The sequence below is a fragment of the Streptomyces sp. NPDC060205 genome, assembly GCF_042728395.1.
GTDB lineage: Bacteria > Actinomycetota > Actinomycetes > Streptomycetales > Streptomycetaceae > Streptomyces.
This window is the reverse complement of record NZ_JBHWZP010000043.1, coordinates 1-43849: the sequence shown is the minus strand read 5'-3', so window position 1 is coordinate 43849 and position 43849 is coordinate 1. Positions and strand designations below refer to the sequence as shown.

Below are 43849 nucleotides of genomic sequence, written 5' to 3'. Positions count from 1 at the left end.
CGTCGCGGCAGCTCACCGCGGTGCCCCGGATTCCACGGCGGCGCGATGGACGGCTCGTCGCTGGGCGGCCGTGGTGGCTCCCCAGATGCCCGCGTCCTCACCGTGGGAGATGGCCCAGGAGCGACAGGCGAGGAGGACGGGGCAGCGGCGGCACACCGCCAGAGCCGCTTGTGCGTCCGCGCCGGGAGCGAGCGTGTCGGCGAGCGGGAAGAAGATCTCGGGATCCTGACCGACGCATGCGGCTCGGCGATGCCAATCGCTCGTGGCCGCGCGTGAGTGGTCGATGGCCATCGCCTACCCCTGCCGATCCGTTCGGGCGCATCCGCCCAGCACCGAATAGCGGCGCCTCAAGCGCGCCGCGTACCCGGCAGAGGTTCCTCGCAGCGTAAGCGCCCAGATCGGACTTGTCATCCTCTTGGCTCACAATCCGGGCGTCACCGTAGGGCGAGCCGTGCACGACGGGCTGCGATGTGAGGGACGCCGGCGTGGGGGCACGCGTCAGGTATGGGACTCATCAGCGCGTTCAGCGACACTCCCCCGTCCGGGGCCCTGCGGGGCCGGCGTTACGGTGCCACGACGGCGGCGGTGGCGGCCACCGCCGCGGCGGGTGCCGTGGCCGTCGACACGGACAACGCCTGGTACCGCGCGCTGCGCAAGCCGGACTGGCAGCCGCCGTCCTGGGCGTTCGGTACGGTCTGGACCCCGCTGTACGCGACCATCGCCTACGCGGCCGGACACACACTCGGCAAGATCGAGGATCCCCGCCGACGCACAGGCTTCGTGAGCAGCCTGGCGGTCAACCTCTCCCTCAACGCGGCCTGGACCTGGTTGTTCTTCACCCGCCGCGACCCGGTGGCCGCACTGGTCGGCACCGTACTGCTCGATCTGAGCAACGCCGACCTGCTGCGCCGCACGGCACGCGTCGACCCGGTCGCCGCGCGGACACTCGTCCCGTACGCCGCCTGGTGCTGCTTCGCGACCGCCCTGAACGCGTCGATCGTCAGGCGCAACCCCCGCCGCCGCCTCTGACCGCGCCGACCGCCACCACGGGCGCCGAGCGCCGGGCACCGGCAGGGCGTTATGCGGTCGTAGCGCGAAACCCACAGCACCTTCACACGCGGCCTGCGCTGAAGCCCGCGACATCGGAGACCCGTTGCGGTGTCGTCCGATGGAGGGGTTTGTGTGGTGATCGCCGTAGCTGTTCTGTTGCTGCCGGGCCTGGCCGTGCTGCTGTACGCGATGGACCGCCTGGAGGACGGCATGCGGCACTGGGCGTCCACGGGACGTCATGCCCGCGCCAAACACCTGCGCCTGGTCCACAGCGACAGCACCCGGCCCGGCTCCCGCGAGGACGCCCGACGGCAGGGCTCGGGCCGCGAGGCCGCATGACGCCCTGCCGCGCGGACCACCGGACACCTGTCTGCGACTCGGGACAAGCCCTTCGCGCGACCGGCGTCACCGATCTCGGGCACTGCGAACACTTCTGAAGGCAAAGCGGCCCTAATCCTCCAACAGGTGTAAGTCGGCCGCATTTTCGTTCAACTGTGCATATGCGGCCCCTGCTCGCGCCCCCGCTCCTACCGTGGCTGGCGCAACGGGGCGGGAACAGCCCGGCCCGGCCCGCGAACGGAGACAGGCGATGGCCGATGTGGACGTATCGCTCAAGGAACTGATGACCGGTGTGGAGGGAGCGTTGGGAGCCGCCGTCGTCGACTACACCAGTGGCCTGGCCCTCGGTGTGCTCGGCGGCGGCAAGGACCTGGACCTGGAGGTGGCCGCCGCAGGCAACACCGATGTCGTGCGCGCGCAGATGCGGACCCTGGAGCATCTCGGCCTGGCCAGCCAGATCGAGGACATCCTGATCACTCTGGACCGGCATTACCACGTCATCCGGCTGGTGAACGGCCGAAGCGGCAACGGCCTGTTCCTGTACCTCGTACTGGACAAGGCCAGGTCGAATCTGGCGATGGCGCGTCACCAGCTCAAACGAGTGGAGGAAAGCCTCTCCGTCTGACCCTCTTTTCGCATGCCCACGATGTGAAGAGTTCTGCAACTCTCGACATCCATACATGTCCATTCCGCAGGTTCCGGCGGGACGAGGTGCGACAGACTGTTCTCACAGATGGGAGCACCGAGTCCCGTTCGGCCCCATCGCCCACGCGTAGGGAGCAAACGGCTGTGCAAGTGCCCCTCTACCAGGCCAAAGCCGAGTTCTTCCGCATGCTGGGTCATCCCGTACGCATCAGGGTTCTCGAACTGCTGCAGCACGGCCCGGTCGCGGTGCGGGACCTGCTCACCGACATCGAGATCGAACCGTCGAGCCTGTCCCAGCAACTGGGGGTACTGCGCCGGGCGGGCATCATCGTCTCCACCCGTCAGGGCTCCACGGTCATCTACGCCCTCGCCGGAGGCGACATCGCCGACCTGCTGAAGGCCGCACGCCGCATCCTCACCGAACTCCTCGCCGGGCAGTACGCGATCCTGACCGAGGTGGACGAAACCGAACCCTCCTCCAGCCCGTTGCCGGCCGGCAGAAAAACCTGACGTCCGCTCTCGCGTGTCTGCCGACGGGGTCGGCGAGATGGCGAGGACGAGGCCGGACCGCAGCGGCGAACAGCGCGGCCTCGATTGTCAGTGGCACCCGACACAATGCGATCAAGCACCACGCACCCGTCGGCGCCCGCTCAAGAGAAGGCCATCATGCGCGAACTCCTCCAGTTCAACCGCCTGTACGCAGACGAACAACTGCGTTCGCCCCGTGGGCGGTTCGTCCTGCGGTACGACCCGGCGGGCTTCGCCGTGATCACCGACACCGAGCGGGACGAGGTCATATGGCGGGCGGGGGCCGCCGGACGGCTGTTGCTCGGTGACCGGGGTGAGGTCCAGGTCGAGGCCGGGGACGGTCACGAGACGGTCTGGCGCTCGGGATTCGCGGCCCCCGGCGCGCACTACCTGATCCTCACCGACGCGGGCGACCTGGAACTGCTCAACGGCGAGCATGCGCGCCTGGCCAACTCGCGCACCGGTCCGGTCGAGCCGGTGGCGCTGCGGGACACCGCCCCCGCGGCCGACATCACCGCCGGCAGCTACCTGCTCAGCGAAGGCAAGAAGCGCCGGACCGTCGTACGAGAACAGGACGGACAGCTCCGGATCGGCGAGCACTGGCCGAACGGCAGCGGCGGAAGTTACGCGCTGGGCGGGCCGCTGGTCGACTGGCTGGAGCAGGAGGGCACCGTGCTCGGCTGGCGCCTGCTGCCGGTCAACGGCACCAAGGTGAAGGCCCGGACGCTGTGCCTGACCGATGCCGCGGGCACCGTCCTGTGGCACGAGGGCACCCCGAACCCGGCCACGCCGGTGTCCGCGGGCGCCCCCTACGCCCACGGCGGAGCGGAGCTCGGCGTCGGCGGTCGCCTGCGCCGCCAGTCGCTGACCTCCCCTTCCGGCTCGCACACCCTGACCCACCAGGGGAGCGGCGATCTGGTGCTGTGCTGCAACGCCGAGCACCGGGCCGTGTGGTCGGCCGGCACGCACTGGGCCGACGGCGGATGGGCCGAGCTGACGGCCGACGGCGACCTGGTGGTGCACAACCCGCACGGCGCGCCCGTCTGGCGTTCCGGCACGGCCGGTTCGGGAGCCCGGCGGCTCGCCGTCCGCGACGACGGCCGGGTGGAACTGCTCGACGCCGAGGGCCGCGCGGTGTGGTCGGTGGACGCACACTCCTCCTGCGACGCCCCGGCCGTGGACGCACCGCGCGGCGCGGTGCTGCGCCGGGGACAGACGCTCCGCCGGCACTCCCTCACCTCCGCCGACGGCAGCACCGTGCTCGGCCACCACGACGACCAGCGTCTGGTGCTGTTCGCAGCGGACGGCACCTGGCTCTGGTACGCACACCTGGGGGACGTCCGGCGGCCGGGACTGCTCCTGGACGAGGACGGCATGCTGCGGATCCTCGACGACGGCACCGAGCGGCCCCCGCTGGCCGGGCCGGCCGACGAACTGCGCGTCGAGAGCGGGGAAGTCCTGCTGTGCCGCGCGGACGGCACGGTCGTGTGGCGCAACGGCGAAGAGGCGATGGAAACGGACGGTGCCGCACCGGAGCCGGCCGAGGACTTCGAGGCGTGGCTGGAGGAACTGAACGGTCTGGAGTACTTCTGTGTCGCCGTCGTGCACGACACGACACCCGACGAGGCCCTGCTGCGCCTGGGCGCCGACCCCGACCAGATCCGAACGGGCACCTGGGCGGACCTGCTGACGCAGAGCGACATCGAGGACGCCGGCATGGACGACGTGTGCCTGGCCGCGTTCGCCCTCGGCCCGCACACACTGCTCGTCGAGAACAACGGCCACCCGGGGACGGAGAATGCGGCGCTCTCCCCTGGCACCTTCGCCGTGGCCTGTTCCCGCAGCATCAACGCGGACACCAGCTTCATGGTGTACCGCGACGGTGAGGTGGTGGCCGACCACTCGGAAGAGGGAGCCGAGGAGCCGACCACCCCGGAGGTCCGGGCGGCGATGGCGGCGATGGACGCCGACAACCCTCAGGGGGCGGCGTTCGACGCCCCCCTCGAACTCCTCTGCCGCACCGCCGGAATCCGGCCCACGGCGGCAGACGTGACCGGCAGCGGAAGGTGGGTGATACTGCCGGCCCTCGGGTGAACCGGCGGACAGTTCGCTTTGCGCGCGACTCCGGCCCCCTGCACCTGTTCAGGCCGCTCAAGACGGTTGGTCAGAGGTCTTCCACGTCTACCAGCCCGTCCTGGATGGCGCGGGCGACCAGGCTCGCCTTGGTCCGGGCGGGTCGGCCGACGTTCGCGTACTTGATGCGCACCCGGTCGAGATAGGAGTTGACCGTGCGTACGGAGATCCCGAGACGCTGCGCGACCAGTTCCTTCGACTCCGACTGGAACCACTCGATGAGTACGTTCTCCTCGCGCACCGAGAGCTGGGGGCGGTCGGCGCGGGTGTTCGTCCCCAGGGCGCCGGCCAGCGCGGGCGGCATGTAGGGCCGCTCGTCCGCTGCCGCCAGTGTCGCCTCGACCAGGTGGTCCCGGCCCTCACTCTTGGTCAGATAGGTCGCGGCTCCCAGGTCGAGGCAGTTGAGCGCGGTCTTCTCGTCGTCCCGCATCGAATAGACGATCACCTGCCGCCCGGCGTCGACGAGTCTTCGAAGACTGCCGAACGCGGGCCCGCCCTCGGCCAGTTGCAGGTCCAGGACGACGACGTCGGCCGTGCTGCCCGGCTCGGTCCAGGCTTCGCGTACGGAGTCGCCGGACGCGACCACGGTGATGGGTCTGTGCGATGCGGCGTACCACGCCTCCACGCCCGAGAGGATGGCGGGATGGTCGTCGACGACGACCACGCTGACCGGTGCGTTGTCACTCATGTGAGGTCAACTCCAAAGAGCGCCGGTCTTCTCCAGCCCGCCTCCACCCACACACTTCCGCCGCGCATTGTTCGCTCCACGTCCACCAGCGGGTTCGTGGTGTCACCGGGTGCCTCGGCGGCCTCCTCCGTGGCCCCGCCGCCGGCGCAGTCCTCGCTGACCACGCTGACGCGCACCGCTCGGGGTGTCCACACGACGGTCACCCGCGCGGTCGAGCGGGTACGGCCCAGGGTCACCGCCACCGGGTCGACCAGCTCCCTGCGCACCTCCACGGGCACCTCCCCCGGCTTGCCTCGTACGGACAGGCTCACCGTCACCCCCTGATGCTCGACCACCTCCACGCACGCCCGCAACTCGTTCAGCAGCGGGTCCACGACCGCGTCGCTCTCCGCGAACAGGCGGCGCATACGGGCGGCCTCCACGCCGCACCGCAGCCTGACCTCCTCGTCGTGCGGGCTCAGCACACCATGGCCGAGGCCCACGAGCAGCGGCACGGTCGTGGCCGTCAGCGCACGGTAGCGCTCCTTGTGATCACGCTGCATGTCCTCGTGGATACGTTCCCGGGTACGCATTTCCTCCTCCTGCGCGGCCGCGGTCCCCGCGGCCGGCGCCGTCCCGTGGAGCAGGTACGACATCAGTACGCCGACGGAGAGCTGGAAGCCGCAGCTGCCGATCGTGGAGATGCCCAGCGTGGCCCACTGGGCGACGCTCGGCGCCCCGAACAGGAACACAGCGGTCGCGTTGAGCCCGACATGCGCCCCGAGGAACGCCGCGAACAGCCTGACCCGCAGGTCGGCCAGCAGGAACAGCGCATGCCAGCCGACCAGTCCGAACGCCCAGTCCGGCGCGCCCGTCGACAGCTCCGCGGGGAGCGTGAACGCGCATACCGCCGAGACGGCCAGCACCGAAGCCAGGCTCGCCCACCGCACTGCCGGCGGGATCTGCCGGCCACGCAGCAGATAGGCGCCCCCGATCACGGCGACGGCGGCAAGACAGACGAAGCCGGCCGTCTGCGCCCACGGGAGGTGGTACACGTCCTGGTGGACCACGAGCCGGCGCAGCGAGATGGTGAACTGCCACACAAGGCTGATCAGCAGCACGGCCAGTTGGGTCCCGTGAAGGAGCCGCCCGCGGATGAAGCGGACGTCGGCCGTGTGCTGCACCTGCGCGCGGGGCGGGCGCGGTACGCCGGTCGCGGGTGTGCCGTTCATCGCCTGTGGCGCCCCGGTCGGGCCGTGCCAGCGCCATTGCACGCGGGTACCCATGTCCGGACGGGAGGTGACCGTGGCGGAGCCTCCGACCGCGTGCATCCTGGCGATGATGGAGCCGGAGATCCCCCGGCGCCGCGCGGGGACGGACCGCGGGTCGAAGCCCCGTCCCGTGTCGGACAGTTCGACGACGGCGCCGTCCCCTTCCGTCCATGCCCTGAGTTCCGCCTCCCGCACCCCGGCATGGCGTGCCACGTTGGTGACGGCCTCCCGGACCCCGTTGAATATCGCGAGCCCGGGGCCGGAGGGAATCGCGAGCGGGCCTTCGATGCGCGTCTTGAGCCGTACCCTGGCCTGCCCCTCGCCCTCCGGTACGCAGCTCAGAAGAGCCGCAAGATCGACGCTCCCGGTCTCGAACCCGGGCACGGCGGACATGGCTTCAAGGTCCTGTCTGGCGCGCGGAGGGAGCCACGACCAGTCCCGGCCGTCGCCCTGGGAGACCATCAGCAGCGTCGCGCTCGCCGTGTCGTGCAGGGTCGCCAGGTACTCGCGCTCGCTCGCCCTGCGGGCGGCGGCGACCTCCATCTCCCGGCGCGCCGCGGCCCTGATGGCGGCCGACCGGTCGGCCGCCCGGGCCAGCGCCCGAACGATGAGGTAGGCAGCCCTCGACAGGCACACCTGGATGAGCATGCGCACCAGGGGCACCACGTCGAGGCTGCCGCCGGGCGTCGAGAGGACGTCGCCCAGCACGCAGACGACACCGCCCAACGCGGCGAGGGCGGCCCCGGCCAGCGGGCGCGTCGCCCATTCGTACTGGAAGGCGACGACGCTGATGCCGACCATCGCCTCGACCATCACGTTGGCGGCCTCGCCGCCGATCACCGGCTGGGACAAGCCCGTCAACACCACGACGGCCGCGTCCAGCGTCCACAGCAGGGCGAGGGGGAACAACTGCGGGCGGCGCAGCGCGTAGAGGCGTACACCGCAGGCGAGGAAGGCGGGCACCAGCAGGGACACCGCCAGGGGGATGTCCGCCGTGTCCGCCGAGACGACGCCCAGCGCGCCGCACAGACAGACCACGATGGACCGGAGCCACACCCCGAACCGCTCAAGGGCCAGGATCACCAGGCGCTCACCGGACCTGGGGCGGTCCATCGGCTCAGCGACTCCCTCCCCGTTCCCCCCATATCCCCCATGCCACATGAACGACAAGGGTAGTTGACCCGCGATCAAGGCAGAACGCAGTTCGGCGTTCGTGTGGGGCGAACGACCGGCACACCCGGCGGCCGGGCCGGGCTAGTGTCTCCGTCGTACGGGGCCGACACCGGACGGGGCGCGCGACGGCTGCGCCCGCAACAGCTTCGGGTTGCTCGGCCCCGCAGAACTCGTTCGATGCGGCTCCCCTGCAGTGACGGTCAGGATCAGACGGTGAGGCTCGATGGCGAACCCGAGGAGAAGGCACCACCCGTGCATGACTACGACGACCCCGCCTGGGGGCCGCTTCCCGTTCGTCCGGCCGCTCTGCGCTGGCTGCTCCTTCTTCCGCTGACCCTGGTGTTCCTGCCGCTGTGGTGGGTGCTCTGGGTCTGCCTCGCCGTCTGCTTGTACTTCGTGGCGCCGGTGGCCGAGCTCATCGTCTACATGGTGCCGCGTGCCGAGAACGGTGCGACGCGGATGCTGGACGCCACGATCGGCCGGATGCCGTTCCTTCCGCTCTGGTGCGTGACCCCGGTGGCGCTCGTGCGGGAGGGCGACTCGGCGTACTACCGGGCCCGTGTGGACCGGCGCATCGAGAAGCAGACCCGGCGGGTGGAAACCTCCCGGCACCGTCGCGAGTACCACCGCGACCTGGAACTCGGAGCACACCACTTCCGGGGCGCGGGCGCACGTTACGTCCTGGGCGTCGCCTCGGAGCAGGGCTGGAACCTTCATCCGGTGCTGCGCTCGCACCCCCGGCGCCTGCTCCGGCTGCGCCACAACGGCCGGCCCCGCCCACCACATGCCAGATCCTGAGCCGACCCGCCCCGGCGTGCTCACCCGCTTTCAAGGAGACGACACTGAGAAGGAGCGCCCTGCGGTGGCCGACAGTGATCCTCGCGTTGGTGCTCGGCCTGCCCTCGTTGGCCGGCTGCGCCATCGACAAGGGCACGTCACTCGCCGCGGATTTCGAGGAGAACTGGGCCGGTACGCCGGACGTGGCGTCCATCCACACCACCAAGAACAACACCCTGCCCTTCCAGGGAACGTCCACCGGCACGCTGACCCTCAAGGACGGCACTTCGGCCGACCGCGTGACCGCGCTGGTGGGCGAGATGAGGAAGTACGTCGCCCGTCACGGCAAGACCCGCGGCCGGATCGAGGCGGACGGCATCACCTTCACGGTCGTCGCGGACGAGAGGCGCACCGGCGAGGTCCTGGCGCTGTGGCGGTCGCTGACGGCCGACGACCGGGTCAGGAACGCCGACATCAAGGACGAGCCCTGGAAGAAGGCAACGGACCGCTGGCGGATCGAGGTCACCGCGGTCGACGCCACCGGCGCGTTGGCCGTGTTCAAGGACATGTACGCCGAGGGTGACCGGCACCGGCCGCTCTCCGGTGTGATGGTCCTGAGGGTCGAAGGAGGGCTCTTCGTGGAGAGCGACTTCAACGAGCGGTTCCCCGCCGAGGCGATCGCCGCGTACGAGGCGGTGCTCGCCAGGTACCCGGTCGTCGGCGCGACGCTGCGACGCGATGCCGTGTCCGGCTCGGCGGTCAGCATCGTCGTGGCGAAGGGCGCGGATCCGGACGACGCCCGCGAACTCGCCAGGAGCGCGGCGCCGAACCTCGGTACCGCCGTCGAGGTCACCGGCGCCGGCGCCGACTGACCTTTCGGTCACACTCCGCCCACACAGTCCGACCGAGACGAACCCACCCTCCCGTGGATGTCCGCCCCTCGGCCTGGCTCAAGCCGCCCGCACACAGGGCTGATTGTGCCGATTGCCCGGTACAGAAGATTTGTCTCATCAACATCAACCACCGAACACGGGGATGAAATGCAGCACACAGCGCGTACCAAGAGGATGGCGACCGCGACGGCACTCGGCGCACTGACGGTGCTCCTCGCCACCGGATGCTCCTTCAGTGCCGGCGACGCGGAGAAGAAGAGTGAGGCGACGGCCGGCGAAAGCGCCACCGCTGCCGAGGAAAAGCCGACCGCCGAGGAACAGCCGACGACGGAGGAACAGCCGACCGCCGAGGAGCAGCCGACGGCGGAGGAGCAGCCGGTCGGTGACGATCCGTCGAAGCCCGCGAACACGGGCGTCAGCGAGGACGGGGCCGTCCACAAGGCCCGCGTCGCGCAGACCATTTCCGACAAGCTCGCCGCGGACACCGGCAAGCGTCCCGACAGGGTCACCTGCCCCCAGCACCTCCCGGCCCGGGTCGGTGCCACGATCACCTGCGAACTCACGGCAGGCGGCAGCACCTACGACGTCGTCGTCACCGCCACGTCGGTCAACGGCAACCAGGTCCACTACACCTACAAGGTCGACGGCACCGCCAAGTGAAGGGCGGCGCTTCAGCACGTGGGTGGTCGTCCGCGCAGTCACCCGAGGTCGTTCCAGAACGCGCAGTGGTGGCGGGAGGATGCCGAGCGGGTGGGGACGATGTGGTCCGGCGCCAGGGACAGCACCGTCTGCCGGTGCCAGGGCGGCGTTGACGGGCTGTTGGGGTCGCCGGTACGGGCGAAGCGGGTCCAGTAGGAGATCATGGTGTCGGCCAACCGGTGCTGTGCCGCGGTCATGTCGCGGGGCCGGCCGCCCAGGTCGAACAGGTAGGGCAGTTCACTCGCGTGCGGTGCGCCGAGCGGGAACGGCGGCGTACCCGAGGTGAGGGGCGGGGCGTGCTCGTCGGCGAACTCATAACGCCAGACGGGCACGCGCTCGGCCAGCAGGCGCTGGGTACGCAGGGTCGGGCAGGCGAAGTTCGCGTCGCCGATGACAGCCCCGAACACCGGTCCCCCGTCGGTGCGGTGCACCGGGTACTCACGGACGATCGCCCTCGGCTGTCCCGAGGAGGGGAAGAAGGTGGCCGCGACACCGGGCCAGGTGTCGGGGGTGACGGGGTGGCCGGCCTGTACGATCCCGGCGGCCCAGCCGTTGCCCTCGTCGTGGTTGTTTCCGATGAGTACGGGGACGGTATGGAAGCGGCCAGCGGCGATGGCCGTCGCGGGATCGCCGGGCAGCAACGGGGTGCTGTGAGCGGGCTGTTGATCCGCGTCCTGGGCCGAGAGCAGACGCGAGACGTCCACGCGCCGCAGGCAGGCCATGAGGTGGCGCGCGGATCCGCAGTGGACCTTTGCCGCGAGGTCCGCGCCCGTTGCGCGCGCCTCGCTCAGAGGGACGGAGGACGGGGCGAACGGCCGGTCGGGGCGGCCGGTGCAGGGGCCGCTCCCGATGATCGCCCGGTCGAAGAGCCCTGCGGCCGCGGGTGAGACGAGCTGGGCGCAGACGCTGTAGCCACCCGCCGACTCGCCGGCCAGCGTCACGTTGTGGGCGTCGCCGTCGAAGGCGCCGATCTCGGTGCGGATCCAGCGCAGCGCGGCCTGCTGGTCGGCCAGTCCGAAGGTGCCGGAGCCGGGCAGTCCGCTGTGCGCGAGGAAACCGAGTGCTCCGAGGCGGTAGTTGACGGTGACGATCACGGCGTCGCCCCGGGTGGCCATGCGGTGGGCGTCGTAGGAGCTGCCCGCTCCGGTGGTGAAGCCGCCGCCGTGCAGCCACACGATCACCGGACGGGGGCGGGCGGGTCCCGCGCCGTCGGGCGTGGTGACGTTCAGGTGGAGACAGTCCTCGTCGGTGCTTCCGCCGGGCACCTCGCCGGCCGGCTGTGGGCAGGGGCTCGCGGGCCGGGTGGCGTCCCGTGTCCCGGACCAGGGGGCCGGAGGGTGCGGTGGCGCCCAGCGCAGGCCGCCGACCGGGGGTGCGGCGTACGGAATGCCCTCGAAGGTGCGGTAGCCGTCATGGGCGGCGCCCCTGACCAGGCCGTCGTGGGTGCGTACCGTCGTGGCAGTGCCGGTGGCGGAAGCGATGGCGGTGCCGGTGGCGGGCCGGGCGGGCTCCGTCGGCGGTGGTGCGGTCCAGCCCGTGGCGAGTGCGGCCATGAGGGCGCAGCCCAGGGTGGTCAGGACTCGGTGCATGGTGATCGCCTCCCCGTTCGGTCAGCTGCCGCCCATACCGCCCTGCGCGGCGATCATGGTCGTCGGCAGAGCGCGTACCGCTTTCTCCAGGCCTGGCGCGACGGCGGCGAGACTTGCCGTGCAGGCGTCGATACGGGCCCGGAAGGTCTTCTGGTCCTGTCGTGGGACGACCGAGCGGATGCCGCCGGCCGTGGCCAGCGCCAGCAGCGCGGCGTCGGCGACGGGGAGGTCCCGCACGGGGCCGTCCGCGTGCAGCACCGCGGTGACGCGGGCGCGCAGGGCGGCGGGCACGGAGCGGTCCGTCATGGTCAGCCGCTGTGTGCCGAAGGGGGTGCGGGGCGCCTTCGCGGTGAGCAGGCCCGCCGCGACCAGCCGGTCCTCCACCTCGGTCAGGGTCCGCTTGCGATGGCGGCGTACGAGGTGCTTCCAGCCGTGCCCGCCGGCGGCGTCGCGCAGGACGCCGTCCAGGACCAGGTCGCCGGTCGGCGCGGTGCCGGACACGGTCACCGTGCCGGCATCCTCGACCAGCCGGCCGCGTGACGCGAGGTCGATCAGGGCGGCGGCGCGCACCAGCAGCTGGGTGCGGGAACGGTTGTAGGGGCCTTCGGCCGCGTCGTCGTGGGCGAGCAGATACATGTGGCAGGCCAGGTCGTCGTTCACACCTCGACGCTACGGCCGCATGCCCCGGGCGCGGATCGGCCGCGCGGACGGACTGGCACTGGGAGCACAGGAGGATCGCGGCCCGGTCTCCTCCCTGAGGAGGAGACGGCGTGCTCAGGGGCGGCGCGGCTGCATGCGCCCCTGGTCGAAGGCTGCCAGCCGCACGAGCCGGTGGTCAGAAGCTGCCCGGCGGCACGAGCCGGTGGTCAAGGGCTGCGCGGCTGCACGAGTCCGTGGTCGTAGGCCGCGACGACGGCCTGGACGCGGTCACGCAGGCCCAGTTTGCGCAGCACCGCGGTGACATGGTTCTTGACGGTGGCCTCCGATACGCGCAGCCGCCCGGCGATCTCCGCGTTAGACAGCGCCTGTCCGATCAGCGTGAGCACCTCCCGCTCCCGGCCGGACAGATCCCGCAGGGAGGGCGGCGGCGCCGGGTCGGGCGTCGTGCGCAGGAACCGGTCGAGGACACGGCTCAGCACGACAGGCGCGAGCAGCGCGTCGCCGCGCGCGGTCAGCCTGATCGCGTCGACGAGTTCGCCGGGGCGCATGTCCTTCAGCAGGAAGCCGCTCGCCCCGGCCCGCAGCGCGGCGACCACATGGGCGTCCACGTCCCAGGTGGTCAGCACGAGCACCCGGGCCGGGCTGCCGGACTCGGCGATCTGCCGGGTCGCCTCGATACCGTCCACTCCGGGCATGCGTACGTCCATCAGCACCACGTCGGGTTCCAGTTCCCGCGTCAGCCGCACCGCTTCGCGGCCGTCGCACGCCTCGCCGACCACCGTGAGGTCGTCCCGCGCATCGATGATCATGCGAAATCCGGTACGGACCAGGGCCTGGTCGTCTGCCACCACCACACGAAGCGTCATGGCGTACGCTCCACCGGCAGCCGTGCCGCCACCTCGAACCCGCCCCCGGGCAGCGTTCCTGCGCGCAGGCTGCCGCCGACCAGGTGTGCGCGTTCCTTCATCCCCACCAGTCCGCGTCCTGTCCCCGCCGCGACCGCCCGGGCCTGGGCCGTACGCCCCCTGGCCTGGGGCGTGCGCCCGTTGTCGACCACCGTGACCAGCACGCATCCGCCTTCGGTGGTGACGCGCACCTTCACCTCATCGGCGTCGGCCGCGTGCCGCAATGTGTTGGTGAGGGCCTCCTGAATGATCCGGTACGCCGCCAGGTCCACCGTGGCCGGCAGCCCGGCTGTGGCGTCCTCGCGGTGCACGTGCACCGTCATCCCGGTCGCGCGGACCGTGTCGGCCAGCTCATCCAGGCGCGCGAGCGAGGGCCCGGGCTCCTGATGCTTCCCGGAGGGGTCCTCCTCCATGTCCGGCCGGAACGCGCGCAGCAGCAGCCGCAGTTCGCCCAACGCCGAGCGGGCGCCCGTCTCGATGAACCGCAGCGCCTGACGTGCTTGTTCGGGCTGCCTGGTGAACACGTCGTCGGCGGCGCCCGCCTGAATGACCATCACCGACAGGGTGTGCGCCACGACGTCGTGCACCTCGCGGGCGATCCGCGCTCGCTCCTCCACCACCGCCCGCCGCAACTCCGCCCGCAGCCGGGCCTGCTGAGCCCTGCGCCACTGCCCCGCGGTCCACGCCAGCACCACCGCAAGCAGGTAGACGGCGAGGCCGGCGGGACCGCCCGCCGCGAACGCCAGGGGCGCCGGAAGGAGCATCGCCGCGAGTGCTCCGGCCGATGCCCGCCGCGGCCTGGTGGCCGACACCACGCACAAGGCGACCTGTGCGGCGAGAAGCGCCCCCGTCAAGGTCACCGCCGGCAGCAGTGCCCACACCCCCAGCCCTGCCACCGCGACCACGACCAGCACGGCGACCGGGGCGCGCGCCAGCCATCGCAGAGCACAGACCTGCACAAGAACCAGGGCCGCCGCGACCGGCGCTCGCCCACCGTGGTCGACGCCCGCGACCAGCACCGAGGTACCGAGCACGCCCAGCACCAGAAAAGCCGGCCCCCACCACAACGCCCGGGCCGCTCGGGACGACAACCCGTCCCGCGCTCCCCCGGCGAACACGTCCTGCGGCTCTCTGCTGCTGCGGTCCACGTAGCGACCTTATCCAGCGGATGGCGAGCGTTGGACCTGACCTGACCTGGCCGGGGCTCGGCGTGGCGCGCGGCCCCGGCATCGGGCCGTGGGTCAGGACAGGGGGTGCAGCCAGTGGGCCTCCGGTTCTGTTGCGATCAGACCCGCGATCGCGGCGAAGTACGTCTGCATGAACGGCTGCGAGACGTGCGCCAGCAGGTGGGCGCCGGAGGACCAGCGCTCATAGAAGGCGAAGGCGCCCGGCTGGTCCGGCGTGGTGTGCACCACGTACTGCTCGCATCCGTCCTCCTTCCTCGTGAGGCCGATGATCGCCTGAATCTCGCCCAGCAGCCGCCCCTCCTCGCCCGCCTTGGCCCTGGCGTATCCGTAGACCGCGACAGGCGTGTCGGAGGCGAGGATGTCGGCAGGGATGAGGCCGTCGGTGATGTCGTCAGTGCTCATGGGGTTCCACTCCGTCATAGTCGGATCCGTCGGCGTCGATGGCCGACTGCCCGGAGCGTAGGAGCTGACGTTGATGTCAGGGGCAAGTCCGGTGACGGACAAAGGGTCAGCCCGGCGGACGCACGGCCCTCGTCGGCCGCGCACTCTCACCTGCCCGCGCCGAGACGTCTACCGGGACAGGAACCGTGCGATGCCCTGCATCAGGAGCGGCGGCGGATCGGTCAGTCCCGAAACGATGACGACCAGCTCCCGCCCCAGTTCGGGCCAGTCCTTCCAGACTGCCGGGCTCCTGGTCACAACGGCGGACAGCAGGTCGCCCTCGTACATGTCGCCCTCGGCCATCGGGTCGTCCCGCAGCACCTCCAGCGCGAGCGGCAGAAGGTGGGCAAGTCCGTCGTTCTGCCCGATCAGCAGACGCATGTCCTCAACGGTCAGCTCGCCGACCGGCCGACGCCGAAGGACGTGCGCCGCCGCGACAAGGCGACTTGCCCCGGCCGGTGGGGGCGGCCGGAAGTCGCGCTCAAGTTCCTCCAGGGAGCGCTCACGGTCTATGGGGCGGGGCATGGCCCGATCGTCCCACGCCGTAGGTCCCGGCCGCGGCCGGCAAGGTCGCTGTCCTCGCGCATACGGCTCGCCAGGCCTGGAGCTGGTTGACCCCGCGGCCACGCCTCGCCGACGGCCGAGTCCCGCTCAGGCCTCAGGTCACGTCAGCAGGCCGGCGAGCGCGGCGTGGTCGTGGTAGTCGCGTGACCAGGCGACCTGCCCGTCCCGGACGCAGAACACGGCGATGTTGTGCGTGCTGACCGTCGTGCCGTCCGTCGTCCGGGTCACGTCCTGGTCCCACTCCCCCACGACGACCTCCGGGTCGGCCGTCCCGTGCACCTCGACGTTGCGTGGCGACAGCGTGACCGGGGCCGCGCCGAACACGGCGAAGTGCTGCTCGATCTCGGGCCGGCCCGTCAGCACGACCTCGGCGGGCTTGGCGAACGGCTGCCGCACCACCGCGTCCTCGGCGTACAGACCGACGGCCGTCGTCAGGTCCCGGTCGGCGAGCGACTTCAGCAGAAGCTCGAAGACCTCACGGGGATCACGGACCGCGTTGTCGGGCATGATTGCCTCCAGAAGTTAGAATCGGAGTGACCACTCCGTTAGAGACGTTACGGAGTGACGACTCCGCTTGTCAAGGAAGGGTTCCCGTGTCTCCCCGAGCCGACGCCGCACGCAACCGATCCGCCGTACTCCGCGCCGCCGACGAGGTCTTCGTCGAACTCGGGGTGACGGCGTCGACGGAGGAGATCGCCCGGCGGGCCGGGCTCGGAATCGGCACGGTCTTCCGCCACTTCCCCACGAAGGAAGCCCTGCTCAAGGCGGTCTACGAGCAGCGCCTGGAGCACCTGGCCACCCGTGCCACGACCGTCGGGACGGGCGACGCCTCGCCCGGCTGGTTCCGGGAGTTCTTCACCGGCATGGCCACCACGTCGGCCGAGAAGCTGATCCTCGCCGACGCCCTGAGCGATCTGCACGTGGACGCCGACCCGGAGGTCACCGCCCGGCTGCGCTCGGTTGTCGGCGCCCTGCTCCAGCGCGCGCAGGCCGCCGGGGCCGTGCGCGAGGACGTGTCGTTCGACGATCTGATCGCCCTGCTGATCGCGGCCGGCCGAGCCGCCCAGGCCACCGCGGACGCTTCGACCCGCGCCCGCCTGATCGACGTCATCCTGGACGGCCTGGAGCCCCGCGGGTAGCTCGGACCACGATGGCCCCGGTACAACGCGCTCTCGGCCGGGCGGTGTTCGATGCGACTGCCCGACCGGCAGCCGGGCGGCTGGACACCGGAACGACGCCGGGACGCTGCCGGACGAAGATCAGTGCAGGTAGCGACCCGGATAGGGTCACCCCCATGCGCCTCGCTCTCTTCGACCTGGACGGCACTCTCGTCGACCGCACGGCCGCCTTCGCGGACGCCATAGCCACCCTCAGCGCCGACCACGGCTACGGCCCGGACATCGAGCACTGGCTGCTCACCGAACTCGCCGACCGGGCCGACCGCAGTGACTTCGACCGCCTTGCCGCCACCTTCCAGCTCGACGAGTCTCCCGGTCATCTGTGGCGTGTGTACGTCGACCGCATGGCAGCCGCCGTCACCTGCCGCCCCGCCGTCCTCGCGAGCCTGACCCGGCTCAAGGACGCCGGCTGGAGCATCGGCGTCGCCACCAACGGCGCCAGCGACATCCAGCGTGCCAAGATCCGTGCCACCGGCCTCGCCGAACTGATCGACGGCATCGCCGCCTCCGGCGACATCGACGTCCGCAAGCCCGATCCGCGGCTCTTCGAACTCGCCGCCGCGCGCTGCGGCACCCAGCTCACCCCCGGTGACTGGATGACCGGCGACAATCCGCTGACCGACATCGCGGGCGGCTTCAACGCGGGTCTGCGCGCGATCTGGGTACGCGGCAGGCCGTGGCCCGACGGCCTCGCCACACCCCACCACACCGTCGACGACGTCACCGACGCCGTCGACCACCTCCTGACCCACTCCGCGGAGTAGCCCGACGCCGCCGCCGACACCGATGACGGCGACGGCGACGGCGACGACCGGGTCACGACGTGTCCTGCACGCCCTGCGGTCCCATGGCCAGCATCAGGGTCCTGAGCGCGCACAGTTGGAAGAGCACGGGTGCGTCCGTCATCAGCGTCGGGTTGCGCTGGAGAGGACGGGGCCGAGGTCGTCCGTGACACGGGCCCCGGACTCAGCCGCCCCTGAAAACAATCCCTGTCCGCGACAGGGCTGAACCGCGTCAGTCGAGGGCGTGGTCGCGGCCGGTCCGCAGGATCTCGTCGGAGAGCTCCGGCTCGACGTGGCGTATGGCCCGCGCGAGCGTCATCGCGCCGACCATCTCACTGAGCAGGCGCATGGCCCTGTGACGGGCCTCGCCCGGGTCGAGTTCATGGCCCTCCTCCTCGGCCTCACGCTGGAATTCGGCGGCGAAGCCGGCGAGATAGCCCTCGACCCCTGTGGCGTACGCGCTCTGGACGCCTTCGCTGTGCCGTCCCGCGTCGACGACCAGGGAGGCAGAAGGACAGCCGCCGTCCGGGGCGTCCCGGTGTGCGGTGGACAGGTATCCGGCCACGACCCGCTCCAGCGGCGAGCCGCCCTGGTCGGGTCCCTCCTCCACCGTCCGGGCCAGGCTGCCGAGCGAGGCGGCGAAGGAGGCCCCGCACACCTCCACGACCAGGTCGTCCTTGGACGCGAAGTGGTTGTAGAAGCCGCCGTGGGTGAGTCCGGCTTCCTTCATCAGCTCGGCGATACCGACCGCGTCGATGCCCTGCGAGCGGAACATGCGGCCCGCCGCTTCGAGGATGTTCTGCCGGTTACGGGCCTTGTCCTCCTTGGTGATCCGCGGCATGGCCGTCCTCTCGCGTCGCTGTCGACTTGACCTTTTCAATGACGGCTCTCATCATAACAAGAGTTTCAATGATGCGTGTCATCAAAAACCCATGGAACGGGAGCGTCATGCGTGCCATCACCTATGACCAGCACGGAGAAGCCGGGCAGGTACTGCGCCTGAGCCAACAGCCGCCCCCTGCCGCCCCCGCGGCCGGACAGGTGCGGCTACGGGTGCTGTCCCGGCCCGTCCATCCCGGCGACCTGGCGGGAGTGGCGGGTTTTCCGGGCGCGTCGCAGCAGCCGTTCGCCGCGCCACGGACACCCGGCCTGGAGGGAATGGGCGTCGTCGAGACCGTCGGCGAGGGCGTGCGGGACCTGCGGCCCGGTCAGCGGGTCGCGTTCTTCCCGGTGCCCGGCGCGTGGAGCGAACTCCTCACGGCACCGGCCGATCTGGTGGTGCCGGTGCCCGAGGGCGTCAGCGACGGCACCGCGGCCCTGATGCTGGTCAACCCACTCACCCTGCTCATGCTGCTACGGGCCGTCGAGGACGCCCAGCACGGCAAGCCTGGCCCGGTGGTGCAGACGGCCGCCGGTTCGTCGGTGGGCAGATTGGTCGCCACGGCAGCGCTCAGGCACGACATCCCGCTGGTCAACCTCGTACGCAGCGCCACGGGGGCGCAGGCCTTGCGGCAGCGTTTCCCCACGCTGCCGACCGTCTCGACGGCCGACGCGGACTGGCGTACCCAGGTCCGGGACGCGACCGGTGGCCGGGGCGCCCAGGTCGTACTGGACGCGGTGGGCGGATCCCTGACCGGTGAGCTGGCCGCGCTGCTCGACGACGGCGGCACGCTGATCACCTACGGACAACTCGGCTCCGGGAGCACGCCGTTGGAGTCGCTCGCGCTGACGCCGCGGGAGCTGACCGTGCGGGGCGTGTCCATCAGCCGGTGGATGACCCGCGCGCCCGGGGAACGGGCCGAGGACGTCGCCTTCGCCACCGATCTGGCCGCGACCGCCCCGGAACTCTTCGAGGTGGCCGCCGAGTACGACCTCGCCGACTTCGCGCAGGCCGTCGGCCATGTCCGGCGCCCCGGCAAGAGCGGAACCGTCCTGCTCACCAGCCCCGCATCCTGAACCCCACGAAGGACACCGCCATGAAGATCGGAACCCTCGGCGCCGGAACCGTCGCCCAGGCCATCGCCCGCCATGCCGTGGCCCACGGCCACCCGGTCGTCCTGAGCAACAGCCGCGGCCCCGCCTCCCTGGCCGGCCTCGCCGACGAACTCGGACCGCTCGCCCACGCCGGCACCCCGGAGGAAGCCGCCGCGGCCGACCTCGTACTCCTCGCGGTCGGCTGGCCACAGATCCCGGACGCGACAGCCGGCCTGCCGGACTTCGGCGGACGCATCGTCATCGACGCCACCAACCAGTTCGCCTCGCTGCCCCCGCACCCGAAGATCGCCGATCTCGGCGAACTGACCGGCAGCGAGTACGTGGCCTCACTGCTGCCCGGCGCCCGCGTCGTCAAGGCGTTCAACACCCTCTACGGCCAGTACATCGCCGCCGATCCGCGTCACCCGGCCGGACGCCAGGTGCTGTTCCTCGCCGGTGACGACGCCGACGCCAAGACGACCGTCGCGGACCTCACCGCGGACTTCGGGTTCGCGCCCGTCGATCTCGGCTTTCTCCGCGAGGGCGGACGCCTCATGCAACTCGGCGGCCCGCTCTCCGCCCTCCACGCCCTCAAGCAGGACTGAGCCGGGCCCGCGCCCAGCACCAGCCGTCCTCCTCATCCGCCCTCCGCCACAAGGAAGTCACTCATGACCACCCAGCCCCTGCTGCAGCCCGTCCGCCTCGGCGCGCTGGAACTCCCCAACCGCGTCGTCATGGCCCCCATGACCCGCGCCCGCGCCCACAACACCGAACTGGCGCCCACCGACCTGCACGCGACCTACTACGCGCAGCGCGCCGGCGCCGGACTGATCGTCACCGAGGGAACCTGGGTCAGCCCCGACGCGATCGGCTTCATCAACGTCCCCGGCATCTACACCGACACCCAGACCGCCGGCTGGGCGAAGGTCACCGAAGCCGTCCACGAGGCGGGCGGGCGGATCGTCTCCCAGCTCGGCCACGTCGGAGCGGCCTCCCATCCCGACCACCTCGGCGGCCGTCTGCCCGCCGGGCCCTCGGCCGTCAACCCCGGCGAGAAATCCTTCACCTCCTCGGGTCCGAAGGACACCGTCACCCCGCGCGCCTTCACCGCCGCCGAGATCGCCGGCACCGTCGCCGACTACCGCCGTGCGGCCGAGAACGCCCGCCGCGCCGGTTTCGACGGCGTCGAACTCCACGCCCAGGTCTCCCACTTGATCCCGCAGTTCCTCAACCCCCGCCTGAACCGGCGCACCGACGCCTACGGAGGCAGCGGCGAGAAGCGGGCCCGGCTCCTCCTCGACATCCTCGACGCCGTCGGTGACGTCTGGGGCGGCGACCGTGTCGGCGTGAAGATGTCCCCGGGCTGGACCAGCGGTACGGCGTTCACCGCGGACGAGGAGACCCTCGCCGACTACGACCAGCTGCTCAAGAAGCTCAACGACAGCGACCTGGCCTATCTTCACCTCCTGGGCGCCCCCGGCACCATCGAGGAGCGCATCGCCCTCTTCTCCCGCTACCGCGCCCACTACCAGGGCAACATCGTCGCCAACCTCGGCTTCACCCAGGCCCTCGGCAACGGCATACTCGCCCACGGTGTCGTCGACGCGGTCTCCTTCGGCGCCCCCTACATCGCCAACCCCGACCTGGTCGAGCGCTTCAGGCACGGCCACCCGCTGGCCGACGCCGACCAGGACACCCACTACGCCGGCCACACCGAGGGCTACACGGACTACCCCGCCTTCACCGCCGGCTGAGCGCAACGGGCCCAGGCGCCGCCCCTCATGACGCGCGCTCACACAGGGGTGCCGGCGGAGAGGGCCCGGCGCTCGGCGCGATCGGAGACCAATGAGAGGTACACCGAGGCAGTCCACGTCATGCTGCGGTCGCGCGGGTCGTCGAGGGGGCCGGCGGGCACGGCGCCCGGAGCCGGAAACCCGGAAACCGCCGGACGGTCCTACCGTTCGCCCACCGGTGCCCACCACACCACAGTGGTCCCGCCGCCGTCCGTACGGCCCAACTGCAGTTCCCCGCCCAGCTGCCCGGCCCGTTCCGCCATGTTGTTCAGGCCGCTTCGGCGACCCTCGGGCGGAATGCCCACGCCGTCGTCGGAGACCGTCAGGCGCACCTCGCGCCCGTCGGTCTCCAGAACCACCGCGGCACACGTGGCCCGGGCGTGCCGGGCGATGTTGGTCAGGGCCTCGGAGAGCACGGCCACCACGTGGTCGGCCGTCTCCTTGGCGACCTGGGTGTCCACCAGTCCCTCCATCTGGAGGCTGGGCGTGAAGCCGAGCACCGGCGCCGCCTCGCCGACCACGCGGGCCACGCGGGCCCGCAGGCCCGGCGCCGCGGCGCCCTCGCGGGAGCGCAGGCCGAAGATGGTCGCCCTGATGATCTTGATGGTTTCGTCCAGGTCGTCCACCGCCCGCGACACGCGTTCCGAGGCCTCGTCGTGCTCGATGAAGCGGCCCGCGCTCTGCAGTGTCATGCCGGTGGCGAACAGCCGCTGGATCGCCAGGTCGTGGAGGTCGCGGGCGATCCGGTCACGGTCCTTGAGGACCGCGATCTCCTCGGCGTCCTCACGGCGTTCCGCCAGTTCCATGGCGATCGCGGCCTGTGCGGCGAAGCCTTGCAGGGCTTCCGTCTCCTTCGCGGTGAACGCCGCCCCGCCGGACTCACGTACCAGCAGGACGATGCCTCGTACCCGTTCGCCCGTTCCGATGGGGACGGCCACGGCCGGACCCAGCCCGGTGAACCGCGGCGGGCCGGACGCGGCCCGCTCCTCCGCGGAGATGTCGGGACTGGCGACGGAGGCGGCCCGCGAGTACGCCCGGCCGATCAGACCGTCGTCCACCGGCAGCACCAGCCCTCGATGCGCCTCGGCCCCTTTGCCGAAGGCCAGTTCGGCGGTGAGCGAGTCCGTGTTCTCCATGGGCAGGGCGACCACCGCCAGCGCCGCCGAGGTGATGTCCCTCGCCCGCTCCGCGATCAGCCCCAGGACCTCGGCGCGGTCCCTGCCCGACATCAGGCAGTGGGTGATCTCCGCGCTCGCCCGCAGCCAGCGTTCACGCAGCCTCGACTCCTCGTACAGCCGGGCGTTGTCGATGGCCACGCCGGCCGCCACCGCCAGCGTCGACAGGACCGACTCGTCCTCCTCGTCGAACTGCGCCCCGCCCCGCTTCTCGGTCAGATAGAGATTGCCGAAGACCTGCTCCCGTACGCGGATCGGGACACCGACGAAGGTGTTCATCGGCGGATGATGGGGCGGGAATCCGTACGAGGCCGGGTGCCCGGACAGCTTCCCCAGCCGCAGGGGCTCGGGGTGACGGATGAGTTCGCCCAGGATGCCGTGCCCCTGGGGGAAGTGGCCGATCTCGGCGATCTGTTCCTCGCTGATCCCGACCGTGTGGAAGGCCGACAGCCGCCTGCCGTCGGGCCCGATCACCCCCAGGGCGGCGTAGCGCGCGTCCACGAGCACGGCCGCGGCCTCGACGATGCTGTGCAGCGCCTGCTCCAGATCCAGCTCCCGGCCCACGGAGAGCACGGCCTCCAGCAGGCCGTGCACCCGGTCGCGCGTACCGCGGGCGGCGTCCAGCCTGGCCTGCAGTTCCTCCAGCAGCTCGTCCAGTCTCAGCTGCGGCAGCGGCACACGGGCCTGACGGGACTCCTCGGCGCTTCCCACCGCTTGATCCTCCCGGTCCCCTCGGCGCACGGACAGCCGACCGTTGCGGTCGGCTGTCACGCTATCGGCCCGATGCGGTCCTGTGCGGTCGGGGGCGGGAGAGCGTACGGATCCGGCCCCGCTGCCGGGCCGGGGGGCCGCAACTCCCTTCAGTTCTGGGGCAGTCGGGCCGAGACGTACTCGGTGAGGTCGAGCAGCCGGTTGGTGTAGCCCCATTCGTTGTCGTACCAGCCGAAGACCTTGACCAGGTCGCCGTGGGCCTGGGTCAGCGGGGCGTCCAGGACGCACGAGGCGGGGTCGCCGACGACGTCGCGGGAGACGATCGGGGCGTCGGACACCCGCAGGACGCCTCGCAGCGGGCCGTCCGCGGCCTCCCGGAACGCCGTGTTGATCTCGTCCGCGGACGCGGGCCGCGCCAGGACCACGCTCAGGTCGGTCAGCGAGCCGTCCTCGACGGGGACGCGGACGGCGATGCCGTCGAGTGTGCCCGCCAGTTCCGGCATGACCAGGCCCACGGCGCGGGCGGCCCCGGTACTGGTGGGGATGATGTTCACGGCGGCGCTGCGGCCCCGGCGGAGGTCCTTGTGCGGGCCGTCCAGGACGACCTGGTCGTTGGTGTAGCCGTGGATGGTGGTCATCAGTCCCTTGACGATGCCGAAGTGATCGTTCAGCACCTTGACCATGGGAGCGACGCAGTTGGTGGTGCACGAGGCGTTGGAGACGACGTGGTCCCGCTGTGCGTCGTACGTGTTCTCGTTGACGCCCATCACGATCGTGCCGTCGACTCCCTTGCCCGGTACGGAGAGCAGCACCTTGCGCGCTCCCGCCTTCAGGTGGAGTCCGGCGTCCTCCCGGGTGCGGAAGCGGCCGGTCGACTCGATGACCACGTCCACGCGGAGGTCGCCCCAGGCCAGCGCGGCGGGGTCCCGCTCGGCGGTCACGGCGATGCGGTGTGCGTCCACGGTGAGTGAGGTGTCGTCGTGCCCGATGGCGCGGTGCAGCCGTCCGTAGGTGGAGTCGAACTCAAGCAGGTGCGCCAGAACCGCCGGTGAGGTGATGTCGTTGACCGCCACGACCTCCACCGGTGTGCCCGCGCCCGTCCCCGCGCGCTCCAGCACGCAGCGCAGGTAGTTGCGTCCGATGCGGCCGAAGCCGTTGATGCCCACCCGCACACTCATGTCCGCCGTCCTTCCGGTCCGTCCCGTGTCTGTCTCCGGTGCCAGCGTGCGGGCGCGTGACCGGGCGGGGCTTGGGCCGTACGGGGGCGGGCCGGGGGACGTTCGGCCCTGCTACGTGCGGACTCGGGCTCCCCTAGCACTCGGGCTCCCGGGGCTCCCGAGCCCCGGTCTCAGCGTCCTTCGTTCTTGGGCCTGTCCTGCGTCTGGGCCTGCGCCTGGGTGGCGATGACGGCCGCCTGGATGCGCCGCTCCACACCCAGCTTGGCGAGCAGCCGGGAGATGTGGTTCTTGACCGTCTTCTCGGCGAGGAAGAGACGCTGTCCGATCTGACGGTTGGTCAGACCCTCGCCGATCAGGGCCAGGATCTCCCGTTCCCGCTCGGTCAGGCCGGGCAGCACGTCCGGCTCCTCCTTGGGCTGGTCCCCCGCGCGCAGACGGGCCATCAGCTGGGCGGTGGCGCTCGGATCGAGCAGGGACTGGCCCGCGGCCACCGTGCGGACGGCCGACACCAGGTCCCCTCCCCTGATCTGCTTCAGGACGTACCCCGAGGCCCCGGCCATGATCGAGTCGAGCAGGGCCTCCTCGTCGTCGAAGGAGGTCAGCATCAGACAGGCCAGATCCGGCATGCGTGAGCGCAGCTCCCGGCACACGGTCACCCCGTCCCCGTCGGGCAGCCGGACGTCGAGGACCGCCACCTGGGGACGCAGGGCGGGCACGCGTACCAGGGCCTGTTCGACGGTTCCGGCCTCGCCGACCACGGTGATGTCCGGCTCGTCGTTCAGCAGGTCGTGCACCCCACGCCGTACCACCTCGTGGTCGTCCAGCAGGAAGACCCGGATGGAGCCGTCGGGGCCCGTCCGCTCGCTGTCGGCCATCGCACGCTCCCTCGTGTACGCCGGACGCCGATGTCCGCACCCGCGCGCGTACCGGCTTCTTCTGCTGCTGGATCCTTCCGGTTCCCGGACCGGACGACCAGGGCCGGTCGGCCCCGATTCCCCAGACGGGCCGGTGCTCCACGAGGGTCACACGGGCCGACCGGCCCATCGGAAGGGACGTCCAGCACCTCCTCCGCCGCCGGCGGCGGTCCGACGCTGAGGGAAGGCACACCCACAGGTCCGCGGTACCGAGCCGAGGAGCGCATGTCATGGTCCGTCACGTGTACGACTTCACCGAAGGCGGTCGTGACATGGCCGGCCTGCTCGGTGGCAAGGGAGCGAATCTGGCCGAGATGACCGGGCTCGGCCTTCCGGTGCCGCCGGGGTTCGTCGTCACCACCGAGGCCTGCCGGGCCTTCCTGGCCACCGGCGCGGAGCCCGAGGGCATGTCCCGGGAGATCTCCCGTCATCTGTCGGCCCTGGAGGCCGCCACCGGGCGGAGCCTGGGGCAGCCGGACGACCCGCTGCTGCTGTCCGTCCGCTCCGGAGCCCGGTTCTCGATGCCGGGCATGATGGAGACGGTCCTCGACATCGGGTTGACCGACGCCTCCGTGCAGGGGCTGGCCAAGGTCTCCGGGAGCGAGCGGTTCGCCTGGGACTCGTACCGCAGGCTGGTGCAGATGTTCGGCAGTACGGTCATGGGCGTCGACGCCGAACTGTTCGAGCGGGCCATGTCGCTGCTCAAGGACAGGCGCGGTGCCCCGGACGATCTGCGGCTGGACGCGGGCGACCTCGCCGAACTCGTGGAGACGTACAAGAACGTGATCCATGTCGTGACGGGTGACCACTTCCCGCAGTCGCCCGCCGAGCAGCTGCGCCGGGCGGTGCTCGCGGTCTTCCGCTCGTGGAACGGGGAACGCGCCCGTCTGTACCGGCGGCGCGAGCACATCCCCGACGATCTGGGCACGGCGGTCTGCGTGCAGCGCATGGTGTTCGGCAATCTCGGTCCCGACTCCGGCAGCGGTGTCGCCTTCACCCGTGACCCGGCGACCGGCCGCAGCGGCCCGTACGGCGACTACCTGGCCGACGCCCAGGGCGAGGACGTCGTCGCCGGCATCCGCAACACCGTGCCCCTGGCCGAGCTGGAACGGCTCGACGCGACCTCGTACCAACAGCTGCGCGGGCACCTGCGGACGCTGGAGCGCCACTACCGGGACCTGTGCGACATCGAGTTCACCATCGAGCGCGGCAGGCTGTGGATGCTGCAGACCCGGGTGGGCAAGCGGACCGCCGAGGCCGCCTTCCGTATCGCCGCCGAGCTGGCCGACGAAGGGCTCATCACTCCCGCCGAGGCTCTGTCGCGGGTCGGCGGGGACGGGCTCGCCCGGCTGATGTTCCCCCGCTTCGACACCTCCGCGACCGGGGATGCGCTGGCCCGCGGCCTGCCCGCCTCGCCGGGTGCGGCGGTGGGCGCCGCGGTCTTCGACTCCGCCGAGGCCGTACGGCGTGCCGCGGCCGGGGAGGAGGTCGTGCTGGTCCGCCAGGAGACGACCCCCGACGATCTGCCCGGCATGGTCGCCGCCCGGGCCGTGCTCACCGGCCGCGGCGGCAGGACCAGTCACGCGGCGGTCGTCGCCCGCGGGATGGGGAAGGTCTGCGTCTGCGGCGCCGAGGAACTCACCGTGGACGCCGAAGCACGGCGCTTCACCACAGCCACCGGCGCCGTCGTCGAGGAGGGGACGGTCGTCTCCGTGGACGGCTCCACGGGTGCCGTGTACCCGGGCGCGGTCCCCCTGGTCGACTCCGCCGTCATGCGGTACCTGGAGACGGGCGAACGCGGCGAGCGGTCGGCCCGGGTCGTCGACGCGGTCGCCCGAGCGCTGCAACAGGCCGACGCCACACGGCGGTTGGAGGTACGGGCCAATGCCGACACGCCGGAGGACGCCGCCCGGGCCCGCCGGTTCGGCGCCCAGGGTGTCGGCCTGTGCCGCACCGAGCACATGTTCCTCGGGGAGCGCCGCAGGCTCGTCGAACAGATGATCCTGGCCGCCGACAGTGCCGCTCGCGAACGCGCCCTGGCCGCGCTGCTTCCCCTGCAGCGGCAGGACTTCGCCGGCATCCTCGAAGCGATGGACGGCCTGCCGGTCACCATCCGCCTCCTCGATCCGCCGCTGCACGAGTTCCTGCCCGACCGCACCGAACTCGCCGTACGCATCGCCACCGCCGAGGCACACGGCGACCCGCCGGATCCGCACGACACCGAACTGCTCGACGCCGTCAACCGCATGCACGAGGAGAACCCGATGCTCGGCCTGCGCGGTGTGCGCCTCGGTCTGGTGGTGCCGGGCCTGGTCGCCATGCAGGTACGGGCCGTCGCCGAAGCGGTCGTCGAGCGCAGCCGCGCCGGAGGCTCGCCGAAGGCGGCGATCATGGTGCCGCTGGTGGGCGCCGTCGAGGAACTGCGCATCGAGCGCGAAGAGGTGGAACGCGTACTGGCCGAGGTCTCGGCAGAGTCCGGCGTCCCGGTGACCTGCCCGGTCGGCACCATGATCGAGCTGCCCCGGGCCGCGCTCACGGCGGGCCGGATCGCCGGGCAGGCCGAGTTCTTCTCCTTCGGCACGAACGACCTGACCCAGACCACCTGGGGTTTCTCCCGCGACGACGTCGAGGCGGCGTTCTTCTCCGCCTATCTCGACAAGGGCGTCTTCGCCGCTTCCCCGTTCGAGACCATCGACCGCGAGGGGGTGGGGCGGCTGGTCCGGATCGCTGTCGCCGAGGGCCGCGCGGCCCGGCCCGGCCTGACGATCGGCGTCTGCGGTGAGCACGGTGGCGATCCCGGGTCCGTCCACTTCTTCCACGAGGCGGGACTGGACTACGTCTCCTGTTCGCCGTTCCGGGTCCCGGTGGCCCGTCTGGAGGCCGGGCGGGCCGCCCTGACGGAGACCGGGGTGAGCGACAGCCGGTGACGGCCCCGCACCGACCGGCCCTGCACCGACCGGTTCCGGGATCGGCCGTCCCGGTCCGTCACGGGGCCGGTCCGGTCGGCCCGTCCTCTCGGGGCCGACCGGGCCCCACCGGGGACCAACGGCACAAGCGACGGGGCCCGTGCCGGACGAGAGTGGAGATGTGAGCGGCACCGGCCCCCGCGGTGCCGCTCCGCCCGGACCCGCCGGCCACCGCGACGGCACACGAACCCGGAGGTGTACGCCATGACCCGACACGGCGCCGGACCCACGGCGAGCACGGCGAGCACGGCCGAGGCGCTCATGGCCGAGGGAACGACGGCCGAGGGAACCACCGAGGTACCGTCCGACATCGCCGTCGCCGTGGACCGGCTCGTGACGGCGGGTCTCAAGGCCCTCGCCGACTACGAGGCCCTGACACAGGAACAGGTCGACCACATCGTCAAGAAGGCGTCCGTCGCGGCCCTGGACCAGCACACCGCGCTGGCCCGGCTCGCCGTCGAGGAGACGGGACGCGGGATCTTCGAGGACAAGGCCGCCAAGAACATGTTCGCGTGCGAGCACGTGACGCACAGCATGGGCCCCATGAAGACCGTCGGCGTCATCGCCCGCGACGACATCGAGGACATGGTCGAGATCGCGGAACCGGTGGGTGTGGTGTGCGCGATCACCCCGGTCACCAACCCGACCTCGACCACCGTCTTCAAGGCGCTGATGGCGCTGAAGACCCGCAATCCGATCGTGTTCGCCTTCCACCCCTCGGCGCAGCGCTGCAGCGCCCGCACGGCCCAGGTCGTACGGAACGCCGCCGTCGCCGCCGGGGCTCCGGAGCACTGCGTCCAGTGGATAGAGACCCCGTCGCTGCAGGCGACCGGTGCCCTCATGCACCACCCGGGCGTCTCCCTGATCCTCGCCACCGGCGGCAACGCCATGGTGAAGGCCGCCTATTCGGCGGGCAAACCGGCGCTGGGCGTGGGCGCGGGCAACGTTCCCGCGTATGTGCACAGGAGCGCCGCGCTGCGCCGGGCCGTCAACGACCTGGTGCTGTCGAAGTCGTTCGACAACGGGATGATCTGCGCCTCCGAGCAGGCCGTCATCCTGGACGACGAGATCTACGACGAGGCCCTGGCCGAGTTCCGGATCCTGCACGCGCACCGGGCGACCGCCGAGGAGAAGGCGAAACTGGAGGCGTTCCTCTTCCCCACCGCCACCACCACCGCCACCGCTGCTGCTGACGCTGCCGCCGACGTCCCCGAGGGCCGGGCGGCGGACGGCGGCCGGGAGCCCAAGGTCAATTCCTCGGCGGTCGGGCAGAGCGCGGCGTGGATCGCCGAGCGGGCCGGATTCACCGTGCCCGCCCACACCTCCCTCCTCCTGGTGGAGGCCGAACGGGTCGGCCCCCAGGAGCCGTTGACCCGTGAGAAGCTCTGTCCCGTCCTGGCCGTACTGCGGGCCGGATCGGAGCAGCAGGGCTTCGATCTGGCCGCCGACATGGTCGCCTTCCACGGCCAGGGGCACAGCGCCGTCATCCACACCGGGGACACCGCGCTCGCCGAGGCGTACGGGCGGCGGATGAAGACCGTGCGGATCATCGTCAACGCACCCTCCTCGCAAGGCGCGATCGGCGGCATCTACAACCACCTGCTGCCGTCACTGACCCTGGGCTGCGGCTCCTGGGGCAACACCTCCGTGTCCGACAACGTCTCCGCCGCACAGCTGCTGAACATCAAGAGGGTGAGCACGCGCCGCAACAACCTGCAGTGGTTCAAGGTCCCGCCGAAGATCTACTTCGAGCCCCGGTCCATCCGGTACCTGACCTCCATGGCGGGCATCCACCGCGTCACGGTCGTCACCGACGCGACCATGACCCGCCTCGGCTTCGTCGACCGCGTCACGCGGGTCCTGCAGCTCCGGGACGACCCGGTCACGCTCCAGGTCATCGACAACGTCGAGCCGGAGCCGAGCATCGACTCCGTGCGGCACGGCGCCCGTCTGATGGACGACTTCCGCCCCGACACGATCATCGCGCTGGGCGGTGGCTCGCCCATGGACGCGGCCAAGGTGATGTGGCTGCTGTACGAGCAGCACGCACGCGGCAAGGACATCGACTTCACCGACATGCGGCAGAAATTCTCCGACATCCGCAAGCGTGCCTTCCGCTTCCCCGTGCTCGGCGCCCGCGCCCGTCTGGTGTGCGTGCCCACCACCTCCGGCACCGGCGCCGAGGTCACCCCCTTCGCCGTCATCTCCGATCCGGCCACCGGCAAGAAGTACCCGTTGGCGGACTACGCGCTCACCCCGAGTGTGGCCATCGTCGATCCGTCGCTCACCAAGGAGCTGCCGCCGGCGCTGGCCGCCGACAGCGGCTTCGACGCCCTGACCCACGCCATCGAGTCGTACGTGTCCGTGTACGCCAACGACTTCACCGACGGTCTGGCCCTCCACGCGATCCGGCTGGTCTTCGACCACATCGAGGCGGCGGTCGACGACCGCACGGACCGGGCGGACGCGCGGGAGAAGATGCACAACGCCGGCACCATCGCCGGAATGGCCTTCGGCAACGCCTTCCTCGGCATCGTCCACGCCATGTCCCACACCCTCGGCGCCACCTTCCACGTCGCGCACGGCCGCACGAACGCGGTCCTGCTGCCGCACGTCATCCGCTACAACGGCACCGTTCCCGCCAAGCTCACGGGCTGGCCCAAGTACGAGCACTACCGCGCCCCGGAACGCTTCCAGGACATCGCCCGGACCCTCGGTCTTCCGTCCGCCACCCCGAGCGAGGGCGTGGAGTCCCTCGCCCGTGCCGTGGAACGGCTGCGGGACGCCGTGGGCATCGAGCCGTCGTTCCGTGCCCTCGGCGTCGACGAGCGCGCGTTCCTCGACGCGCTGCCGCAGCAGGCCCTCAACGCCTACGAGGACCAGTGCGCGCCCGCCAACCCGCGGATGCCGATGCTCGACGACATGCAGGAGATCATGCGCGCGGCCTACTACGGCCGAGCGGACGCCTCCGACGTCGACGTGGCCGTGGGCGTGGGTGTACAGGGGCTGTCGGACGCGGACGCGGACGAGGGCCGAACGGCGCCGGCATGAGGCATCCCGGCCCCGTTCCCATGACCTGATCACGCACACGCGGTGTGCAACGACCCCCTACGGACATCCGCCATGGTCTTCGACAACGCCGAGCCGGTCGACTCCGGGCCCCGCCAGAGCATCGAGCTCGACGGCGACGAGGCTCTGCGGCTGCTGGGCACCGTGTCCCTGGGAAGGATCGTCTTCACCCGGCACGCGCTGCCCACCATCCGCCCGGTCAACCACGTGCTGGACGCCGGGGACATCGTCATCCGCACCCACGAGGGAGCGGCCCTGACCGCACGCACCCGGCACACCGGCGGCTCGGGAGTGGTCGTCGCCTACGAGGCCGACGCCATCGACCCGGACACGCATCTCGGCTGGAGCGTCGTGGTCACCGGCTACGCCCAGCTGGTGACCGAGTCGCACGAACTCGCCCGCTACCGGCAGCTGTTGCGCCCCTGGGTGGACCGCACGACGGACTACGCGGTCCGCATCCACCCCGACCTGATCACCGGCATCCGCCTCACGGCCGTAAGAACCGGGGCAGGCAGGTGAGTCGCCGGCCGGTGGTGCCGTTCATCCGGTCGGCACGACGAGCACGGGGCAGTGGGAACGGTGCAGCAGGGTGTGCGCCGTCGGGCCCAGCTGCGGTCCGAGCCGGCGGTGTCGGGCGCCGATGACGACGACATCGGCCGCCCGGGTGGCCTCCAGCAGTGCGCGGCGCAGGACCCGCAGCCGGGCACCGCGGCGCTCGGCCTCCTCGAAGGCGCAGACGGCCACGTCGGGGTCCGCGTCACCGGCGAGGCCCAGCAGCACCTCACCGCCCACACCGCGCCGGCGGTCGCCGCGTACCACCAGCAGCGGACTGTGCACCCGCGCCGCCAGCCGCAGGCTCACGGACCGGAGCAGCATGCCGGTGAGCCCTCCGAACCCGCGGGTCCCGACGACGGTGAGCGCGGCGTCCTCGCTCGCGCGCGCCAGCGCCCGTACGGCGCCGCCCCGCACGGCCTCGGTGGTCACCGGCAGGCCAGGGTGCCGCGCGGCGACCCGTGCCCCGGCCGCCGCGAGGATCGGGCCGGCCTCGTCCGGATCGGGCACGGCGTACAGGATGCGCAGAGCGGCCGCGCGGTGTACCGCCTCGTCCGCCGCCCGGTCCAACGCCCGTACGGAGACGAGCGAACCGTCCACTCCGGCGACCACCTGCTGGATCCTCATGGTGCTGCCCCCTCGTGTGTCGTTCGGTGCCGTGGAAGGTGTCGTGGAGGGTGTCCAGGAAGGTGTCGTGTCCCGCCCCTCAGTAGGCCGCCACCCCGTTGCTCCGGAACTGTTCCCGGACGCGCCCGATCAGCTCGGGTTCGGGGCTCGGCGTGTCCCGCAGCGGGAAGGGCAGGCCGAGGGCCTCGTACTTCGCCGCGCCGAGCTTGTGGAACGGCAGGACGTCCACGCGGTCGACGCGGTCGAGGCCCGCGACGAAGCGGGCGAGGCCGTTGACGGCCTCCGGGTCGTCGGTCCAGCCGGGGACCAGGACGTACCGGACCCACATGCGGACGCCGAGCCGGTCGAGCCGGGTGGCGAAGTTCAGGGTGGGGGCCAGTTCGCCGCCGGTCAGCTTCCGGTAGGTGTTCACGTCGAAGGACTTGATGTCGAGGAGTACGAGGTCGGTGTCGGCGAGGAGTCCGTCCGTGGCGCGGGCGCCGAGGAAGCCCGAGGTGTCGAGCGCGGTGTGCAGCCCGGCCTCCTTGCAGCGGTGCAGCACCTCGGCGGTGAAGGCGGGCTGGAGCAGCGGCTCGCCGCCGGTGAGCGTCACCCCTCCCCCGGCCGCGGTGACGAACCCCCGGTACCTGTCGATCTCGGCCATCACCTCGTCGACGGTGATGTCCCGGCCGTCCCGCAGGTGCCAGGTGTCGGGGTTGGCGCAGTACAGACAGCGCAGCGGGCAGCCGCTGACGAAGAGCACGAACCGGGTCCCGGGGCCGTCCACGCCGGTGGACAGGTCCCAGGAGTGGATCCGGCCGGTCGTGTCCCTGCGGTTCATCGGGCTTCGTGGAAGGTCCGGCTGATCACGTCGAGCTGCTGCTCACGTGTCAGGCGTACGAAATTGACCGCGTACCCGGAGACCCGGATGGTCAACTCCGGATATTTCTCCGGGTGGTGCATGGCGTCCTCCAGCGTCCGCCGGTCCAGGACGTTGACGTTCATGTGGAAGCCGCCGGCGGCGGTGTAGGCGTCGAGGATGCCGACGAGGTGGGCCGCGCGCTCCTCCGGACGGTGGCCCAGTCCCTCGGGCGTGATCGTCGTGGTCAGCGAGATGCCGTCACGTGCCTGCGCGTAGGGAAGCTTGGCCACCGACAGCGCGGAGGCGGCCACACCGTGCCGGTCGCGTCCGTTCATGGGGTTGGCGCCGGGCGCGAAGGGCTGCCCGGCGCGGCGGCCGTCGGGGGTGTTGCCGGTGTGCTTGCCGTAGACGACGTTCGAGGTGATGGTCAGCACCGACTGGGTGTGTTCGGCGTTCCGGTACGTGGGATGCTCGCGCACCTTGGCCATGAAGGACTCGACCAGGCTCACGGCCAGGGCGTCGGCGCGGTCGTCGTTGTTGCCGTAGGCGGGCCAGTCGCCCTCGGTCGCGTAGTCCACGGCCAGTCCGGTGGCGTCGCGGACCACCTTGACCCGGCCGTACCTGACCGCCGACAGGCTGTCCGCGGCGACCGACAGGCCCGCGATGCCGCACGCCATGAACCGGTGCACCGGGTGGTCGTGGAGAGCCATCTCGATGCGCTCGTACGCGTACTTGTCGTGCATGAAGTGGATGACGTTCAGCGTGTTGACGTAGGTGGCCGCCAGCCAGTCCAGCATCCGGTCGTACGCCGCCGACAGCTCCTCGTAATCCAGGTACTCCCCGGTCAGCGCGGGTGTCCGGGGGCCTATCTGCTCGCCGGTCAGCTCGTCCCGGCCGCCGTTGATCGCGTACAGCAGCGCCTTGGCGAGGTTGACGCGCGCGCCGAAGAACTGCATCTGCCTGCCCACCGTCATCGCCGACACACAGCAGGCGATCGCGGTGTCGTCGCCGGTGCGCGGCCGTGTCAGCTCGTCGGACTCGTACTGGACGGCGCTGGTGTCGATGGACACCTGTGCGCAGAACTCCTTGAAGCCGGCCGGGAGCCGGGGCGACCAGAGCACGGTCAGGTTGGGCTCGGGGGCGGGACCGAGGTTGTGGAGCGTCTGCAGGAAGCGGAAGGAGGTACGGGTCACCAGGGGGCGGCCGTCGGTGCCGAGGCCGCCGATGGACTCCGTCACCCAGGTCGGGTCGCCGGAGAACAGCGCGTCGTACTCGGGGGTGCGCAGGAACCGTACGATCCGCAGTTTGATGACGAAGTCGTCGATCAGTTCCTGGGCCCGCACCTCGTCGATCAGGCCCTCCGTCAGGTCCCGTTGGAGGAAGACGTCGAGGAACGTGGAGGTGCGGCCGAGCGACATCGCGGCGCCGTTCTGCTCCTTCACCGCGGCCAGGAAGCCGAGGTAGAGCCACTGCACGGCTTCGTGCGCGGTGGCGGCCGGGCGGGTGACGTCGCAGCCGTACGAGGCCGCCATCTCCGCCAGTTCACCCAACGCCCTTGTCTGCTCGGCCAGTTCCTCGCGGTCACGGATGACGTCCGCGTCGGAGGGCCGCGCGTCCAGCAGGGCCCGTTCGGCCTGCTTGGCCTCGGTCAGGCGGGCCGTGCCGTACAGCGCCACCCGGCGGTAGTCCCCGATGATGCGGCCGCGTCCGTAGGCGTCCGGCAGGCCGGTGATGATCCCCGCCCGGCGGGCGGCCCGCATCTCGGGTGTGTAGGCGTCGAAGACACCGTCGTTGTGGGTCTTGCGGTAGGTCCCGAAGACCCGCGAGACGAACGGGTCCACCTGGTGGCCGTACGCCTTCAGGCCGTTCTCCACCATGCGCAGTCCGCCGTTCGGCATGATCGCCCGCCGCAGGGGCGCGTCGGTCTGCAGGCCGACGATCAGCTCGCGGTCGCGGTCGATGTACCCCGGGCGGTGCGAGGTGATCGTGGAAGGGGTGACCGGGTCGACGTCCAGGATGCCCTTGCGCCGCTCCTCGGGAAACAGCGCACCGACCTTGTGCCAGACGGCGAGGGTGCGATCGGTCGGACCGGCGAGGAACGCCGGCCCGCCCTCGTACGGCGTGTAGTTGGCCTGGATGAAGTCGCGTACGTCGATGCGGTCCCGCCACTGCGTCCCGGCGAAGCCACGCCATGCGTCGCCCGGTCGGCGGTCGGCTTTCGCGGTTGCGGTCATCGTCGGTCGTCCCTTCCCTGTTCCACGTGTGCGCATCTCCCTCTTCACATGCTCGTCCGCCGCGGCCGTCGCGGGCAGTGCCGGACAGTGCCGACAGGTGGCCCGTCCGGCCCCGGGCCGACGGGGCCGGGTGGACTCAGCCGTGCGGGACCACGGCGACGGGACCGCCGATGTGGTGCAGCGCCGCGTGGGCCACGGAGCCGATGTGCGTTCCCAGGTGGCTCTCCCGGATCTTCCGTCCCACCACCACGAGGCAGGCTTCGGACGACGCGTGGACCAGGGCGGCGGCCGGGCGGCCTTCGGAGACGGTCTCGGTCACGGAGACCTCGGGGAACTTCGCGCACCACGGACGCAGCGTCGCGACGACGGCACGTTCCTGGGCGGCCAGCACGTCCGCTCGGGCCCCGGTGACCGTGTGCAGGTCGGCGCCGTCGGCCGAGGGAACACGGAAGGCGTGGATCACCCGCAGCGCGGTGCCGTGCAGCCGGGCTGCCTCGAAGGCGAACTCGATCAGTTCGTCGCAGGGACGCCGGACGTCCAGGCCGAGGACGACATCACGGTAGGGGGCCTTGGAGTCCTCCTGCGAGGAACCCTCCTTGCCGGGCGTCGTGGGGTACTCGTCGGCCGCGGCCCTGCCCGCGCGGACCAGCACGACGGGGCGTACGGACCTGGCGACGACCCGCTGGGACACCGAGCCGACCATGAACCCCGCCAGCCCGCCCAGTCCGCGGGAGCCGAGCACGAACAGCTCGGTGTCGTCGCTCCATGAGAGCAGGCCCCTGACCGGGGAGTCGGACACCAGCTGGGCGTCGACGGAGAGGCCGGGGTGCGCGGCCCGCACACCGGCGACCACCTGGTCCAGGGTCTGCTGGGCCCATTCGTGCTCGGTGTTGCCCAGGGGGACGGAGGCGGGAGGGCGAGGGTGCCACTGCCAGGCGTGCACCACCCGCAGCGGGGCTCCGCGGCGCACGGCCTCCCGGGCCGCCCAGTGTGCGGTCGCCAGGCTCTCGACGGAACCGTCGACGCCTGCGGTGACATGGCGAAGCATGCTGCCTACCTCCTCGGTCCGCGTCCGGATGCGCTTCCCGTCGAGCTTCCTGCCGGCGGGCACCCGTGCGGAGGGTGCCGAAGGACCTCGGCCGAGTACCGGGCGGCCCGGTCATGGGGCCGGGTGGCCCATGGCCCGCGGCCGGGACCCGGCAGGACGCTGTGAGCGCAAGGACCGCATGCATCCATGGAGGCACCCCATGAACGATTCCGTCACGTCGAGCATGCTGCGGGCCCTGCCCGCCGAACACCGGCAGCGGTTGATGGACCTCGCCCGCCAGGTGTCGTTCGAGGCGGGCACCCGCCTCTTCGAGGAGGGCGGACGCGCCGACCGGTTCTGGATCGTGCGCACCGGCACGGTCACCCTCGACATGCGGGTGCCCGGCCGGCGGGCGGCGGTCATCGAGACACTAGGACACAACCAACTCGTGGGCTGGTCCTGGCTGTTCGCGCCGCACACCTGGCACCTGGGCGCCGAGGCCACCTCGCCCGTACGCGCCCACGAGTTCGACGCCACGGCCGTACGCGCCCTGTGCGGGAGCGATCCTGAGTTCGGCATGGCGGTCACCCAGTGGGTCGGTGACGTACTGGCCCACCGGCTGCGCGCGGCCCGCACCCGGCTGCTGGACCTGTACGCCCCCTACGGCAGCGGCAGCCGCGTGTGACAACGCCCTCGACCGAAGCGTCCAAGGAGGCATCATGCACGGCACGCCGCACGTCGTGAGCGACGTGATGACCCGCACCGTCGCCACCGTCGACCGCGGGACCCCCTTCAAGGAGATCGTGCGGACGATGCAGGAACGCGAGGTCAGCGCCCTGCCCGTGGTGGAGGGCGACCAGCGGGTGGCCGGGGTCGTCTCCGAGGCCGATCTGCTGCCCAAGGAGGAGTTCCGCGACAGCGACCCCGACCGCTACACACAACTGCGCAGGCTCTCCGACCTCGCCAAGGCCGGCGCGGTGACCGCGGAGGAACTGATGACCTCCCCGCCCCTCACCACACCCCCCGACGCGACACTCGCCCAGGCCGCCAGGACGATGGCACGCGCCCGGGTCAAGCGGCTCCCCGTCGTCGACGGGTCGGGCACGCTGCTGGGCATCGTCAGCCGCGCCGACCTGCTGAAGGTCTTCCTCCGCGACGACGAGGAGATGGCGGAGGAGGTACGGCGGGAGGTCGTGTCGTACCTCTTCCCCTCCCCCTCGTCCGCCGTATGGACGGAGGTGCGGGACGGAGTGGTCAAGCTGAGCGGACACATCCGGGACACGTCCCTGGTCCCGGTGGCCGCGCGGCTGGCACGGGCCGTCGAGGGCGTCGTGGACGTCGAGTTCGACCTCTCCGAAGAACGCCGGCCCTCCTGACCGGACGGCCGCCGCCCACCGGTCGTAGGTGTCAGCCGTCCTGGCGTCCTGGTCGTAGGTGTCAGCCGTGCGCCACCACGGCGACCGGGGCCGTGGCGTGGTGCAGGACGGCGTGTGTGACGGGGCCTATGTGCACGCCGACGGGACTGCGGCGGATCCGCCGGCCGACGACGACCAGGCAGGCCTCGCGGGACGCGTCCGCCAGGTGGTTGGCCGCGCTGCCGTAGCGGCACCGTTCGACGACCTCGACGGCGGGGAACTTCCGCCGCCACGGGCGCAGCACTTCGGCGAGGGCGGCGATGTGCCGTTTGGACAGCTCGTCATGGAGGCCGAGGTCCGTCGGGAGTCCGTACGCGTAGTAGGGCGGCGGGTTCCAGCCGTGGAGGACCCGCAGGCCCGACTCCCGCCGTACCGCGGCGTCGAAGGCGAACTCGATCACCGCGTCGTGCGGGCTGTCGGTGTCGAGGCCCAGGAGTACGGGATGGAAGGGGCTTGCGGCGGAGGGGATGCCGGACGGGTCCAGCGTGTGTTCGTCGGCTGCCTGCTCCCCCGCGCGGACCAGGACCACGGGCCGCTCCGTCCGGGCGACGACGGCCTGGCCGACGGAACCCAGCAGGAAGCCTCCGATGCCGCTCATGCCCCGGGAGCCGAGGACCAGCAGTTCGGCGTCCTTCGCCGCCCGTGCCAGCACCTCGCGGGGCGAGCCGCTGAGCTGTTCCACGCTCACGTCCACGCCGGGGTGACGCAGCCGGACACCGTCGGCCGCTTCGCGGGGAATGCGCTCGGTCCAGTGCTGCTGCGTCTCGGCGCCCAGGAGCGGTGCCTGGGCGATGGGTTCGGGGACCGGCTCCCACACGTGGACGAGCGTCAGCGGCAGGCTCCGCAGCTTCGCCTCACGCGCCGCCCACTCGACGGCGGCAAGGCTCTCGGCCGATCCGTCGAGGCCTGCGACAACTGTGCGGACCATGATGATGCCTCCTGAGGGGTGAGGTGGTTCCAGCGTCGGGCGCTGGAGTGTCGTGCTGCAGGGGCCGTTGGCCCCCGTCTCCGGCCGAACGGCCCCGCGGCCGGCGGACACGGCGATCCCGTGTCGGGTCCGCCGGGTCCGCCGCGTCACGTCAGGGTCACCGCAGCCAGGCGTGGTCGCGGACCACCGGGATCCGCGCCCAGATCCTGCCCAGGCCCCAGGTGGCACCGGCGCCGGCCGCCGCGAGGGCGATCAGGACCACGGCGTAGATCACGTGGTAGTCGACGAACGGGTTCGTCGACATGCTCGGCGCGCCGTCGGACAGATGCTTCGCCGGCGGCCACTCGGCGATCCACATCAGCGCCATCATCGCGCTCCCGGCCACCGCCGCCGGCCGCAGCGCGACCCCGGCCATGACGGCCACTCCGACGCCCAGCAGGCCCAGCATGAACAGCCAGTCGGCCCAGGTGGCCCCGGCCCAGTCATGGAACGTGGACTCCATCGGACCGACGGCGACACCGCTGAGGAATCCCCTGGTCGGTGAGCCGCCGTCGATCCAGCCCTTGCCGGACGGCGTCGCGTAACCGAAGCCGAACGTCTTGTCCAGGAACGCCCACAGGAAGACGAACCCGGTCAGCAGACGCAGCGACGCGAAGGCGTAGGCACGTGCGGTGGGCGTGCCGGTGAGCGTGTCGGTGAGGGTCGACACCGCGTCCCCGGACGCGGATGCGGTCCGGTTCTGAGAGTGCTCGTGCACGGCCATGGTGGTGGTCCCTTCGAGGGTGGTCCGCTCGCTTTCTGACACCTCCCACTCTTGACCCACGCGGCGCCGCGCACCGGATGCCGAAGGTCCGCGATGGTGGCGCTGAACGTCCCTCTCGCCAGGGCCTGTCGGGCTGCGACCCGGTGGCGGTGATCGCACAGGGGGCACGGCGCTACCGCAACACGCCCTCCGGGTCCGACGGTTGGGGACACTCCGTGCGGAAGCCGCCGACGCCCCGGGCTCCGGCGGCGGGGGCCCGGTCGGCCCGGCGGTCAGCCCCTCGACGAGCGGCACGGACAGGGCCGGACGCTCCCGGGCACCAGGGGTGGTTCACCGGTTGGGCGTGGCCTGTGCCGTGACCTGCCGGATGGCGTTGAGGGCGATGTCGGGGCGGTCGACGTGGATGTAGTGCCCGCTGCCGGCGGCGGTGCTGACGCGGCTGTGGGCGGACAGGGCGCGCCACTGCTGCTGGCCCTCGGCCCACATCCGCTCCAGGGCGGGCCCGTAGTCGGGGACCTCGGAGAACTGCGACTCGTGCTCGATGATCCGCACCGGGATGCGCCCCGCCGAACGGACCGGCGCGTCGGCGATGAGGAACCGCTCGGGGTTCTGACCCTCGTTCACCGCGAGGGTCTGGTCGCGCAGTTCGGCCGCCACGCCGGTCGCGGACGCGGGGATCGCCTGCCGGATCCCTGCGGTGAGGGCCGGGATCGTGGCGTCCAGCAGGACCAGGCCCTTGACCCTGTCCCGGTGGTTGGGGGCGTACCGGGCGGCTATGTAGCCGCCCAGCGAGTGACCGGCCAGGACGACCGGGCGGTCACCGACGATCCGGTCGAGCACGCCGGTCAGGATCCTGCCGCTGTCGTCGACGGTCTGGACACCGTTCGGCTGATCGCTCGCGCCTTCCCCGAGCCGGTCGTAGGAGCAGACCCTGCCCCTGTCGCTCAGGGTCTGCTGCAGCCCGGCCAGCGTCTCCAGTCCGTCGCCGCCCCCGGCCATGAGAACGACGACGGGTTTACGGGCCACGGTCCGGCCGGAGCAGGAGACGTTGACCGAGTGGCCGTCGACGCGGACCTTCTTGGTGCCCGTGAAGGCATCCCCGTGCCCGTGGCCGGCGCTGTGCCGCGCGGATGTGGCGGTCGCGGTCTGCGACGGCTGCTGGGCCTGCGCGGCGACCTGGCCGTAGCCGACGACGGCGGCGCCTGCCACCGCGCAGAACGTCGTCGCCAGAGCGGTCGTCTTGAGGGTGCGGTTCACGTGGATCTCCAAAGCGACAGGGGAGGCCTCGGGCTGGGCCGGAAGAGGAAGCCGCGAGGGTCACTGCATCGCGGCGACACCGCAGACGCTACGGTTCCGGCGCGCTCGGATCGTCACCTGTCAGAGGCCACTTGCGCGTAGCTCGCACGGGGGACAGCCATGTTCTGTGGACGTGCTGGATGCGCACATCCAGCACGTCCACAGAGACAGACACAAACACAGGCACAGGCACAGGCAGTGGCAGCGCCGGTGACCGGTGCAGCGCCTCCCGGCCCGGACCGCCCTCCGTTTACAGCGCGGGCTTGCCCTTCGTGAACAGCCATGTCTGGAAGAGGTCGTCGAGCTGCCGGCCCGAGATCTTCTCGGCGAGCCGGATGAAATCGTCGGTGTTCACGTTCCCGTACCGGTTCTGCTTGGTCCAGGTCGGGAGCAGCTTGAAGAACGCCTTGTCACCGATGCGCTCGCGCAGGACCTGGAGCGTCATCGCGCCGCGCTGGTAGACGGCGGAGGCGAACATCGTGTCGCGCTGCGGGTCGCCGACGACCGTCTGCCAGAAGGCCGCGTCCGCGGGGCGCGCGTTGTAGCCCGCGAGGAAGGAGTCGTGGGCGCTCTGCGTTCCCCGGTGCTCGCTCCACAGCCACTGGGAGTAGGTCGCGAAGCCCTCGTTGAGCCAGATGTGCTGCCACTTCTCGACCGAGACGGAGTCGCCGAACCACTGGTGGGCGAGCTCGTGGACGATGGTCGACTCGCTGCGGACGGCCGAGTAGACCGGCTTGGTCTGGGTCTCCAGGGAGAAGCCGGCCTGCGGCATGTCGTCGACGATCGCGCCGGTCTCCTCGAAGGGGTAGGGACCGAAGACCTTCGACCAGTAGTCGGTGGCCTCGGCCGTGAGGCCGTACACGTCGACGTTGTTGCTGTTCTCCAGCACGGGGTCGATGGCGACGTAGATCGGGGTGCCCGCCGGGGTCGTGCCCTGCTTCACGTCGAACTCGCCGATGGTGGCCGTCGCGAGATACGTCGCCATGGGCTCGGTCTCGCGCCAGTGGGCGACGGTCTGTCCGCCCTCGTCGTACGTACCGACCAGGCGGCCGTTGGAGACCCCTGTCAGTCCCTTGGGTGCCTTGATACGGATGTCGAAGGCGGCTTTGTCGCCCGGGTGGTCGCTGGAGGGGAACCAGGTCGACGCCGCGTTGGGCTCGCACGCGACGAAGACGCCGTCGGTGGTCTTCATCCAGCCGTAGTCGGAGCCGAAGACGATGGGTCCGCTCAGCGGCTCGGGCACACCGCCGTAGGTGACGGTCACGGTGAACGTCCTGTTCTTGCGCAGGCTGTCGCGCGGGCTGATGCGGATCTCGTCGCCCTCGCGCGTGAACCGCGCCGGTCTGCCGTTCACCTCGATCTTCGTCACCTCCAGCTTCTGGAGGTCGAGGTCGAAGGACGAGAGGTTCTGGGTGGCGCGCGCGGTGATGGTGGTGCGGCCGTCGAGGCGGTCGGTGTCGGGGTCGTACGCCACGTCGAGGCCGTAGTGGCGTACGTCGAATCCGCCGTTGCCGAGCTGTGGGAAGTACGGGTCGCCCACGCCGTCGGCGCCCGGTTGGGGCGCGGGTGCGGCGGCGATCAGGCAGAAGGAGGCGGCGGCTGTGGCCAACGCCCCCAGACGTGCCGACCGGGAGAGTGCCATGGGTCATCCCTTCGCGCGTGTTCCGATGAAACGGACACGCAGACTCTGCACTCCCCCGAATGGGCGTGTACATGACTTGGTGCCGGATTTTTACCAAGTCATCAGGTTTCGCTGGGCAGTTGGCACCCATTCCTTGACTCTCCACATCCTCGCCACCCCGTCGTCAAAGTGCCTCAACTGGTCGAGAAAGCGGACCGCTCGGTGCCAAAGACGAGTTTGGTGGTGAACGTTCCGCAACCGGATCCGGCCGGTTGACACCACGTGAGCCGCTCGATTTACTCCCTGCAGCGCCAACATCAAGACTCCTGGCGCCAGAGGTACGCCCAGCCGGTAGTGCGGTTCTCGCGACCGCAAGTCCGGACACAGTCGCCAGGACGGACGCTTTCCAGCGCAGTCCGAGGCGGGGACGTACCCCCACCTTCTGGAGCTCCACATGCCCCACACCCATCGCGTGCGATCCCGCAAGCCCGCCGTCGTGGCAGCGTCCCTGACGTGTGCCGTCGTCGGCGGTCTGCTCGTCTCGTCGAGCGCGAACGCCGCTCCGGCGGTCGAACCGCCCCCGGCCAACGCGCCCTTCGACTACCAGATAGGCCAGGCCTACACCCCGGCCGCCGACGTCAAGGTGGTCTCCCGTGACCACACCGCGTCCCCGGCCGCCGGCCTGTACAACATCTGTTACGTCAACGCCTTCCAGGCTCAGCCGGGCGCCGAGGACGAGTGGGGCGACATGCTGCTGACGGACGCCGACGGAGAGGTCGTCTACGACCCGGACTGGGACGAGGCCTTCCTCGACATCCGCACCGCCGCCAAGCGCCAGCGGGTCGCCGCGAAGGTCAACACCTGGATCGACGCCTGCGCCGCCAAGGGATTCGACGCCGTCGAGCCCGACAACCTCGACTCCTTCACCCGCACCGACCTGATCAGCAAGGCCAACGCCAAGGCGTTCGTCAGGCTGCTCGCGGACCACGCCCACGACAAGGGCCTGGCCATCGGCCAGAAGAACACGCCCGAACTCTCCACCGAGCGCTCCGCGACCGGCCTGGACTTCGCCGTCGCCGAGGAGTGCGGCGAGTGGAAGGAGTGCGGCGACTACACCGAGGGCTTCAACGACGACGTCATCGTGATCGAGTACCAGCAGAAGTACTTCGACGAGACGTGCGCCCAGTGGGGCGGCCGTCTCAGCGTCGTCCTGCGTGATGTGCTGGTCACCGCCCCCGGCGACAGCGCCTACGTCCGTAAGGCCTGCTGAGACCTGCTGAGCCG

General features: G+C 71.2%; 41 protein-coding genes. 19 read left to right on the top strand and 22 right to left on the bottom strand.

Translation table 11 applies throughout. The annotated features are described in order from the left end of the window. Positions 1-12 precede the first annotated feature (12 nt). A complete protein-coding gene (locus ACFWGJ_RS10865) occupies positions 13-291 on the bottom strand; it encodes a WhiB family transcriptional regulator (RefSeq protein ID WP_387322529.1) in 279 nt (92 codons plus the stop codon). A gap of 213 nt (positions 292-504) precedes the next feature. Between ACFWGJ_RS10865 and ACFWGJ_RS10860 the strand changes: the two genes are divergently transcribed. The 5 genes from ACFWGJ_RS10860 to ACFWGJ_RS10840 all read left to right on the top strand — a co-directional run bounded on the left by ACFWGJ_RS10860 (position 505) and on the right by ACFWGJ_RS10840 (position 4656). Beyond that, complete coding sequence (locus tag ACFWGJ_RS10860; protein ID WP_387322527.1) at positions 505-1029, top strand: TspO/MBR family protein; 525 nt, start codon at positions 505-507, stop codon at positions 1027-1029. Positions 1030-1182: 153 nt separating this feature from the next. Next, positions 1183-1389, top strand: a complete 207-nt coding sequence (locus tag ACFWGJ_RS10855) for a hypothetical protein (RefSeq protein ID WP_387322525.1) — start codon at positions 1183-1185, stop codon at positions 1387-1389. Between the two features lie 250 nt (positions 1390-1639). Continuing rightward, a complete protein-coding gene (locus tag ACFWGJ_RS10850) occupies positions 1640-2014 on the top strand; it encodes a hypothetical protein (protein WP_387322523.1) in 375 nt (124 codons plus the stop codon). 164 nt (positions 2015-2178) lie between these two features. After that, positions 2179-2544, top strand: a complete 366-nt coding sequence (locus ACFWGJ_RS10845) for an ArsR/SmtB family transcription factor (protein WP_387322521.1) — start codon at positions 2179-2181, stop codon at positions 2542-2544. A 156-nt stretch (positions 2545-2700) separates the two neighbouring features. Then, positions 2701-4656 (top strand): DUF6461 domain-containing protein, encoded by a 1956-nt coding sequence (locus tag ACFWGJ_RS10840; protein ID WP_387322519.1) that lies wholly within the window; start codon positions 2701-2703, stop codon positions 4654-4656. A gap of 70 nt (positions 4657-4726) precedes the next feature. Here the strand turns inward: ACFWGJ_RS10840 and ACFWGJ_RS10835 are convergent, their stop codons facing one another. Beyond that, positions 4727-5383 carry a response regulator gene (locus ACFWGJ_RS10835; protein WP_387322517.1) on the bottom strand — a complete coding sequence of 219 codons (657 nt, stop codon included), beginning with the start codon at positions 5381-5383 and terminating at the stop codon, positions 4727-4729. Further along, positions 5380-7746 (bottom strand): sensor histidine kinase, encoded by a 2367-nt coding sequence (locus ACFWGJ_RS10830; protein ID WP_387322515.1) that lies wholly within the window; start codon positions 7744-7746, stop codon positions 5380-5382. The genes ACFWGJ_RS10835 and ACFWGJ_RS10830 overlap by 4 nt, the downstream gene beginning before the upstream one ends. A 273-nt stretch (positions 7747-8019) precedes the next feature. Between ACFWGJ_RS10830 and ACFWGJ_RS10825 the strand changes: the two genes are divergently transcribed. The 3 genes from ACFWGJ_RS10825 to ACFWGJ_RS10815 all read left to right on the top strand — a co-directional run bounded on the left by ACFWGJ_RS10825 (position 8020) and on the right by ACFWGJ_RS10815 (position 10136). Beyond that, positions 8020-8604: a hypothetical protein gene (locus ACFWGJ_RS10825; RefSeq protein WP_387322513.1), complete on the top strand. Its 585-nt coding sequence runs from the start codon at positions 8020-8022 to the stop codon at positions 8602-8604. A gap of 74 nt (positions 8605-8678) precedes the next feature. Continuing rightward, positions 8679-9455: a hypothetical protein gene (locus ACFWGJ_RS10820; RefSeq protein WP_387322511.1), complete on the top strand. Its 777-nt coding sequence runs from the start codon at positions 8679-8681 to the stop codon at positions 9453-9455. A 168-nt stretch (positions 9456-9623) separates the two neighbouring features. Next, the gene (locus tag ACFWGJ_RS10815; protein ID WP_387322509.1) at positions 9624-10136 is read left to right on the top strand and encodes a DUF4333 domain-containing protein; all 513 of its coding nucleotides are present in this window, start codon (positions 9624-9626) and stop codon (positions 10134-10136) included. 38 nt (positions 10137-10174) lie between these two features. On the opposite strand, the gene ACFWGJ_RS10810 is transcribed toward ACFWGJ_RS10815, so the two are convergent. The 7 genes from ACFWGJ_RS10810 to ACFWGJ_RS10780 all read right to left on the bottom strand — a co-directional run bounded on the left by ACFWGJ_RS10810 (position 10175) and on the right by ACFWGJ_RS10780 (position 16028). Continuing rightward, positions 10175-11764: a carboxylesterase/lipase family protein gene (locus ACFWGJ_RS10810; RefSeq protein ID WP_387322507.1), complete on the bottom strand. Its 1590-nt coding sequence runs from the start codon at positions 11762-11764 to the stop codon at positions 10175-10177. A 21-nt stretch (positions 11765-11785) separates the two neighbouring features. Next, the gene (locus tag ACFWGJ_RS10805; protein ID WP_387322505.1) at positions 11786-12424 is read right to left on the bottom strand and encodes a GPP34 family phosphoprotein; all 639 of its coding nucleotides are present in this window, start codon (positions 12422-12424) and stop codon (positions 11786-11788) included. Between the two features lie 206 nt (positions 12425-12630). Beyond that, positions 12631-13290, bottom strand: a complete 660-nt coding sequence (locus tag ACFWGJ_RS10800; protein ID WP_387322503.1) for a response regulator — start codon at positions 13288-13290, stop codon at positions 12631-12633. Next, a complete protein-coding gene (locus ACFWGJ_RS10795) occupies positions 13287-14477 on the bottom strand; it encodes a sensor histidine kinase (RefSeq protein WP_387322501.1) in 1191 nt (396 codons plus the stop codon). Before ACFWGJ_RS10795 ends, ACFWGJ_RS10800 begins: the two co-directional genes overlap by 4 nt. Before the next feature lie 93 nt (positions 14478-14570). Then, the gene (locus ACFWGJ_RS10790; protein WP_387322499.1) at positions 14571-14918 is read right to left on the bottom strand and encodes a putative quinol monooxygenase; all 348 of its coding nucleotides are present in this window, start codon (positions 14916-14918) and stop codon (positions 14571-14573) included. 168 nt (positions 14919-15086) lie between these two features. Beyond that, positions 15087-15482: a contact-dependent growth inhibition system immunity protein gene (locus tag ACFWGJ_RS10785; RefSeq protein WP_387322497.1), complete on the bottom strand. Its 396-nt coding sequence runs from the start codon at positions 15480-15482 to the stop codon at positions 15087-15089. Between the two features lie 138 nt (positions 15483-15620). Continuing rightward, a complete protein-coding gene (locus tag ACFWGJ_RS10780; protein ID WP_387322495.1) occupies positions 15621-16028 on the bottom strand; it encodes a nuclear transport factor 2 family protein in 408 nt (135 codons plus the stop codon). An 86-nt stretch (positions 16029-16114) separates the two neighbouring features. On the opposite strand from ACFWGJ_RS10780, the gene ACFWGJ_RS10775 reads away from it, so the two are divergent. Next, positions 16115-16660, top strand: a complete 546-nt coding sequence (locus tag ACFWGJ_RS10775) for a TetR/AcrR family transcriptional regulator (RefSeq protein ID WP_387322493.1) — start codon at positions 16115-16117, stop codon at positions 16658-16660. 155 nt (positions 16661-16815) lie between these two features. Then, entirely contained in the window at positions 16816-17463 is a 648-nt protein-coding gene (locus ACFWGJ_RS10770) for an HAD family hydrolase (RefSeq protein ID WP_387322491.1), read from the top strand. Positions 17464-17713: 250 nt separating this feature from the next. On the opposite strand, the gene ACFWGJ_RS10765 is transcribed toward ACFWGJ_RS10770, so the two are convergent. Further along, complete coding sequence (locus ACFWGJ_RS10765) at positions 17714-18322, bottom strand: TetR family transcriptional regulator (RefSeq protein WP_387322489.1); 609 nt, start codon at positions 18320-18322, stop codon at positions 17714-17716. A 107-nt stretch (positions 18323-18429) separates the two neighbouring features. On the opposite strand from ACFWGJ_RS10765, the gene ACFWGJ_RS10760 reads away from it, so the two are divergent. The 3 genes from ACFWGJ_RS10760 (at position 18430) to ACFWGJ_RS10750 (ending at position 21209) form a co-directional block, all read left to right on the top strand. Further along, the gene (locus tag ACFWGJ_RS10760; RefSeq protein ID WP_387322487.1) at positions 18430-19437 is read left to right on the top strand and encodes a zinc-binding dehydrogenase; all 1008 of its coding nucleotides are present in this window, start codon (positions 18430-18432) and stop codon (positions 19435-19437) included. Between the two features lie 20 nt (positions 19438-19457). Further along, complete coding sequence (locus ACFWGJ_RS10755) at positions 19458-20060, top strand: NADPH-dependent F420 reductase (RefSeq protein ID WP_387322486.1); 603 nt, start codon at positions 19458-19460, stop codon at positions 20058-20060. 63 nt (positions 20061-20123) lie between these two features. Further along, positions 20124-21209, top strand: a complete 1086-nt coding sequence (locus tag ACFWGJ_RS10750; RefSeq protein ID WP_387322484.1) for an alkene reductase — start codon at positions 20124-20126, stop codon at positions 21207-21209. Positions 21210-21409: 200 nt separating this feature from the next. On the opposite strand, the gene ACFWGJ_RS10745 is transcribed toward ACFWGJ_RS10750, so the two are convergent. From ACFWGJ_RS10745 to ACFWGJ_RS10735, 3 genes are all read right to left on the bottom strand, one after another. Beyond that, positions 21410-23134: a GAF domain-containing protein gene (locus tag ACFWGJ_RS10745; protein WP_387322483.1), complete on the bottom strand. Its 1725-nt coding sequence runs from the start codon at positions 23132-23134 to the stop codon at positions 21410-21412. 149 nt (positions 23135-23283) lie between these two features. After that, positions 23284-24312, bottom strand: coding sequence for a type I glyceraldehyde-3-phosphate dehydrogenase (gap, locus tag ACFWGJ_RS10740; RefSeq protein ID WP_387322481.1), 1029 nt, complete (start codon positions 24310-24312; stop codon positions 23284-23286). Between the two features lie 170 nt (positions 24313-24482). After that, positions 24483-25187: a response regulator gene (locus tag ACFWGJ_RS10735; protein WP_387322479.1), complete on the bottom strand. Its 705-nt coding sequence runs from the start codon at positions 25185-25187 to the stop codon at positions 24483-24485. Between the two features lie 269 nt (positions 25188-25456). Between ACFWGJ_RS10735 and ppdK the strand changes: the two genes are divergently transcribed. From ppdK to ACFWGJ_RS10720, 3 genes are all read left to right on the top strand, one after another. After that, the gene (gene ppdK, locus ACFWGJ_RS10730; protein ID WP_387322477.1) at positions 25457-28153 is read left to right on the top strand and encodes a pyruvate, phosphate dikinase; all 2697 of its coding nucleotides are present in this window, start codon (positions 25457-25459) and stop codon (positions 28151-28153) included. Between the two features lie 300 nt (positions 28154-28453). Next, a complete protein-coding gene (adhE, locus tag ACFWGJ_RS10725) occupies positions 28454-31243 on the top strand; it encodes a bifunctional acetaldehyde-CoA/alcohol dehydrogenase (protein ID WP_387322533.1) in 2790 nt (929 codons plus the stop codon). 72 nt (positions 31244-31315) lie between these two features. Next, positions 31316-31780 (top strand): pyridoxamine 5'-phosphate oxidase family protein, encoded by a 465-nt coding sequence (locus ACFWGJ_RS10720; protein WP_387322475.1) that lies wholly within the window; start codon positions 31316-31318, stop codon positions 31778-31780. 21 nt (positions 31781-31801) lie between these two features. On the opposite strand, the gene ACFWGJ_RS10715 is transcribed toward ACFWGJ_RS10720, so the two are convergent. The 4 genes from ACFWGJ_RS10715 to ACFWGJ_RS10700 all read right to left on the bottom strand — a co-directional run bounded on the left by ACFWGJ_RS10715 (position 31802) and on the right by ACFWGJ_RS10700 (position 36563). Next, positions 31802-32440 (bottom strand): universal stress protein, encoded by a 639-nt coding sequence (locus ACFWGJ_RS10715; protein WP_387322473.1) that lies wholly within the window; start codon positions 32438-32440, stop codon positions 31802-31804. Between the two features lie 79 nt (positions 32441-32519). Next, the gene (pflA, locus tag ACFWGJ_RS10710; RefSeq protein WP_387322471.1) at positions 32520-33260 is read right to left on the bottom strand and encodes a pyruvate formate-lyase-activating protein; all 741 of its coding nucleotides are present in this window, start codon (positions 33258-33260) and stop codon (positions 32520-32522) included. After that, a complete protein-coding gene (gene pflB, locus ACFWGJ_RS10705; RefSeq protein WP_387322469.1) occupies positions 33257-35515 on the bottom strand; it encodes a formate C-acetyltransferase in 2259 nt (752 codons plus the stop codon). The genes pflA and pflB overlap by 4 nt, the downstream gene beginning before the upstream one ends. Before the next feature lie 136 nt (positions 35516-35651). Then, entirely contained in the window at positions 35652-36563 is a 912-nt protein-coding gene (locus ACFWGJ_RS10700; protein WP_387322468.1) for a universal stress protein, read from the bottom strand. 199 nt (positions 36564-36762) lie between these two features. On the opposite strand from ACFWGJ_RS10700, the gene ACFWGJ_RS10695 reads away from it, so the two are divergent. Then, the gene (locus tag ACFWGJ_RS10695) at positions 36763-37227 is read left to right on the top strand and encodes a cyclic nucleotide-binding domain-containing protein (protein ID WP_387322466.1); all 465 of its coding nucleotides are present in this window, start codon (positions 36763-36765) and stop codon (positions 37225-37227) included. A 34-nt stretch (positions 37228-37261) separates the two neighbouring features. Further along, the gene (locus tag ACFWGJ_RS10690; RefSeq protein WP_387322464.1) at positions 37262-37918 is read left to right on the top strand and encodes a CBS domain-containing protein; all 657 of its coding nucleotides are present in this window, start codon (positions 37262-37264) and stop codon (positions 37916-37918) included. A gap of 61 nt (positions 37919-37979) precedes the next feature. On the opposite strand, the gene ACFWGJ_RS10685 is transcribed toward ACFWGJ_RS10690, so the two are convergent. From ACFWGJ_RS10685 to ACFWGJ_RS10670, 4 genes are all read right to left on the bottom strand, one after another. Further along, entirely contained in the window at positions 37980-38885 is a 906-nt protein-coding gene (locus ACFWGJ_RS10685) for a universal stress protein (RefSeq protein ID WP_387322462.1), read from the bottom strand. A gap of 157 nt (positions 38886-39042) precedes the next feature. Then, positions 39043-39648, bottom strand: a complete 606-nt coding sequence (locus tag ACFWGJ_RS10680) for a hypothetical protein (protein ID WP_387322531.1) — start codon at positions 39646-39648, stop codon at positions 39043-39045. Positions 39649-39978: 330 nt separating this feature from the next. Then, positions 39979-40905, bottom strand: coding sequence for an alpha/beta fold hydrolase (locus ACFWGJ_RS10675; protein ID WP_387322460.1), 927 nt, complete (start codon positions 40903-40905; stop codon positions 39979-39981). Between the two features lie 289 nt (positions 40906-41194). Then, a complete protein-coding gene (locus ACFWGJ_RS10670; protein ID WP_387322458.1) occupies positions 41195-42586 on the bottom strand; it encodes a M1 family metallopeptidase in 1392 nt (463 codons plus the stop codon). A 433-nt stretch (positions 42587-43019) separates the two neighbouring features. Here ACFWGJ_RS10670 and ACFWGJ_RS10665 point away from each other — a divergent pair, with 433 nt between their 5' ends. Then, on the top strand, positions 43020-43835 hold the full coding sequence (locus tag ACFWGJ_RS10665) for an endo alpha-1,4 polygalactosaminidase (protein ID WP_387322456.1): 816 nt from the start codon (positions 43020-43022) through the stop codon (positions 43833-43835). The last annotated feature ends 14 nt before the right edge of the window (positions 43836-43849 follow it).

What these genes read in the sequence shown, in the direction of transcription:
- ACFWGJ_RS10865 (WP_387322529.1), bottom strand. Translation starts at nt 291, where the DNA reads ATGGCCATCGACCACTCACGCGCGGCCACGAGCGATTGGCATCGCCGA.
- ACFWGJ_RS10860 (WP_387322527.1), top strand. Translation starts at nt 505, where the DNA reads ATGGGACTCATCAGCGCGTTCAGCGACACTCCCCCGTCCGGGGCCCTG.
- ACFWGJ_RS10850 (WP_387322523.1), top strand. Translation starts at nt 1,640, where the DNA reads ATGGCCGATGTGGACGTATCGCTCAAGGAACTGATGACCGGTGTGGAG.
- ACFWGJ_RS10840 (WP_387322519.1), top strand. Translation starts at nt 2,701, where the DNA reads ATGCGCGAACTCCTCCAGTTCAACCGCCTGTACGCAGACGAACAACTG.
- ACFWGJ_RS10835 (WP_387322517.1), bottom strand. Translation starts at nt 5,383, where the DNA reads ATGAGTGACAACGCACCGGTCAGCGTGGTCGTCGTCGACGACCATCCC.
- ACFWGJ_RS10830 (WP_387322515.1), bottom strand. Translation starts at nt 7,746, where the DNA reads ATGGACCGCCCCAGGTCCGGTGAGCGCCTGGTGATCCTGGCCCTTGAG.
- ACFWGJ_RS10815 (WP_387322509.1), top strand. Translation starts at nt 9,624, where the DNA reads ATGCAGCACACAGCGCGTACCAAGAGGATGGCGACCGCGACGGCACTC.
- ACFWGJ_RS10810 (WP_387322507.1), bottom strand. Translation starts at nt 11,764, where the DNA reads ATGCACCGAGTCCTGACCACCCTGGGCTGCGCCCTCATGGCCGCACTC.
- ACFWGJ_RS10800 (WP_387322503.1), bottom strand. Translation starts at nt 13,290, where the DNA reads ATGACGCTTCGTGTGGTGGTGGCAGACGACCAGGCCCTGGTCCGTACC.
- ACFWGJ_RS10790 (WP_387322499.1), bottom strand. Translation starts at nt 14,918, where the DNA reads ATGAGCACTGACGACATCACCGACGGCCTCATCCCTGCCGACATCCTC.
- ACFWGJ_RS10785 (WP_387322497.1), bottom strand. Translation starts at nt 15,482, where the DNA reads ATGCCCCGCCCCATAGACCGTGAGCGCTCCCTGGAGGAACTTGAGCGC.
- ACFWGJ_RS10780 (WP_387322495.1), bottom strand. Translation starts at nt 16,028, where the DNA reads ATGCCCGACAACGCGGTCCGTGATCCCCGTGAGGTCTTCGAGCTTCTG.
- ACFWGJ_RS10770 (WP_387322491.1), top strand. Translation starts at nt 16,816, where the DNA reads ATGCGCCTCGCTCTCTTCGACCTGGACGGCACTCTCGTCGACCGCACG.
- ACFWGJ_RS10765 (WP_387322489.1), bottom strand. Translation starts at nt 18,322, where the DNA reads ATGCCGCGGATCACCAAGGAGGACAAGGCCCGTAACCGGCAGAACATC.
- ACFWGJ_RS10760 (WP_387322487.1), top strand. Translation starts at nt 18,430, where the DNA reads ATGCGTGCCATCACCTATGACCAGCACGGAGAAGCCGGGCAGGTACTG.
- ACFWGJ_RS10755 (WP_387322486.1), top strand. Translation starts at nt 19,458, where the DNA reads ATGAAGATCGGAACCCTCGGCGCCGGAACCGTCGCCCAGGCCATCGCC.
- ACFWGJ_RS10750 (WP_387322484.1), top strand. Translation starts at nt 20,124, where the DNA reads ATGACCACCCAGCCCCTGCTGCAGCCCGTCCGCCTCGGCGCGCTGGAA.
- gap (WP_387322481.1), bottom strand. Translation starts at nt 24,312, where the DNA reads ATGAGTGTGCGGGTGGGCATCAACGGCTTCGGCCGCATCGGACGCAAC.
- ACFWGJ_RS10735 (WP_387322479.1), bottom strand. Translation starts at nt 25,187, where the DNA reads ATGGCCGACAGCGAGCGGACGGGCCCCGACGGCTCCATCCGGGTCTTC.
- ppdK (WP_387322477.1), top strand. Translation starts at nt 25,457, where the DNA reads ATGGTCCGTCACGTGTACGACTTCACCGAAGGCGGTCGTGACATGGCC.
- adhE (WP_387322533.1), top strand. Translation starts at nt 28,454, where the DNA reads ATGGCCGAGGGAACGACGGCCGAGGGAACCACCGAGGTACCGTCCGAC.
- ACFWGJ_RS10720 (WP_387322475.1), top strand. Translation starts at nt 31,316, where the DNA reads ATGGTCTTCGACAACGCCGAGCCGGTCGACTCCGGGCCCCGCCAGAGC.
- ACFWGJ_RS10715 (WP_387322473.1), bottom strand. Translation starts at nt 32,440, where the DNA reads ATGAGGATCCAGCAGGTGGTCGCCGGAGTGGACGGTTCGCTCGTCTCC.
- pflA (WP_387322471.1), bottom strand. Translation starts at nt 33,260, where the DNA reads ATGAACCGCAGGGACACGACCGGCCGGATCCACTCCTGGGACCTGTCC.
- pflB (WP_387322469.1), bottom strand. Translation starts at nt 35,515, where the DNA reads ATGACCGCAACCGCGAAAGCCGACCGCCGACCGGGCGACGCATGGCGT.
- ACFWGJ_RS10700 (WP_387322468.1), bottom strand. Translation starts at nt 36,563, where the DNA reads ATGCTTCGCCATGTCACCGCAGGCGTCGACGGTTCCGTCGAGAGCCTG.
- ACFWGJ_RS10695 (WP_387322466.1), top strand. Translation starts at nt 36,763, where the DNA reads ATGAACGATTCCGTCACGTCGAGCATGCTGCGGGCCCTGCCCGCCGAA.
- ACFWGJ_RS10690 (WP_387322464.1), top strand. Translation starts at nt 37,262, where the DNA reads ATGCACGGCACGCCGCACGTCGTGAGCGACGTGATGACCCGCACCGTC.
- ACFWGJ_RS10685 (WP_387322462.1), bottom strand. Translation starts at nt 38,885, where the DNA reads ATGGTCCGCACAGTTGTCGCAGGCCTCGACGGATCGGCCGAGAGCCTT.
- ACFWGJ_RS10680 (WP_387322531.1), bottom strand. Translation starts at nt 39,648, where the DNA reads ATGGCCGTGCACGAGCACTCTCAGAACCGGACCGCATCCGCGTCCGGG.
- ACFWGJ_RS10670 (WP_387322458.1), bottom strand. Translation starts at nt 42,586, where the DNA reads ATGGCACTCTCCCGGTCGGCACGTCTGGGGGCGTTGGCCACAGCCGCC.
- ACFWGJ_RS10665 (WP_387322456.1), top strand. Translation starts at nt 43,020, where the DNA reads ATGCCCCACACCCATCGCGTGCGATCCCGCAAGCCCGCCGTCGTGGCA.